This window comes from Bacteroides sp. (assembly GCF_019417265.1).
Classification (GTDB): domain Bacteria; phylum Bacteroidota; class Bacteroidia; order Bacteroidales; family Bacteroidaceae; genus Phocaeicola.
The window spans coordinates 1-57,671 of record NZ_DXVR01000008.1 but is presented as its reverse complement, the minus strand read 5'-3'; the positions used below and the strand labels follow the sequence as shown (position 1 = coordinate 57,671).

At 40.0% G+C, this 57,671-nt stretch carries 33 protein-coding genes (1 of these 33 running past the window's edge); 3 read left to right on the top strand and 30 right to left on the bottom strand.

The features are described from left to right. On the top strand, positions 1-1,356 hold the 3' portion of the coding sequence (locus QZ379_RS02305; protein WP_291557874.1) for a fimbrillin family protein. The gene continues 234 nt to the left of window position 1, outside the view; the window shows 1,356 of its 1,590 coding nt (coding positions 235-1,590); the start codon falls outside the window, past its left edge; its stop codon occupies positions 1,354-1,356. Positions 1,357-1,909: 553 nt separating this feature from the next. Here the strand turns inward: QZ379_RS02305 and QZ379_RS02300 are convergent. From QZ379_RS02300 to QZ379_RS02260, 9 genes are all read right to left on the bottom strand, one after another. Next, the gene (locus tag QZ379_RS02300) at positions 1,910-5,737 is read right to left on the bottom strand and encodes a sulfatase-like hydrolase/transferase (protein ID WP_291557872.1); all 3,828 of its coding nucleotides are present in this window, start codon (positions 5,735-5,737) and stop codon (positions 1,910-1,912) included. A gap of 72 nt (positions 5,738-5,809) precedes the next feature. Then, positions 5,810-8,059 (bottom strand): DUF4955 domain-containing protein, encoded by a 2,250-nt coding sequence (locus QZ379_RS02295; RefSeq protein WP_291557870.1) that lies wholly within the window; start codon positions 8,057-8,059, stop codon positions 5,810-5,812. A gap of 22 nt (positions 8,060-8,081) precedes the next feature. Further along, complete coding sequence (locus QZ379_RS02290; RefSeq protein ID WP_291557866.1) at positions 8,082-9,785, bottom strand: RagB/SusD family nutrient uptake outer membrane protein; 1,704 nt, start codon at positions 9,783-9,785, stop codon at positions 8,082-8,084. A 10-nt stretch (positions 9,786-9,795) separates the two neighbouring features. Then, the gene (locus QZ379_RS02285; RefSeq protein ID WP_291557861.1) at positions 9,796-12,798 is read right to left on the bottom strand and encodes a SusC/RagA family TonB-linked outer membrane protein; all 3,003 of its coding nucleotides are present in this window, start codon (positions 12,796-12,798) and stop codon (positions 9,796-9,798) included. Between the two features lie 19 nt (positions 12,799-12,817). Further along, entirely contained in the window at positions 12,818-14,635 is a 1,818-nt protein-coding gene (locus tag QZ379_RS02280) for a RagB/SusD family nutrient uptake outer membrane protein (protein ID WP_291557857.1), read from the bottom strand. A gap of 14 nt (positions 14,636-14,649) precedes the next feature. After that, the gene (locus tag QZ379_RS02275) at positions 14,650-17,811 is read right to left on the bottom strand and encodes a TonB-dependent receptor (protein ID WP_291557854.1); all 3,162 of its coding nucleotides are present in this window, start codon (positions 17,809-17,811) and stop codon (positions 14,650-14,652) included. 433 nt (positions 17,812-18,244) lie between these two features. Continuing rightward, the gene (locus QZ379_RS02270; RefSeq protein ID WP_291557852.1) at positions 18,245-19,660 is read right to left on the bottom strand and encodes an arylsulfatase; all 1,416 of its coding nucleotides are present in this window, start codon (positions 19,658-19,660) and stop codon (positions 18,245-18,247) included. A 331-nt stretch (positions 19,661-19,991) separates the two neighbouring features. Continuing rightward, on the bottom strand, positions 19,992-20,471 hold the full coding sequence (locus QZ379_RS02265; protein WP_291557849.1) for an S-ribosylhomocysteine lyase: 480 nt from the start codon (positions 20,469-20,471) through the stop codon (positions 19,992-19,994). Between the two features lie 34 nt (positions 20,472-20,505). After that, positions 20,506-21,201, bottom strand: coding sequence for a 5'-methylthioadenosine/adenosylhomocysteine nucleosidase (locus QZ379_RS02260; RefSeq protein ID WP_291557846.1), 696 nt, complete (start codon positions 21,199-21,201; stop codon positions 20,506-20,508). Positions 21,202-21,344: 143 nt separating this feature from the next. Between QZ379_RS02260 and QZ379_RS02255 the strand changes: the two genes are divergently transcribed. Next, positions 21,345-23,834 (top strand): hypothetical protein, encoded by a 2,490-nt coding sequence (locus tag QZ379_RS02255; protein ID WP_291557843.1) that lies wholly within the window; start codon positions 21,345-21,347, stop codon positions 23,832-23,834. Between the two features lie 151 nt (positions 23,835-23,985). Here the strand turns inward: QZ379_RS02255 and QZ379_RS02250 are convergent, their stop codons facing one another. From QZ379_RS02250 to QZ379_RS02165, 18 genes are all read right to left on the bottom strand, one after another. Further along, positions 23,986-24,762, bottom strand: coding sequence for a glycosyltransferase family 2 protein (locus QZ379_RS02250; protein WP_291557841.1), 777 nt, complete (start codon positions 24,760-24,762; stop codon positions 23,986-23,988). Beyond that, a complete protein-coding gene (locus tag QZ379_RS02245) occupies positions 24,755-26,017 on the bottom strand; it encodes a glycosyltransferase family 4 protein (protein ID WP_291557840.1) in 1,263 nt (420 codons plus the stop codon). Before QZ379_RS02245 ends, QZ379_RS02250 begins: the two co-directional genes overlap by 8 nt. Before the next feature lie 104 nt (positions 26,018-26,121). Further along, complete coding sequence (locus QZ379_RS02240) at positions 26,122-27,030, bottom strand: glycosyltransferase (protein ID WP_291557838.1); 909 nt, start codon at positions 27,028-27,030, stop codon at positions 26,122-26,124. A 144-nt stretch (positions 27,031-27,174) separates the two neighbouring features. After that, a complete protein-coding gene (locus QZ379_RS02235) occupies positions 27,175-28,275 on the bottom strand; it encodes a hypothetical protein (protein WP_291557836.1) in 1,101 nt (366 codons plus the stop codon). Positions 28,276-28,291: 16 nt separating this feature from the next. Continuing rightward, on the bottom strand, positions 28,292-29,386 hold the full coding sequence (locus QZ379_RS02230) for a glycoside hydrolase family 99-like domain-containing protein (RefSeq protein WP_291557834.1): 1,095 nt from the start codon (positions 29,384-29,386) through the stop codon (positions 28,292-28,294). A gap of 8 nt (positions 29,387-29,394) precedes the next feature. Then, positions 29,395-30,360 carry a glycosyltransferase family 8 protein gene (locus QZ379_RS02225; RefSeq protein WP_291557832.1) on the bottom strand — a complete coding sequence of 322 codons (966 nt, stop codon included), beginning with the start codon at positions 30,358-30,360 and terminating at the stop codon, positions 29,395-29,397. Positions 30,361-30,363: 3 nt separating this feature from the next. Beyond that, positions 30,364-31,311 (bottom strand): glycosyltransferase, encoded by a 948-nt coding sequence (locus QZ379_RS02220; RefSeq protein WP_291557830.1) that lies wholly within the window; start codon positions 31,309-31,311, stop codon positions 30,364-30,366. Beyond that, complete coding sequence (locus tag QZ379_RS02215; RefSeq protein WP_291557828.1) at positions 31,308-32,753, bottom strand: lipopolysaccharide biosynthesis protein; 1,446 nt, start codon at positions 32,751-32,753, stop codon at positions 31,308-31,310. Before QZ379_RS02215 ends, QZ379_RS02220 begins: the two co-directional genes overlap by 4 nt. A 75-nt stretch (positions 32,754-32,828) precedes the next feature. Continuing rightward, complete coding sequence (metG, locus tag QZ379_RS02210) at positions 32,829-34,871, bottom strand: methionine--tRNA ligase (protein ID WP_291557826.1); 2,043 nt, start codon at positions 34,869-34,871, stop codon at positions 32,829-32,831. Positions 34,872-35,171: 300 nt separating this feature from the next. Beyond that, positions 35,172-37,523 (bottom strand): family 20 glycosylhydrolase, encoded by a 2,352-nt coding sequence (locus QZ379_RS02205; RefSeq protein WP_291557823.1) that lies wholly within the window; start codon positions 37,521-37,523, stop codon positions 35,172-35,174. Positions 37,524-37,547: 24 nt separating this feature from the next. After that, a complete protein-coding gene (locus QZ379_RS02200) occupies positions 37,548-40,847 on the bottom strand; it encodes a glycoside hydrolase family 2 TIM barrel-domain containing protein (protein ID WP_291557876.1) in 3,300 nt (1,099 codons plus the stop codon). Positions 40,848-41,109: 262 nt separating this feature from the next. Further along, positions 41,110-42,393: a hypothetical protein gene (locus tag QZ379_RS02195; protein WP_291557821.1), complete on the bottom strand. Its 1,284-nt coding sequence runs from the start codon at positions 42,391-42,393 to the stop codon at positions 41,110-41,112. A 246-nt stretch (positions 42,394-42,639) separates the two neighbouring features. After that, complete coding sequence (locus tag QZ379_RS02190; protein ID WP_291557819.1) at positions 42,640-44,175, bottom strand: hypothetical protein; 1,536 nt, start codon at positions 44,173-44,175, stop codon at positions 42,640-42,642. Between the two features lie 28 nt (positions 44,176-44,203). Further along, positions 44,204-45,211, bottom strand: a complete 1,008-nt coding sequence (locus QZ379_RS02185; protein ID WP_291557817.1) for a PKD domain-containing protein — start codon at positions 45,209-45,211, stop codon at positions 44,204-44,206. Between the two features lie 45 nt (positions 45,212-45,256). Beyond that, positions 45,257-46,765, bottom strand: coding sequence for a RagB/SusD family nutrient uptake outer membrane protein (locus QZ379_RS02180; RefSeq protein ID WP_291557814.1), 1,509 nt, complete (start codon positions 46,763-46,765; stop codon positions 45,257-45,259). Positions 46,766-46,785: 20 nt separating this feature from the next. Beyond that, positions 46,786-50,187, bottom strand: a complete 3,402-nt coding sequence (locus QZ379_RS02175; protein WP_291557811.1) for a TonB-dependent receptor — start codon at positions 50,185-50,187, stop codon at positions 46,786-46,788. Between the two features lie 112 nt (positions 50,188-50,299). Beyond that, positions 50,300-51,313 carry a FecR family protein gene (locus QZ379_RS02170; RefSeq protein ID WP_291557808.1) on the bottom strand — a complete coding sequence of 338 codons (1,014 nt, stop codon included), beginning with the start codon at positions 51,311-51,313 and terminating at the stop codon, positions 50,300-50,302. A 120-nt stretch (positions 51,314-51,433) separates the two neighbouring features. After that, a complete protein-coding gene (locus tag QZ379_RS02165) occupies positions 51,434-52,054 on the bottom strand; it encodes an RNA polymerase sigma-70 factor (RefSeq protein WP_291557806.1) in 621 nt (206 codons plus the stop codon). Between the two features lie 284 nt (positions 52,055-52,338). Here QZ379_RS02165 and QZ379_RS02160 point away from each other — a divergent pair, with 284 nt between their 5' ends. Then, positions 52,339-53,337, top strand: coding sequence for a cation diffusion facilitator family transporter (locus tag QZ379_RS02160; RefSeq protein ID WP_291557804.1), 999 nt, complete (start codon positions 52,339-52,341; stop codon positions 53,335-53,337). 15 nt (positions 53,338-53,352) lie between these two features. Here the strand turns inward: QZ379_RS02160 and QZ379_RS02155 are convergent, their stop codons facing one another. The 3 genes from QZ379_RS02155 to QZ379_RS02145 all read right to left on the bottom strand — a co-directional run. Beyond that, positions 53,353-54,891 carry a YifB family Mg chelatase-like AAA ATPase gene (locus QZ379_RS02155; RefSeq protein ID WP_291557803.1) on the bottom strand — a complete coding sequence of 513 codons (1,539 nt, stop codon included), beginning with the start codon at positions 54,889-54,891 and terminating at the stop codon, positions 53,353-53,355. Between the two features lie 7 nt (positions 54,892-54,898). Beyond that, a complete protein-coding gene (locus QZ379_RS02150; RefSeq protein ID WP_291557801.1) occupies positions 54,899-55,906 on the bottom strand; it encodes a thioredoxin-like domain-containing protein in 1,008 nt (335 codons plus the stop codon). Positions 55,907-56,036: 130 nt separating this feature from the next. Next, on the bottom strand, positions 56,037-57,671 hold a 1,635-nt coding region (locus QZ379_RS02145), incomplete at its 5' end, for a hypothetical protein (RefSeq protein WP_291557799.1).

Below are 57,671 nucleotides of genomic sequence, written 5' to 3'. Positions count from 1 at the left end.
AATGTAAAATATCTGCATACGGGTGAAGACGATTGGATGGCAGGTGATAACCGAATTCAGATAAAAGAAACAGAAGTATTAGATTATTATGCGTATTATCCATATACGGATAAAGCGACTTTTGACCAGAATTTCACTACAAGTGTTTCGACCGATCAAAGTGCAGGATACATGGAGAATGATTTTCTTCTTTCCGGCAAGATTAGCGCAACTGAGAAAGGGCAAACAGAGGTTGTCTTGAATTATGACCATGCATTTTCTCTTGTAGAGGTAACTCTTAAGGGTGACAGGGTTACGGAAGGAACCATGGTTTCTCTTGTAAATGTAAAGAAAAATGCCAATATAGATATTAAGAGTGGTGAAGTAGCTACCAGCGGTGAGGCGAACGAGGAAATTATTATGTATAATGTAGAAGGATATAAATACCGTGCAATTGTTCCTGCACAAGAATTTGTAGCTAACAAAAATTTTATCAGAATTGAAACCAATGAAGCTGCCTTTGATGTCTCAAATGAAAGTACTATAGCTTTGGCTAAAGGTAAATATACTAGTATGGCTATTGTGATTGGCGATGCAAATCCTAAAGTTGATATCAGCATAAGCAATGGTACGATAGCAGATTGGGGTAACAGGACTGAAATAAACGATGACGACCTTGTTATTGACAAGGAACCGATAGTAAAGAGCATTATAAGTCCTCTTGCTTCTGATGTACTGACTAAATGGAATAAAGAATTGACTGAGTCAAATTGGTATGATTTCATAAATGATAATTACAAGGCCGGAAAAGCTGAAGTAACTGAAGAAACAGGAACTGTCTGGGGAAAGGCTGCAAAACTGACATTTACATCTTCTGCCGATCCTAAAACAGGAAAAATTTTAGGAAACAGTTATTATATTGCTCCGATTGGTTATTATAAGGCTGATGCAGTGGATATTTCAACCAATGGTATATATATGCTTACGTTTAAATATAAGGGATTCTCTACATTCAAGAAGGAAGGAGAGGATAAACGAGATAAGGTTGGTATCGTATTATATTTACATGAAGGACAGGATAAGTTTGCTATAGGAAGCAATATGGATGCTGTTAATAAACTTAATGCTACTACTGTTTCTATTTCTAACGTAGATACCGATGAATGGCAGAACGCTACGATATATGTAAACTTTAAGAAAATATCTTCAAAGTTAGGGTCTGCTGAACCTGGTGGTTTTAATGATAATACCGACGTAAACAATTTCTTTCTTAAGTTTTATACAAAAGATGATAAAACAACGGCGGATTATCCTCAAAGGATATCTGAAATCTTTATATCGGATGTAGAGATGGTTCCATACATGCCTGAAAATTAAACAATAAATACGCAAGTCTAATTGAAGAAAATGATGTCCGCAGCGATGTGGACATCATTTTTTTATGCGAAGTTCGTGAATTGTTTATCTTGACATGATACTTATTTATAACAAGATTCCTATGTTAATTGGTGTGACACGTACGTGTTACGCCAATCTTGGCAGGGCCTTTACTGAAGTTTGGCTTATCATACTCTCAGTTGGCTAGTACGGAGTTTCGTTGTTGGCTATGTCTCTGTTGACGATATATTTGTTCAATGCGGATTAATTTTTCTGTATTTGTAAGGAAAAAATAATCTACATCCGTAAATTTTTATGTATTAAATCTTGTCTCATTGTCGGCCTGTAACCTATAGGTTGAACTTGTGAGGCTTAAATTATTGAGTACTCATTGCTCTATTCATTTATATTTTACAATTTCAGTATGTTTTTAATTTGTAGGACATGCTGAAAAAAAGGGGTTGACCTCGTTATGAAGTCACCCCCTTTCCGTAAATTGGAATTACGTATTGTTTTTTTAAGTCAATTTATTGTCGTTGTATTACTTTGCGGATTATAAGCTGATATTTGCTGTGATGCTCTTTCCACAGTACAAGTCTTGCGGCATATCTATTTTAGCCGATTTGCCATCTATCGTGATAGTTATTGTTTTGATGTCCGGATTCATTGTAGCATCTGCTATCGATATTTCATATCTGCCCTTGCCTTGGTCCTTAATTACTATGCCGCATGGCGATGATACGCTTATGGTACGTCCTTTGTAGTTCAGTGTTTCGTCGGCGGAATAGAATACTGCCGAGATTACTTTCTCTTTTTCCGATGCTACGGCCTGTATCAGAGTATCGTTGCGGAGGATTTCGAACGGTAGTTCAGCCGATGGCTTACCTTTTCCGGTAAAGACGACATATCCGTATGTGTCGTCGGTCGTTTTCTGCCCATGGTCGGTCCATATGCGCAGTACCGGCACTGTGGTCGGGAGGTCGGTGCGCTTCTTGTTGGTAGGGTTTAGTTTCTCCCATTCAGTTTCTTTCTCTTCCAATGATACATATAGGTTGGAGGTATACTCTGGCAATACGGTATAAGAGAATTTTCCTTTTTGTGTAATCCATATTCTGTCCTTTCCCCGGAGGTCTATTTCCTTTACGCCTTTGTTAAGTTTTTCACTTCGCCTTCCCACGGACAGTATGACATCGTTTTCCAATGCAGTCTGGTCGATGGTGGTGCGTATGCATCCTTCCATTTCCGGCCTGTCGTTTGTAATTCCTGCTCCTAAGGCAATGAAATAGTCGTCCATCATGAAGTAGCCCTTATGCGCCCTGGAACCGTAGAGCATCGGGTTTTCATCATACAGAGCCTGTTTCGTTCCATCCATGTTCTTGTCAGCTCCGTGTATTTTTTCGAAAATATATCCTGCGGCTGCATATTCCGAGCGGTCTGTCGCCCCGACGGCAAAGTTGTGTTTGCTGCAATATCCGCGCCAATTGGTTACGGGTTTCAGCCTGTCCATACCCTCACGGGCAGTTACTCCGGGCGATGCAGTGACATCCCATCCTCCTATGATTTTGAAATACTCGTTTCCGTTTCGTATGAACAGCGTCATTCCGTCGGTAGGATAGAAATTATAGTTGTCGGCAAATGCAGCGCTTTCCAGTCCGTCGCTTCTCACAGTTCCCATATTCACGGATATCATATGGTCTTTGTTCTTCTTTATTATATCATCGTTGTTGAAGAACCATCTTATGCCGTTGTATATACCCTTGTCATATCCGGCCATCAGTATTCTGTTTTTGTCTGCTTCTTTCTGCAGCTGTTCGAGCTCTGTGATTTCTTTTTCCGAGAAAGAAGAGGACCAGTCTCTGAGTATAAGGTCGAGCATTTTCTTGTAAGGTATGTGGCTTTCGTAGGGATTGTAAGAACACGAGTTCCTGTCTATTCCCACCAGGCGGTATCCCTTATAGTAATACCAGTTCCCTCCGCGGAAGAAGTTCATAAGCGCTTTTACGTTCTCCGGCTTAAGTGATGCCGCCCATGGAGTACCTTTCAGCATTCCCAACATATTCAGTGCATTGAATGTGCCGTCTATAGGGTATCCCCATATCAGACACTGCTTGCCGTGTCCCCATCCGGCACCGTCGGCAGTAAATCCCTCTGTCCAGAACGATTTGTCATAAGTGGTCTGCGATGTCATGTCTATACCTTTGAGACATATATCCGCAAGCAGGTCAATCATTGGTACAGACGAGAACATTGCCGCTACAGGGAGCAGTGAACGGTAGGCCAATGCATTTCCTCCAACCCACCATACATGTTTGCGGAAGCGGTCAACGGATATTACGTTATTGTCTGTATCATCGTTTCTCAATGGCTGTGTGTATGCCTCAAGTCCAAGGACTTTAAGCATGTCGCATGCCTTCAGAGTCAGTTCCGACGACTCTCCGTGTTCTGCCTTGTCCATTTCGTCAAGACATGCAAAATATATGTTCGAGGCGGCAGACGGAATGGCAAAACATGACGCATGGAAACGCTGTACGTAGTTGGGACGCGATATCTCTATGTTGCCGTAATGCAGTACGGCTTTCATGAGTTTCTCAAAAGTATTGTCGTCGTATTTTATATTGCCTTCATTGCGTGAATGACATACAGAATACACCCTGTTCAGAGCTTTTGCGATGAAAAGTCCAACCTTGTCGTCGGTAGTATTTTCGTATCCCTTGTAGTAGTCGCCGTTTTTTCTGAACCCTTCTTCTATGGGATTCATATCGGTAAATGTTCCGTCGTCCGCCAACAGTGACAGATATTCCTTTACTGCTTCTGTTCCGGGGTCTTTTACAGCTCTGTACGGCTTGTCGTGGAAATATTTCCTGAGCGTCTTTACTGCTTCTGCCTTGCGGCTGTCTTTATTCTCTTTTGCCTGTTTGCTGTACTTGCGGTAGTTGGTGTATGCAAAAATCTGTTCGGGCGACATACTGCATTTAGCTGTCTGTTCTTTTTCTGTGGCAGGCTTGAAGAAAGGATTTAGCTTGAAATCATTTGGCGAGTTTGTCTCTTTGATTTTTTTCTGCAGTTCTGTCATCATTTCGTAGGCCTTACCCGGATATGATGATATAAGGTTCTTCTTTTCGCCTATGTCATCTTTTATATTATACATTTCGTAAAGGCCTGTTTCATAGTTAAGTATGATTTTCCAGTCTCCCTTACGCAACACGCTTACCGGGCGCGAGCGGAATACCCTGTCTGTAGTTTCCTTGTTCCCGCCTTCGAGGTATGCCGGGAAATGCCAGAACAGTGTACGTTCATCTTCATTAGACTCCTCTTTGCCGTTCAGTATGTTTACAAGACTTTTTCCGTCGAGTCTCAGATTATCGGTCTCCGTTCCTGTCAGTTCCATAAGGGTAGGGAAGATGTCGAGCTGTGATACTACAGCATCCGGATGCTCTGCCTTTTCGAACTTTCCTTTCTGATAGACAATCATGGGTACTCTTATACCACCCTCGTAGAATGAGCCTTTACCTGCACGGAGCGGCCATTGGCGAGATATGTCGTAAACAACTCCATTGTCTGTAGTGAAAATTATGAGAGTATTCTCTTCTATGCCTTTTTCCTCTACAGCCTTAAGTACTTTGCCTACCGCACGGTCTGCTTCTTCTACTAATGCGGCATATACCGGATTATTGTGTGCAGCAGTACCTTTTTTCTTTTTGTATTTCTCTATAACTTCTTTTTTTGCCTGAAGAGGAGTATGAACAGCGTATGTTGCAAAATAAAGAAAGAATGGCTTGCTGCTGTCGGCTTTCTTTATCAGGTTTACTGCTTCGGCCGATAATCTTTCTGTGAGGAATTCACCTTTCGGACCATCTTTTAAGTCTGGATTTCTGTATGGTGAGAAATAAGTATTAGGATGTCCGGCATGATTCCCTCCAATATTTATATCTATACCACATTTCTTAGGCGATTCTGTGACATGCCATTTACCTATGTGATATGTAGCATATCGGTTGTCTTTCAATACCTTTGGCAGAATCTGAAATCCTTCGGGCAGAGATGTCCTGTTGGGATAGCTTATAAGTTTTCTTTTTGTCTTGTTTCCTCTGTCGGGATTTCCTACAGTATATATACCGTGCCGCATAGTATTCTGTCCGGTAAGCATACAGGCACGGCTCGGGGCGCTGTTGGCTGCGCCGGCATATGCCTGTCCGAACCATACACCACTGGTTTTCAGACGGTCGATATTCGGAGTTTCGTAATACTTGCTGCCATTGCAGCTCAGGTCTGTCCATCCTAAGTCATCAATATTTATAAGGATGATGTTTGGTCTTGTATCTGCATTTATGCTTCCTGCATAAATCAGAAAAGGAGTAATAGGGATAATTTTTCTGTACATACTGATTGTTATAAAAAAGTTTACCCAAAACGGACACGTTTTGGGTAAACATCTGTTTATACTTAATTTGTTTTATTTCAATGCTTTCAGCCATGCAGGAACTTGTCCGAGACGTTTTTCGAGCTGTGCTTCGTAGAGAGAACGTGGCTCTACCGGTACACCGTTACTTTCGTCGAGTTTTACCTGCTCAAGGTTGAAATTTGTCTTTTCACCGTGGAATCCTATAAACAGAGGCATATGTATCTTCCATCCGCCCCAGTTATTGAATCCTGCCCCTTGAGGAGAATGTGTCGCATAGAAGTTCCATACTGTGAGGTCACCCAAATGGTTTGGCAATTCGCTTTCCGCACCTCCGTGACGTCCCTGGAAGAAAGCTCCCGAACAATTGTCTATCAGAGTAGCGCGAGGCTGTGTGGCATGAGCCTCGAAACATGCGTCCGAACCCCATGAAACATTCCATATTACAGCACCCATACTTGGTTTTGATACACCTACAGAGTGGAACTGTCCTACACCCTTTTCGAATGCTTTAGTCTTGGCGTTTATACCGTCGGAGAAGTCTTTTATCTTACCCATGAATACTCTTGATGAGCCGGCAGAGCGGATTGCAGAGTGTCCGCGGAAACCATTAATGTCGATGTCATAGACAGATACATTTGCACTACCTGTTACGGAGCAGGCTTCGCTTATACTTGTAAACTCTACTCTTCTCATCCAGCTGTTTGTTACACGCTGCATGTTTACAGGTTTATATCCTCCGTCATCGTCCCATGTTCCATGGTGTATGAATTCAGGTTTTGCTTTTCCTACGAATGTGAGGTCTTCAATACCTATCTCTTCATAGTGAGGATACTTTCTCAGATACCATCCCCATTTCTTTTCTACTCCATACATCAGCGGCTCCTTGAATGTGACTACGTCTCCTTCTATTTTTTCTATCTGATGATAGTCCTGAACCTGAACTCCATCTTTTACAATACCTGTCCATTTGTCGTTTACAGGGAATGGAGCAAGCTCCTGTGCTACCAATATCGGGTCGTTGTTTTTCATTGTCAGTGCAACCCATTCTCCTACAGAAAATTTGCTTGCATTATCGACAGTAATACTGAATGTACCCTTTGGTGAGTCGGATGTAACTTTAGAATTATCCCCAAATCCGGAATTGTGCTTTATATTAAGCAAAGTAGGAGATGAGTATAATATATTTTTGTCCGTGGGCAAGTTCGGAGCATCCATTATAAGTTTTGTTTTTCCCTTACCGTCGCCTTTGATTACAAAGTGCCCTCCATAAATACCTATAGGGTTACTTGTATTATTGCCTTTGCTGTCGTAAGCCGGGTTCTTTTTATTGGGGCTATTGGTATTGTCAGCTTCGCTGTGTAATATATATTCGCCCTCTGGGAAATAGAATATAACTTTTGCTTCAGGATTCTGATATGCCTTGCTCTCTTCATCAATACGTGTAAGTTGATGTTTTTTCAGGAGCTGAAGGAATGCATCTCTTGCAGAAAGTTCAGGATGTGCGTTCATGTATTCGCGTACATTTTCTTCTACATAGCCGCTACCTTTTAGTGACGCAACACTTGGTGCCTCTACTTCTGCATGTTTGTATCCTGCATAAGAGAAGTCAAGCAGAAGATTGTCTGATGCTCCGGCTGTAAACTTATTCCATGCTTCTGTAGTTGTTTTCTTTATTACTCCTGATGTAATGGTATAATTGTCCGATTTCAGGATAATCTGTATTGTGGCTCCGTCTTCCGATTCGTTATAAGAGGCAAATGGAGTATAGTCTGAATAGTCTGACGATATGTTGCTGACAGCAATATCATTAAGCATGTTCCATTTGTTACCTCCGAAAGAGACTTCCCATTTGTTTGCTATATTCAATCTGAACTGAGGTGCTTTAGCTTTACTCTCTTTTGAAACTGCTTTTACGGTATTACCTTCGCTGTCTGTAAGAGGAAGAATTTCGTTGTTCCACAGGTATGTCCAGAAACCGTCCTTGTCTATTCCTGCTATAGGAATGTTTACACTTTTACTCTCGCCGTTTATGGATATTTCGAATGAAGTATCATCATCGAAAGCAAACGTACATCCTTTGCCGTCCATTCTGCTGAAGTAGCTGACTTTCTCGCCGTTTACGATTCTCATCAGTGCCTTGATGTCGTTGTTCATTCTGGCTACCACCGAACCCTCTTCGGGAGAGTTCGGCAGAGTACTTGTAATATCTTTGTTCATATCGTGTACTACTTCGTCGCTACAGGATGATATGTATCCCATGCTCAGCATAAGTCCGATAAGTGGTATAAATCTTATTTTCATAATGTTTTCTTAAAAAGATGAATTAATTGTTGATTTCCCATCCCGGATTCTGTGTCAAGTTTTCGGGATTAATATATACTTCTTTCTGAGGTATAGGATACAGATACATCTTGTCTTCCCAAACTCTGTCCTGTATCTTCTTCGCTGTGTATGTCAGCGTACCTCCGTTGTTCTGTATTTCTACACCGTATATTTCCTTTACGACATCACCGATTTTCCAGCGTCTGATGTCCCAAAAACGATGGCCTTCGAATGCAAGTTCCACGCGGCGTTCGTTGCGTACTTTCTCACGGAACTCATCCTGATTAGCTGCTTTTACATCAGGCATGTTTGCTGCCTTTCTCACCTGGTTAAGAGCTGCTCTTGCCGAGAGATGGAATTCACCGTCCGAGTAGTCAGGACCTTTCCATTCGTTCATGGCTTCTGCATAGTTCAACAGAACTTCTGCATAGCGGTACGAAGGGTAGTGGTGGAACTTCTTCACGTTGTTTGTCGGGCTGAGGTTTACAGTCTCATTAATGAGTTTCTTCATGTAGTAGCCTGTAAGAGTGGCACCGTCTGTAGGAAGACCGTGCTTTCCTCCTGCGAATGTCTCTACTTTTTCTTCCATAAATGTATCTCCGTTGTACATTATGTTTTTATAGAAACGTGGGTCTCTGTTTGCATAAGGCTTTGTCTGATCGAAGTCAGGAGCATCTGTTACCCAAGTATTGCCTACAAGTTTCACTGAATATCCGTTTTTTGTCTCAAAAGCATCCACTAAGTTTTGTGTCGGAGTATTACCACCTGAAATTTCAAATCCTTTGAAACCAATAGGAAGATTTCTTGCTTCGAACGAGTTGTTTTCGCCACCTCTTGTTTCGAATATCATCTGTTTGGACTTGAAGAGGTTATTACCGCCTTCTTTATTGTACAATGGGTCACTATCAATATTAGGTAATGAATAAATACCTGTTTTGATAATGTCCATTGATGCTCTTGCAGCAGCTTCCCAACCTTTCATCTCGTCCTGTCCTTCGCTGAACAGTGGGCTTGCTGCATAGAGTAGCGCTCTTGCCTTTATAGCCATTGCGGCACCTTTAGTAACTCGTCCTGTCTCTTCGAAGAAACTGGCGTGATCTGTCGGAAGTGAGTTAGCTACAGAGTCACACTGCTGTACGATGAATGCGATTACCTCGTTGAAAGGGGTCTTTTTAACTTTATTTGCTTCTTCCGGAGTAAGGGTGTTTTTCAGCAATGGAACATCTTTATATCTCTTTACAAGTTCGAAATAGTATAAAGCTCTAAGAACTACGAGTTCGTTTGAGTACATCCTTGCCTTTTTGATTTCCTCTTCATAGTTTGAGCTCCATGCATATCTCTGCAAGTTTTCTTCAGAATAGTTTTCGAAGAAAGAGTTGATATCATGTATCACTTCGTAATAGTTCCCCCACTGGTTGTCTATAAGGTTGAGGGGACTCCATGTGTTGTTGTACATTTTATATACGGCATTGCTTTCCCAGGTGAATGTAGAGTTGTCAGTTGCAGATTCTCTCAACGCTCCTCCTATTGCACCAAAATCGGATGGCAGTTTTCTGTACGCAGCATTGGCAAGGCTCTTTATATTTTCGAAATATGCATAAGCCTCTTCTTTAGTCTTTCCCTGCGACTCGTCGAAGTCGAGGTAATCACATCCGGATAATAAACCGGCAAATGAAAATGCGATAAATAATTTATTTAGTTTCATAAAGGTAATTTTAGAAATTAACGTTTACGCCAAAATACAATGACATCATGTCCGGATAGTTCAGCGACAGGTCTTCGCAATTGAGGTATTTTATGTGGTCTAATGAGAACAGGTTGTTTCCTCTTGCAAATATCATACATTTGTTAATCTTCATGTTCTTTGTCCATTCCTGAGGCAGAACATAATAGATGTTCAGATTTCTGAGTTTGAAGAACGAACCGTCAACAAGCCACTGTGTACTGCTACGGAAGTTATTATTGTTTGACAGAGTTGTAAGACGTGGAACATTGGCTGTTTCCTTTGTCTCTTCAGTCCATCTCACTTTGTCTTCGATATACCATTTTGAAAGGTTGCTGTTTCCGTTTCTCAAAGGCCAGTAAACACTCTGAGTATCGAGCATTCTGCTGTATTGGCCAACTCCTTGGAATACCATATCTATACCGAATCCTTTATATTCGAAACCAAGACTGATACCGTAGTTTATTCCTGGAATCTTACTTGAGTAACCTATGGCAACAACGTCGTTTTCGTCGATAATCTTGTCACCGTTCTGGTCTTTATACTTGATATCACCCGGTCTTACTTCAGAGAATACCTGTTTCGGACTGCCTGTTATATCTTGCTCATCATTGAAGTATCCTATTGCTTCAAGACCATAGAGCTGTCCGTATCTGTTACCTTTCTTAGACAGATAGTCGAATGGCTTGAATCCTTCTCCATTTTCTACTATTTCTGTGTCGATGTATGAGAATGTTCCACCTACGTAGTAATTGAAGTCTTTTCCTATCTTATCTTTCCATGTCATCGCCAGTTCTGCACCTCTCGACTTCATCTCACCTATATTCATCTGGGAGGTCTTTGTACCAAGTACTTCTGAATAAAGATTGTCTGTACTGATGAGAGTGTTTTTTCTGAAATCCATAAATGCATCGGCAGAGATTGAAAGCTTGTTCCATAATGTTGCATCAACTCCTATATTGTATTTGTCTGCAATCTCTATGTTCAGATTTTCAACTGGTAATGTTCCAGCAATAAGACCACCCATGCTTTGTGGAGTGTCGCGGAACAGATAACCGGAAGTACCAACCCAGAATCTTTCGTCGATATCATAACCGATATTGTCGAGACCGGCACGTCCCCAAGAAGCTCTCAACTTAAGATAGTTAAGTATCGGTGACTTCATGAAACTTTCGTTGGACAATACCCATCCGGCAGAAATGGCAGGATATGTTCTGAACTTATCGCCGTCCGACAAAACACTTGTTCCGCTGCGGTTTACCACTACGTCGAGCAGGTATTTGTCTGCATAGTTGTATCCGGCAGTAAGGATGTACGACTGTCTTTTATACGTAGCGTTTCTACCTTTGGACATTGCATATTCCTGAGAATACATCAGAGCTCCGTTTACAGAGTGAAGACCGAAAGCGCGGTCGTACATAGCCTTTGCATTAATAACAGTTCTGATGAACTGAGCTTGAAGAAGGTCGCCTGGAGTAGAAATACTGAGCGCTGCACCGTCATTATCAAAAATCTGATAATTCTTTTTGTATTCACCGGTAACAGGGTCACGGTTCAGTGATACGATTTCGTATGGGGCTTTCTTTGCTCCTTCTTCGTGGAATACAGCACTGTTATCGTATGATATACCGGCTTCGGCACTAAGTCCTCTTGTAACCATTGACAGATCCTGGCGTATGCGCAAGTCCGACTGAAGCGAGCGTCTGTTCATCTTATAATATCCGACATCAGCAATATTTGCTATAGGATTTAATTTGAATCTCGTGTTACTTGCCCATATTCCGTTTGCTGTCTTTACAGGGAATGCAGCAGAAGGTACATGATTCAGAGCTGAGAAAATATCACTTTCTGATGTTCTCGGACGTTTCGACTCATAAAGTTCGCCATACATGTTAAGACTTACCAAAGTGTATTTGGTGATGTCTATATCAAGGTTCATACGTGCATTGAGATAGTATTTTTTCATCTGTGCAGTATATCTGTCCGAGTATTCAGCCAGGCTGTTGTCAAGCAAACCGTAATCGTTCTTGTAGTTTATTACAGAATAATAGCGCAGTTTTTCGCCACCTCCTTTGAATGATATATTCAGCTGATTGTTGATGGTATGGTTACGAAGAGCTTCTTTCTGCCAGTCAACATTAGGATATAGCTCTCTGTCTGTGCCGTTCTTGAATGCATCTAAAGCCACCTGATCATATTCAGGATCTAATCCGTCATACTTAAGGGCTTCGTTCTTCATCTGGGCATATGTATAACCATCAACATATTCTGCCTGATTTATAGGCAATCCCATACCGAATGTGTATTGTACATCGATATTATGTTTGTTGTATTCACCTCTTTTTGTAGTGACAATTACTACACCGTTTGCACCGCGTGTTCCCCATAATGCAGTTGCAGCACCGTCCTTGAGTACTGATATATTTTCTATGTCGAGCATATTGAGGTACTTCAAATCGCGTGGAACACCATCAACAATTATAAGAGGTTCCGTACCGTTTAATGAGCCTCCTCCTCTCACCATAAGAGTGGCTCCGTCTGTCCATCCGGTATTCTGTTTTACAGTAAGTCCCGGTATAAGACCGAATAGTGAGTTGCTTACATCTATTGTAGAGTTTGTCTCAATATCTTTACCTGATATAGTAGAAATGGCCTGAGTCTGTTCTCTTTTAGACTTTGGCAATGTTCTGTTGTCAAGTACAATATCAAGTTCATCAAGACATATGTTCAATACGTCCGAATTAACAAGAACGCGCTTTGAGAGACCATCGGCGAAATTTACTACGATATACTCTCCTTTTTCAGCTTCGATGGTGAAAGTTCCTTCCTTGTCGGTGATTACTTTTTTGTCATTAGTTCCGACAGTAGAAACAGAAGCTCCCAAAACAGGTTCACCAAGGCTGTTTTTTATAATGCCGGTTATTGTATTTTGAGCCATTGATGATAAGGCAAACGAACCGGCAATTACAGTTGACAATATATATTTCTTTTTCATAAGTCTTTTGGTTTATAGATTATTCCCATCCCGGATTTTGTATCAATCCGTATTTCTTGTTTATTTCTACCAAAGGTATAGGACACAAGTAATACTTGTCTGACCAGTTTTCAACCCATACTCTTCTGTTTATGACATTTTCATCACGTTCGAATGTGAACTCTGTATATTCACCGTTTACTTTGCTTCCTTCTACCGGATATGCCAGTAGATAGGCTATAGGTTTATCAAGATAGTCTTTATGCTTCCATCTCATAATGTCGTAGTAACGAACCTCTTCGTAACCGAACTCAACGGCACGTTCTGTAAGGATATATTCACGTAAATCCTCTCCCGGAGCAACTTTTTCTTTTGTAACCTTTGGCATATCTACTCTTTCACGTACCAAGTTGATATAGTCATAGGCATCTCTTCCGAATTCGTCTTTCTCCGTTGCTTTCCCAAGCTCGTTCATTGCCTCTGCTATGTTGTAGTAAACTTCAGGGAGTCTGAGCAGAGGACACTGGTAGAATTTACCTCTAAGTTCATCATATACGTCGAGGGTATGCTTGCGCTGCCCCATACCTGTTCTTCCAAGTCCTCCCCAATTATGTTGTGGATTTCCTCCCATTGTCTTAGGAACATCTCTACCTCCTACATAGAATTGTGCCTTGCGCCCTTTAAACTTGTCGCCAGTAACCCAAAGCGATTCATATAAACGTGGGTCGCGTGTCTCTTCTCCGTTTCTGTTGAAGAACGGATACTTTCTGTGGTCTGGATTATCCCAGTTGAATTTCTCTCCGTCTTTTGTCTCAAACAAGTCTGCATAGTTAAGTGTAGGACAACCGGCAGAGTATCGTATCTGAGATACTGCTTTACAGTTTACATCCCATGTAGTATATCTGTGGCTTGATATCAGTACTTCGCCATTATATCTGTTGAAGTATCCTTCGAAATAGCTTCTTCTTGGTTCTCCTTCATAATCTACAAGTTTATATTGTGATGAGGCTCTGTTATTCTCTCTGATAAAATCTAACCCTGCATCAAGAGCGTCCTGCCATCTTTGTGCCGAATAGTCACCATACCATACATATTTCTTTTCGGCAGCTTCTCCTTCATGATAAGGTTCCGTATTATTATATAGCGGACTTGCAACGAAAGTAAGCAATCTTGATTTCAGTGCTAAGGCTCCTGCTTTTGTCATTCTTCCGTCATCTTCTGGTTTTACACTCCATGGAAGTAAGTTTGCAGCATCATCAATCAGTTTACATATTTTCTCTACAGATTCTGCAATTGTCATTCTCTCCATTGTGAAATCATCGGATGCACTGTATATCTTGTCTATCCAAGGCATACCTCCAAGATTCCTTATAATGTCAACATAGTGATATGCAATTATCATCATTGTCTCTCCCTTACGTATGTTTTTTTCTTCCTGTGTCATGTTAGGAACTCTGTCAACATTATTGAGGAAGATATATGCCTGACGGATTCCGTATGTAGCCGAGAATTCACCATGCTCAATATCGTATGACATCTGATATACCGAAGCGGCTGCATCTTTTGATGTCAGTGTACCTTTATGATATGAAGTACCTCCACTCTTGAGGTTGTCGGCAAGATCGGTTATACCTTCTTTGATACCCCACGATAGTCTGTTCTTGTGTGGCTGGAAATCGGGCAGTGTATGATAAACCTGGGCGAGCTGTTGCTCTGCGAATATTTTGTTGTTGAATACGGAGTCGATATTGTATTCATCCGATGTCGGCTTTTCCAGGAATTTGTCACCAAATTTAAAGTCCTCACATCCGGTCATAACTACCGAAGCAAGAAGAAAAGCATAAATATATTTTTTCATATGCGATGTCTTTTTTAGAATGTTAGATTTAAACCTAAATTGTATATTTTCACAACCGGATATGTGTCTCCGTAATAACTTGGATTAGACTCCGGATCCATTATCTTCAGGTGGTCGAATGTCAACAGGTTGTAGGCTGTAAACTTAACACCCAATTGCTTTATTCCAATTTTTTTCAATAACGGATTATTGTTGAAATTATATCCTACAGTAAGATTCTTTAGTTTCAGGTATGAACCATCCTTCACCCATAGTGTAGAATTCATATAGTTGTGAGCCTGGCTGTTGAGAGACAGACGTGGCTGAGTAGCTGTTTCTGCTGTTTCGGGAGTCCATCTGTTATCAACGTGGAACTGCATCAGGGCACGTCCTTCGGCCGAGAATGGCTTACGGAAGTTCTCTGACAGTACGACAGAACGTTCTGCAGCACCTGCCCAGTTCATAGTGAAGAAGAACCCTTTATAATTGGCTCCGAGGTTAAGACCGAATACGTAGTTAGGACGGTTTGAGAAACCAATTTTTTTCTGGTCGTCAGGAGTTATCTTATTATCATTGTTCAAATCAAGATATTTTACGTCACCAGGTCTTACCGGCACCTGCGGAATAGGAAGTCCTTCTTTAAGAACCCAATTTTCTGTATCAACAAAATCTTCTTCTGAATAGAAACCGTCTGCCACATAACCTTGTACTATGCCTACAGACTGGCCTGTAAGTCTCATATATGGTTCGTTAGGCTCAACTTCGTCCATGAATATGATTTTATTTTTAGAATACGACATGTTAGCGTTAACATTGTAGTTGAAATTCTCACCTATTTTGTCATTCCATGTCATGTCTATTTCATAACCCTTGTTCTTTACACGTCCCATATTAACTACAGGCATAATTTCTTTTGTGAGTGCAGTAAGAGCGGGTATTGTTGTACGGTTGATAAGGATATCCTTTCTGTCTTCCATAAAGTATTCGAGTTTTACTTTAAGTCTGTTATTAAGGAAGTTCATATCTATACCGTAATTCTGTTTCAGTGCAGTTTCCCATGTTACTCCAGGATTGGCAAGTCTTTGTTCTACAGAACCCGGAGTCTGTGTCTTGTTGTTAAGTCCGAAGTTGTATCCCCATTTGTGGTTTCTCCAGTCTTTGTCTGTAGCCAGAAGGTTTACATCGTAGCTGTCCGGCAAGTACAGATAACGGTAACTGTTCATATTGTCATTACCTACGAGACCTATAGAAGCACGCAGTTTAAGGAAATCGAATACTTTCTGGTTCTTCATAAAGTTTTCTTCAGAAATAATATAACCGAGAGAGAGTGCCGGGAATGTACCGTAGCGCTTATCCGGAGCAAAGTTTTCGGAACCGTTGTATCCTATATTGAATTCTGCCATATATCTTGACTTATAGTCGTATGTGGCACGACCTACAAGACCTACATAAGCTGTTGGGATATAAGGCATTTCTTTTGGATAATATGTCTTGTTCTGGTTATAAAGGATAAGACCTGTGACATTGTGATTACCGAACTTACGGTTATATCTTACACTTGCTTCGAAATACCAGTTACGTCCTCTACCATAATTATATCCTATTGATGCTTTGGACTTCTGGCCTGAAATTCTATATACAATGTCGTTGTTGAAGTCTGGATTGTAAATATCGTCAAGAGTCATTCCTGAGCCGTCAACCTCAGAAACATAATAAGGAGTATAGACTTCACATGGAGATTGTCTTGTCCTTGTATATTTATAATTGGTATTATATACACCTTTTACTTCAACTGATAATCCTTTAGTAACAAAGTCAAGTTTCTGAACAAGATGCATATCCATGTTCATCGTGTTGGTCAGTTCTTTTTTGTTTCCTCCGAGCAGATACATTTCAAGAGGATTAACCATTTTGATATTTTCATATCTGCTACCCTGAGAAACCATCAGTACACCATCTACTATACCCGGGCTACTGAATGGCTGTGACTGGTTGATTTGTAACCACAAATCACTTCTTGTAGGTTCCTTTTTATCGCCTACAACGCCACCTATACCAAGTTTCAGAGTTGTCGATTTTGTTATACTGAGGTCAAGATTTGTTCTATAGTTGTAACGGTTGTAGTTATATCCCAAATCTTCGCGTCCGAAATCCTTGAACAGACCGTCCTGATGTAGGAAACCGGCAGAAATAAAGTATCTCACGTTTTTGGTACCTCCAGATACGTTTATATTGTGCTGTGTCTGGATAGCTGCATTCTTTGTAAGATATTCACGCCATTTTATACTTGGAAACATTATAGGTTCGTCGCCTGTGCGAAAACGTTCTATAACATAATCGCTGAATATAGGCTTACGTCCATCGTTCCTTTCCTGTTCATTATAAATAGTGGCATATGTATAACTGTCTGCCATATCAAGCGTACGAGTTGGCATCTGGAAACCTACAGAAGAGTTTACTGATATTTTGGCTTCGCCTTCTTTACCGCGGCGTGTTGTTACAAGAATAACACCGTTTGCACCACGCACACCGAATACCGCTGTAGCAGAAGCATCCTTCAAAACTGTAACATTTTCTATTTCGTTAGGATCCATCTGGAAGAAAGAACGTTCAACGCCGTCTACAAGGATAAGTGGTGTAGCACCGGCATCGCTAAGTGAGCCGACACCGCGGACGAAAATCTTCGGATCTTCAGCACCCGGCTGGCCGCTGGTCTGTACAGTAGAAAGACCTGTCACTTTTCCGGCAAGTGAGTTTGCTACGCTGGCATTTGGTGAAGCGATGAGTTCTTCAGTCTTTACAGAAGAGATGGCACCTGTCAATGTCTCTTTCTTCTGTACGCCGTATGCCACTACTGTTACTTCTTCAAGCTGCATGGACGATTCTTTAAGAGTAACATTGAAATGTGTTTTGCCGTTCAATGCCAGCTCAACGGAGTTGTAACCAATAAAAGATATCACTAATGTTCCCTTTTTTGCATTTGGTACTTGCAAACTGAACAGACCGTCAAAGTCTGTTATAACTCCGGTTGTACTACCCTTAAGTATTACACTGGCACCAATAACAGGTTCACCAAATTCATCAATAACCTTTCCTGTTATGGCATTTGATTGACCGAAGGCGGTAATCACATAGCATAGAAGAAAGGTAAACACCCAAAAGCGTGTTTTTCTTAGATTAACTTTACTTTGTCTCATACATACTATTTTATTTATTCATAATATTATTTGTTATAAGGATGTCGGTAATGCATTTTGTCGTACTTCAATATAGCGTTGTAAAGAATACGGTTTGATGCATTTTTAATATTGCAAAAATATGATGTAGTATTTTTATGAAATAGTATAAATTTGAATTTAATTAATACTTTTTCGGTGAAATATTACTATGTTTTTGTGGTATATGTCAGCTATGGAACATTTTATATTGCATAATAGCAGAACTTCGTAAAATGACATAATAGCATTCTATGTATTATATATTGTGATTATATTTATGTATAGATTGGTGTTTTTGCCTTTGGACTTTTTGGTATGGTAAATCTGTAATCTGAACTGCTGTAAGGTGTTTACAAATGGGATAGGATAACATAATAAATCCCGCAAACAAGAGCTTGCGGGATTTATTATGTTATTTCTTTTTTTCGAATTCGAATTTCCAGAATTCGCTTTCAACGTGCGATTCTTCCATTATCTTTTTTAATTTGTTTATTCTTTTTTCGTTGTCTGATGCCAAGTCGTGTTTTTCTTCCGGATCTGATTTTATATTGTATAATTCGAAATGTGTTTTCTCCGGGTTGTTCACATTGAATTGGATAAGTTTCCAGTTATCTTTTATCACGGCTCTTCTGCCTCCGAGTTCATGGAATTCGTAGTATAGGTATTCGTGCTTTTTCTGTCCTTTCTTTCCTAATAATGTTGGCAGGTATGATATTCCGTCCGTTCCTTCAGGAAGTTTAGCTCCTGTGAGTTCGCACATAGTAGGCATGAAGTCCCAGAATGTAGATTGATGGTCGGTCGTGCTTCCTTTTTCTATTGTTCCATTCCAGTAAACGATGAAAGGTGTCCTTATGCCTCCTTCGTAGAGGTCGCGTTTGCCTCCTCTGTATATGCTGTTGCTGTCGAAATAGTTAGGGTCATGTCCTCCTTCGTGGTGTGTGCCGTTATCGGAAGTGAAAATAACTATGGTATTGTCCAATATTCCTTTTTCCTTAAGCTTGTCGATGATTCGCTGTACATCCCTGTCAAGGCGGCTTACCATGGCTGCAAAAGTGGTTCTTGGCTTGTCTTGCGGGCAATAAGTCTTGGTTCCCTTGAATGGTTTTTCTTCAAATTTGCCTTCATATCCCATATATTCGTTGTCCGGTACAATGAGTTCGGCATGAGGTATGGTGGGGGTAAGATACAGGAAGAACGGTTTTTTGCTATTATCGTCGATGAAGCGTAGTGCCTTGTCCATTATCATGTCATGCGAATATACTTTCTTGTCCAACTTGATGACATCTTTGTTTTCGAATAACTGAACAGGGAAATAAGTGTGGGCATTAAGTTGTCCCAAATAACCGAAGAAATAGTCGAACCCTTGTTTGTTAGGGTGACCTTCCCCGTTAGGACTTCCCATTCCCCATTTACCTATGCAGGCAGTGGTATATCCTTTTGTCTTGAGTACTTCACCTATCGTCACTTCTTCCGCTTTTAGATTCAAGTCATATATTCTTCCATCTTCCGCTTTCCTGCCTCTATTTCCTCTCACATATGAATGCCCGGTGTGTTTCCCCGTAAGTAGTACACATCTGGACGGCGCGCTTACAGTTGAACCTGAATAGTGTTGAGTAAATTTCATGCCGTTTTGAGCCATTTTATCTATGGAGGGTGTTTTGATTGTTTTCTGTCCGTAGCAACCAAGATCGCCTATACCGAGGTCGTCAGCAAGAATAAATATTACATTTGGGCTTTGTGATTTTTCTGATGCGGCATACAATCCCGATGAAACACCGAGGCCAAGTATGGCCAAAGATGCTTTTTTTATTGAATCAGTAAGTAACATATATTATATAGTATTGGTTAATTATCAGAATCTGGTGATGGCCAATGAGGAGTGTTATATGTATTCTTTTATAGGCCTATGAGTGATGATTGAACAAAGTTATATCATATTTCTTGATATGGTATATAGTGGAACGCATTTTTTTTGCAGGTGGTAAACATTATGCTTAAAATGTGTTATTGATTACAACTGTTGATTAGATATGATAAACGCCTAGTGAATGGGGCTTACTTTGTTCACTAGGCGTTTTTAGGGGGATATATACACAAAACATTACATAATTATATGATTTGTCACAATAGTGGAATTTATGTTATATTTCCTGAATTGTTTATACCGGATAGTTCAAATTATCCTCAGTAGCTTTTTCCAGTATCTCTTCCAGATATTTCTTTGCTTCCCATTTTGCCATAGGAAGATTCATCATCAGATAGTTACCGCAGTCTTTTGCTGTAGCTCCCGGAACTTCACCTTCATAATCGGCGATGAAACGGAAAGTTTCTATCATCAGCGGAAGTATATCTGCCGATTTCAAATCACCTTTTACTACAAGATAGTTACCTGTTAGGCATCCCATAGGACCCCAATATATAATCTTGTCTGCCCATACAGGATGGTTGCGAAGGAATGTAGCAGCTAAGTGCTCTATTGTATGGATAGCCGAAGGACTTAATACCGGTTCGCGGTTAGGTTCCTTCATACGGATATCGAATGTAGTCACAGTCTCTGTTCCTACCTGGTCCTGTCTTGACACGTATATTCCGCGTAGCATGCGGATGTGGTCGATTGTAAAGCTTGGTATCTTTTTCATGAGTGAAGAATTAAAAATTAATAATTAAAAATTATCAGATTCTATTCGGCAACGCCTTCAGGAATGTTTCCGTTACCTTGAATGAGCGGTTCGCCATCTCTCCCCAGAAGTTCAGATACTGGTCGAAGTGGTTCTCTGCTCCCGGAGTGTCGCTGATGATTCTGAAGCTGATGAAAGGAACCTTATACAGATAGCATACCTGGGCTATTGAAGCGGATTCCATGTCTACAGCCAGACCTTCGTGGAAGTTGGATTTTATTTCGTCCAATTCCTTGCGGTCAGTGATGAATTTGTCGCCTGTGCAGATTAGGCCACCGTGGATGGCTGTTTCAGTGTCGAGCGACATTGCTGTATTGTATAGAGTTTCGTTACCTTCGAAGAAAGTGGGCAGTCCCTGAATCTGTCCGTAGGCATTACCTTCTCCGCACCATACATCGTGATATACTATATTGCGGCTCACTACCACATCCATCACCTTCAGGCAAGTGTCTATACCTCCTGCCACACCGGTGCTGATAATACAGTCAGGCTGGAAGTTGTTAATCATCTCTACTGTGCCTGCTGCGGCATTCACCTTTCCTATACCGCACTGCATCAGTACTATTTCGTTGTTGTTGATTTTTCCTTCAATGTAGCTGAAAGGACCTTTATTCGATTCTTTTATCTCTGTAAGCTGGTTTGCCAGTTGCTTCTGTTCGGAAGACATGGCTGTGATAATTCCTATTTTCATTATGAGTTTTTGAGTTCTTTAGTTTTGACTTCTGTTCCAAAAACGGTAACACAAATTTATTTTGTGGCAAATTTACAATTTTTCAATCAGTATTATGTTATCTTTGCCAACTGAAATGTCAAAAACTAACAAACTCATAAACAATGAACTCATTCAAGAAATTTATTCCGGACCTGGTGGCTGTGATTCTGTTTGCGGTAATATCGTTTGCATACTTCTTTCCGGCAGTCACAGAGGGACGAGTGCTGGCACAGGATGATGCCGTTGCAGGTATAGGTGCCGGACAGGAGCAACAGGAGTATCTGGAGAAGACAGGTGAGCGAACCAGATGGACAAACTCCATATTCGGAGGTATGCCTACATACCAGATGGCGCCGAGCTACGATTCTACCGAGGTGCTTGGATTCGTACAGAAACTGTATGGATTGTTTCTCCCGTCGTGTACATGGTATGTATTCATCATGCTTTTAGGATTCTATATCCTGCTGCGTGCATTCAATTTCAAGGTATGGCTGTCGGCTCTCGGTGCTATAATATGGGCTTTCTCGTCCTATTTCTTCATCATCATTGCAGCCGGACATATATGGAAGCTTGTCACATTGGCATATATTCCGCCGACTATAGCCGGAATGGTATTGGCATATCGCGGAAAGTATCTTGTGGGAGCATTGCTGACAGCTCTCTTCGTAGCATTGCAGATAAAGGCAAACCATCCGCAGATGAGTTATTACTTCCTGTTTGTGATGCTGTTTATGGCAGTGGCTTACTTTGTCATGGCTTACAGAGAGAAGAAACTGAAGGACTTCTTCAAGGCTTCTGGCGTGCTTGTGTTTGCAGGAGTAGTAGGCGTATGTGTGAATCTCTCAACTCTGTATCACACCTATCAGTACAGCAAGGAGAGTATGCGCGGCAAGAGCGAACTCGTCAAGGAAAATTCTGCAAATCAGACAGACAGTGGGCTGGAACGTGACTATATAACTCAGTGGAGTTACGGTATAGGTGAAACATTCTCATTGCTTGTACCTAACGTGAAAGGTGGTGCATCAGTACCTCTTGCAGCCAATGAAGATGCCATGAAGAAGGCAAATCCGATGTATCGCGGCCTGTATTCGCAGTTGGGACAGTATTGGGGAGAACAGCCGGGCACATCAGGTCCTGTATATGTGGGGGCATTTGTGATGTTTCTTTTCATATTGGGATGCTTCATCGTGAAGGGACCTATGAAGTGGGCATTACTGGCAGGAACAGTCTTCTCTATCGTGCTTTCGTGGGGTAAGAACTTCATGGGAGTTACAGACTTCTTTATCGACTATGTACCGATGTACAATAAGTTCCGCGCCGTATCGTCTATACTTGTAATAGCCGAGTTCACAATCCCTCTTCTTGCCATCATGGCGTTGAAGGTGATTATGGAGCGTCCTTCTGTCATTAAGGAGAATTCCAGAGGTTTCTATATCAGCCTTGGTCTGACCGGTGGATTGTCACTGTTGTTTGCCGTTGCGCCGCATGTGTTCTTTTCTTCTTATATTTCTACTATGGAGATGTCTGCCCTGCAAAATGCCATACCTCAGGACCAGCTTATACCTATTCTCGCTAACCTTGAGGAAGTCCGCGTGTCGATATTTACGGCTGATGCGTGGAGAAGTTTTGTTGTCATACTGATAGGTGTAGCATTGGTGTATGCCTATTCTGTGGGAAAACTGAAGCCGAAGACTACTATAGCACTTCTCACATTACTTTGCCTCGTAGATATGTGGGGAGTGAACAAACGCTATCTTTACGACGAACAGTTTGTGGCCAAGAGCAATATAATGAAGCCGTATCTGCAACCGTCGGAAACCGATAAGGAAATCCTGAAAGATACATCCTTGGACTACAGAGTGCTGAATTTGGCGGCTAATACCTTCAATGAGAACAATACCGCATACTGGCACAAAAGCATAGGCGGTTATCACGCTGCAAAGCTCCGCAGATATCAGGAAATGATAGAGGAACACATTCAGGGAGAGATGAGCGGTGTGTTCTCAAGACTCTCGGAGGCAAATGGAGATATGGCTAAGGTGGATGCAAACGCATTCCCTGTGCTGAATATGCTGAATACAAGATATTTCATTCTTCCGCTTCAGGGTGGAAAGACAGCTCCTGTGTTCAATCCGCATACCTACGGAAATGCATGGTTTGTGGATAATGTGGAGTATGTGGACAATGCCAACGAAGAGATAGACGCACTGCATGATATTAATCCTCGCCATACGGCAGTGGTAGACAGGCGTTTTGCCGAACAGGTCAGAGCTTCGTCAGCGGCCGATTCTTTGGATACTGTGGTTCTGAAGGAATACCAGCCTAACGCACTGAAATATGAGGTCAACTCGAAGAATGGCGGAGTAGTGGTATTCTCTGAGATTTATTATCCGGGATGGATATCGACTATAGACGGCGAAGAGGTGGAACATGGGCGTGCAGACTATATCCTGCGTGCGATGAATGTTCCGGCAGGAAAGCATGTGGTAGAGTTCAGGTTCGACCCTAAGTCGCTTCACCTCACTGAAACTATTGCATATATAGCATTGGTTTTGCTTGCCGTTGGGGGCGTAGTTGTTATTGCGACGGAATACAGAAGAAGAAATTCTTAGACATAGAAAGCGTGACACGTACGTGACGCGGGTGGAACACGTTCGTGTCACGCGCGGAACACGAGCGTGTAACGAGCGGAACACGTACGTGTCACGGTTTATAAATATAGGCGTTTCACGGATTATTAACGCAAATAATCCATGAAACGCCTTATTTCTTCAGTACTGCCCTGATTATAAACCATAAGTGATATGCCACAGTAGATATATATCCGTAGTGATGGCACATAATATGGAAACGTTCCATCAGCGAGGCCTTATGATTGCGCGTGGTCATGCCCTCGTTCAGATAGTCTGTTACTGTAAGTCCGGAATTATGTATGTTTCTGCTTTTCTTCATTATGCGAATGCACCAGTCGAAATCGGCCGAGAAACGGTATTTCAGGTTATATGGCTCTGCTACAGCAAGTTCACGACGGGCGAAGAATGCCTGATGACACACTAACATGCCTTTTTTGAAGCTTTTCCATGTCAGTACTTCGGGTGCTGAAAGACGGCGCATCCTTATGAAATGTCCGTTCTCGTCTACTATCTCCGTTTCGCCGTATATCACGTCCGGAAGCGTTTCGCCTTTGATGCTGTGTACCATACAGAAGAGGATATCGTCTTCGTGAAGTTCGTCTCCGGCATTAAGGAAGCAAACATAATCGCCTGTGGCAAGTCTGATACCCTTGTTCATGGCATCGTACAGCCCTTTGTCCGGCTCGCTCACCAGATGAGTGATATGCTGTCTGTATTTGTCTGCAATCTTCAGAGTGCCGTCTTTCGAACCGCCGTCTACTATTATGTATTCTACGTTCTTGTATGACTGGGTGATGACACTCTGTATGGTATCTTCAAGAACCTTTTCGGCATTATACGTCACGGTGATAATGCTGAACTTTGGATGCAGGTGCTGTATGTGGTAGTTAGGAACGGTGTTATGCATTTTTACCTGTTAACTTATTGTAGATTTGCAGATATTTGTGAGCCACTATCGATTCGGAGTAAGAGTTTACAGCCTTGCGGTGAGCTTCCTCGCTTAGTGTCTGATAGTCACCGTCGGTCAGTACCCATTTTATTCCGTTTGCGAGGTCAGATGCCGATTTGTATTCAGCTACATATCCGTTGTGCAGGTGGTCTATCATCTGTGGAATTCCTCCGGTCTGGAAACCTACGCACGGAATACCGCACGACATTGCTTCTACTATGGTGTTAGGAAGATTATCCTGCAGCGAAGGAGTGACGTATATATCAACGGCATTGTATATATCTACGAGTTCTCTCTCGCTCTTTACATAATTCATGGTATATATAGGAAATGGGAACAGCGATGAATATTGTTCCGGATGTGCCCCCAATATTACCACTCCAAGTTTCTCTCTTAGCTCAGGATTGTTCTGTGTCAGTATCTTGCAGGCCTCTATCAGATAGTCTATGCCCTTGCGCTTGTCTGTTATCTTTACAGAGCCGAAAAGCAGAAGTTTCTTGTCCTGAGGCAGGTTGAGCTTCTCTCTTGCCTGGTGTTTGTTGCGAGGCATGAAGAGATTGGTGTTTATGGCATTAGGAATGCTTGTGATATTTTGTTTGCTTATGAGTGCACTGTTTCCGGCAGTTTCAGCAAGCCAGTTACTGCATGCTACGAAAGTTATTTTCGAGTTTGAGAATATCCTGTTTTTCTTCTTGAAGACAAGGTATGACAAGTCTTTCTTATGAGGTTTCAGCAGTAGTTCGCAGTTCTGACACTGTTTTTCGTATTTTCTGCACGTTCCGGCATAGTGACATATGCCTGTGAAAGGCCACATGTCGTGCATGGTCCATACTACCGGTTTACCTGATTTAAGAATCTTGTCGATGTCGTTCAGTGACAGCATTCCCTGATTTATCCAGTGTAAGTGTATAACATCTGCCTGTATGAACTCGTGCAGCTTGGTTATATCCGTTCCCGTATTGGCTATATCCACAGCGAAAAGGTTGCGGCGTGTGAATCCGTTGGCTATCCATATGACAATACGCTCCCATGCAAACTGCCATATTCTTCTCCATGAACTTTTCAGAGGAATGACTGTCAGCTGGTCTGTCTGTTTTGTACGGACAAGCATCTTTGTTTTTATACCATTATTATTAAGTGCTTCCATCAGACGGTTTGCTGCAATGGCTGCACCTCCTATACGTTCTGCCGTGTTTATGATAAGTATTCTCATTTTCGGGAATTTTTTGCAAAGATAATGCTTACTGTCATTGTTTATCCTAATTGGTATAGGAATAATTTGGCAGAATATAGTTAAAAACGCTATTTACGGGTTGTTTATCTTCCGAAATCACCTTTAAGTGTACGTTTTATTCTTCTGATGGCTTTTGCCATGAATGAGTTTGTACGTGCATAGTATTTCACGTAAGCCTGTCTTGCTTCTTTGTTTTCTATAGCCGGAGAGATTCTTTTCACTTCTATTCTGCTCATATATAGGTTTGATGAATACAGTCCTCCTCCTCCGCAGTTTGTACCGCTGCCGTCGAAGCCTTCGTTCTGGACAAGTGACTTGCCCACGTTTAATGAAAGTATATCCTTGAGGAATAAGGAGGCGTTCCATCTTATCGCCCATGAATTGTTCTTTCCTTCAATCTGCCGGCGAAGCATACGTGTGTATCCGTATTTTCCGTTGAAGTCGAAAGTGTATGTCAGTTTTCTGTCCTCAAGTTCTTTAAGGAGTGCCTTCCCATCTGGATTGAAATGCTTCCATGCACGTTCCCAGGTAGCCCATCCCCAGCTTCCGGCCCATTTTATAAGGAATGTGTCGGGGAGTGCGGAGTCCTGCGTGAAGTCGCATCCCTGTATGTGTCCTACTTTTTCTTCATCTTTGTAGGTCTCCAAAGCATCGTTCATAAACTGCAGGAAATATGGTGCGGTAATAAGGTCGTCCTCCAGCACAATTACTCTTCCGTACTCTTTCACACGTGTAGTCACTCCGTCTATGATGCTTCTTGCAAGTCCCCGGTTCTTCTCTCTCTCAATGATGTTTATTTCCTTAAATCCGTTGATAGTGTGTATGTATTTTCTTACTTCGCTCACAGCTTCTTGCTGTTCAGGGGTGCGTGCCGCGTCGGAATATATATGGAGTATACTTTCGGCAGCAAGTGTATTCTTCTGCAATGCTTCTACTGTCCGGCGTACATGCTCCGGGCGGTTGTAGACGAAGAGGAGTATTGGAGCATTCATGTGGTTTGAGTTTGTGAGTTTTTAAGTTTGTGAGTTATGGGTTGACAAGTTGACGAGGCTCTCCATACGGATGAATTGAAAATCGACGAAGTCAATCAACGGTCAGCGAAGCTAAAGCCTTGTCAACTTGTAACTGATACCTTGTTACTTGAAAAAGCAGAGTCTGTCTGCAATTTTGTTATACCATTTATAGGGTCTTGCTTTTCCTGCTTTTCTTTTTTCCTCGATGCAGTTGGCAAGTGACTGTATTGGAGCATCAAAGAACAATTCTTTCAAGACTTTTCGCTGTTTTGCCAAAAGTTCCTGATACAGATCATGATTCTTCTCCAAACGGTTTATAAGGCTTATCATCTGGCCCATATTCTTCACGTCACACTCGTCAATTATCAATTCGTGGTGTGTGACTTCGTTCTTGTTCATAATGGCTAATGTACCTAAAGAAACAGCCTCTGCCACAGAGTTTCCGCGTATATGTCGTCCTCCCATCTTTACGAAATACTTCGCGTCATATATACTCTTCAGATTGTCGAATATACGCTGTTTGTGGAGAATTATTTCATATCCGGCATCTGTCAGCGGCTGGAAATGTGCCGGAGCCTTTGTTACGGGACGCTCTGTAGTCGAATTGATTTCCATGAAAATCCCTTTATTCTCAGAAGTACGTCCGAGGTACTGCTGCATGATATTCTGTAGTGTATTTGAACTTAGGAATGTATATGGGAAATCCATTATTCCAAGTTTCTTCGAAACTATTCCTCTTGCCATCTGATTCATTGTGACATCATATCCGAAGTGTACGCTTCCGGTAGCCATATTGGCCTCACCTATCATATAGGCAAAAAGTGTTTGCGGATAGTTTCTGACAACGGTTGTTGGCAGACTTACGTTAATGGAAATCACAGCATCGTATTTGCCCCAGTCTATATCGTGGCAGTCGATGGAAAACTTACCGTTCGGATATGGGCTTCCCGGCTGTTTGAATTCCTGTCCCGGAATCTTGTCGAGGGTTTCTTTTTTCAGAAGATACAGATGCCTGGAAATGTGTGGTATCACCTTGCGGTAAATCTGTGTTTCGTATTCCGGTTCTTCTTTTACTATGTAGAAGTCGGCATCAAGTTCTGCCATAAGTCCGATAGGTCCTACTCTTCCCATAGACGAGAAGAGAATGTTTGCCGCGTTTTTCTCTGTTACCGGACAAACGTAAAGATCCTGATATATTTCCTGTTTTACTAAAGCTATTTTCATGCTTAAATGTTTATTCTTAAAAGACTTTGTTTATTGCTTTTTTTAGAGCCTCAAGGTATCCTCTTCCGAACTTTAAGTCAGGCTCCATGTAGTTACCTTCTGCCCATTCATTCCATGATTTTAGGAAAACTATTCTTTCTTCCTCCGGCTTTTCTTTTACATTCATGAATGTCTGTTCTGCATGTTTCTCGAATTTGTCAGGTGTCGAATTTATCAGTATGTGTCCAGCTCTTCCCGAACGAGGTGAGTGATCCCAGTTTGGTATTAGGGTAGGATAGCAGTCGGTATTCTTATCTTCAGGCCCACAAAAGTATTTTGCGGCTTTTGAATAGTCTATCCTCTGTCCTTGTTTGAAAGCAACACGCTGGAACTTGGCGTTTATGCGTTCTAATAGAGAAAAATCGTGTTTGAATACATCGAACAGTCTGATCATTATTGTAGCTTTAAATCCCCATTCCTTGTATAATCTCATTTCTTCAGTTTTTGAGGTATGTGCTACAAAATGTATTTGAAAACCGTGCGGTTTTGCCAATTCCTGCCACAGACTGATGAAATGAGCTGCATCAGGGATATCCATAGGTGAATATATAACGAAAACAGGATTACCGTTTACACGGATGTATCTTTTGTCTTTAAAAGCCGGAAGAACAGCATTGAAGTGTGCTATATAATCTTCATCTCCGGGATATAACTGTTCCATGAGCATCTTATGACCTCCGTCTTTGCTGAACTGCTTGTCTTCCCAACTGTGGTTTGCCCATGCCAGACAAAAAGGAAAATCAGGCTCGCCGCTGTTTAATACTTCGTTGAAAGGTCTTTCAAGAAGACGTCTTCCGTTACCGAACCAATAATGCCAGTAGCAGAAACCTTCTATACCATATTCTTTAGCCATTTCAGCCTGTTCCTTTCTTGTTTCCGGTACCCTAAGGTCGTAATATCCCAAATCAGCCGGAACCTTGGGTTGATAGTGTCCCTTGAACAAAGGTTTGGCTTTACCTACATTTGTCCATTCAGTAAAACCTTTACCCCACCATTTGTCATTTTCCGGTGTAGGATGAAACTGCGGAAGATAAAATGCTATGACTCTTACTTTATTCTGTTTATTGTTCATGGCCTCTCTTAAATATTGAAGTGTTTGCGGATAAATCTTCTTAAACTGTATTTCTTTATTTTTCGTGCAAAAAATTTAGGCTGGCTATATATATATTCCCATAAACATCCTGCCTTAATCATAGCTTTTAACCATTCCTTTTGTTTTGTTATCATTATACTGTTCCATGGTTTGTCCGGTCCGATGTAATGTATCTGAACAGGGTTGGCGATAGCTTTTTTAATACAATTCATCGCTTCAGTATGGCTACAGTTTAATTCAGGTGTGCCTTTGTAGAAATCAGTAGCCGACAGGTCGGCAGTATATAAGAACGTTCCAACGGAAAATCTTATAGGGACATATTTCACCATAGGCCAACAGGTGAGTATCATGCAATCCTGTTCCGGCAGAATCAGTCTTTCATAATTTTTGATATAATAATTTATCATTTCGTTCTGCTTATTGTTCTTTCTGATACTCTTTAGATTCAGCAATAGAAATCCTGCTCCAATTTCATGTTCCAGTATTTCCTGCTCTTCTTTATTGAATTTGGCTTTATATTGTTGCATTCGTCCTTTGTTCTCTATAGGACCTACACCGGCATAAATAAAGTCTTCATCCGGAAACATGAAAAAGACTTCTGATATATCACCGGTAAATACTACATCCACATCTGTACAAATGATTCTTTCGTGTTGTGGAAAGAGATCGGCAGCAATAAGCTTATAGAATATTTCTTTAGAATAGTGCGCTTTGCCTTCCAGACCTTCTATTTTCTTTTCGTATTCAGAAACATTTATGAAATGAATTATGGCATTGAAGGACTCTATAACAGAGCTTATATTACGACAATCCCTTTCTGACAGAGAAGTGTGCAGAACATACAACTCATAGGTATAATCCTGGGATGCATGTACCAGCATAGAGTGTATTGTAACTTTAGCTGCCAGAATATAATTCTTGTCGAATGTAAAAAATACCGGTATCGTTTTCATGTCTTATTTCCTTAAAATATATTGTCCATAATCTCTTACAAAAAACAATGGAATAAAGAAAGAACGTAGACTCTGTTTTATTCCGCTACAGTCTGATATCAGTTCTGCCTTATGTTTATAACAAAGGTAGCATATACTGATAAAATTTGCAAAGTTTATTTCGCTCATTTTATCGGCTATCTTTTTAGTTGTCTTGTCTGTTATAGATATTGACTTATACAATCTGAAATAATTCCTGGTAGTATTCATATTTGAACGCTTGAATAATGCTTCTATAGCTTTAATGTAACCATTAATTTTTCCTTCGCTATGCTTCTGCTTTGAAAAGGTAGATGCGTTCTCATGCCTTCTCCATCTCACAAGAGGCATGTCAATATATTTAATTTTTCCGGTTACTCCGCTCAGACTGTATATGAAATAGTCATATGAAAGATTTAATAGTGCGAAAGGTTTTAGTAATTCCTTTATGTCTTTTCTGAACATTATCTGGTGTCCGTAACTTCTTGGAATCATCAGTGCATTCAGACTTGAAGGAAACTCAGTCAGCGGTCTGCTATGAAGTTTGCCGATGACAGTTTCTGAGTTGAAAAGAATAGAGTTATGAAATATCAGAGTAGCGTTTCCTACATTGTTCATCATTAGTTCAAGTTTGTATGGCTCCCATATATCGTCTTGGTCGCAACATGCTATATAGTCACCTTTTGCTTTCAGAATTGCACTGAAAAAGTTTTTGTTGTAACCCAGATTTATAGAGTTCCTATAGAATATAATGTTCAGGTCGGGGTAACTTGTTTTATATTCATTTATGATTTCTGAAGTAGCGTCTGTGGAACCGTCATCCTGTATAATCAATTCCATTATTGGATATGTCTGTCTCAGCAGGGAGTCGAGCTGTTCGCGCAGATATTTCTCTCCATTATAAGTACACATTACAATAGAAACTGTTCTCATTTTTTCTTCTTAATTAGATATTCATAGCTTTCTTTAAATGTGACAGAACCACATAGCCACACGGTAGACAGGTATATTATACAAGCTATTATTATTTTTGAAATTAATGAAAGATAAATGTTTGATATGTAGTTTCCTACTATAAAGGTTGTCACTAACATAGTAGCAGCGGCAATGGCCATATACGGCACAATGTCTTTTAAAGCTTCCATAAGTGACAATCTGATTTCTTTCCATACAAAGTATTGCCATACAGCGAGCCATGCTATATTTATACAAACGTAAAGCTTTATCATGAAAGGTATTCCGTAAGGGTGACTTATCACCATTATAATGGTTTGGATAATACCCTGAATTATGGTACTCCACATATATATTCTTGATTTGCCTTTGCTGATAATCAGGTTTGAATAAAGATATGATATACTGGCGAACGCACTGCCTATACATAATATATGAAGGATATATGCACTTTCTGACCATTTTGAAGTTATAGCTATTGTTATCAGTTCGTTTGCTGTAATGGAAAGTCCGAACATTGTAGGAAATGTGACCAGAGATGTAAAACGCAACATTTTACGGAATATTCTTTTTTGTCTTTCAATATCATAGTCTACCTTTGACAAAACCGGTTGCGCTACACCATAGATGGTTCCTGATATAACTGAATACCCCATATAGTTCCATTTGTTAGCCTGATTGAAATCTCCTACTTCCTGACTAGAATAGAATTTACCAAGAATAACAGACAGTATATTATAGTTTATATGACCGAATATATTTGTAAGAAGTAGACGCCCGCTGAATGAAATCATATTTTTCAACGGACTAAAGTCTATCCTCAGACTTGGACGCCATGGAGAAAAATACCAGTAGAAACATGTTACAGATGAAACATAAACAAGGTTTTGTGTCGCTATACCCCAGTATGCGTATCCGTTAAGTGCCATTATTACACCGGTAATTCCTGATATTACCAGACTTATATTAAGTGCTATAGTACGTTGTCTAATCATCAGATTACGATACATGTATGCACTTTGTGCAGTACCAAGACTGGAAATGAATATACAGAGGAATGAGTATCTTGATAACAATTCCAGTTCAGGAGTGTCGTAAAAACGTGCAATCAGTGGTGAGCACATTGACAGTATAAAATAAAGGAACAGCCCCATTAAAGAACTGAACCAGAATACGGCATTGTAGTCTTTGTGCTGTATGTCTTTTTTGTTTGTGAGTGCTGCAGTAAATCCGCTCTCTTGTATGGATGATGCAATGAGTGAAAAGATACTTAACATCCCAATCATTCCATAATCTGTACGGGACAGTATTCGTGATAAGAATATCCCGAAAATAAGGTTGAGCAATTGTTGCAGGCTGTTACTTAACCCACCCCACAGAAGCCCTTTCGCTGTTTTTTCTTTTAGAGAATTGTTTGACACGTACCTGATTTTTTTATGAAAAAGGCGGGACATCCATATCCCGCCCTTTATGATTGATTTTCTGTAGTAATCTTATCAGCAAACCTGGCTTCCCGGTTTTACTTCCTTAAGCAAAGAAGTAACAGCCAGTGAACCGTCGAAGTTCTCTGCACTCAAAATCATACCTTCACTCACCAGACCGTTCTTGAACTGGCGTGGAGCAAGGTTGGCGATGAACAGAACCTGTTTTCCTACCAATTCTTCCGGTTTGTAATGCTGTGCTATACCGCTTACGATAGTACGGTTCTCAAGTCCGTCTGCAATCTTGAACTTCAGCAGTTTCTTCATCTTAGGCACTACTTCGCATTCAAGAACTGTACCCACACGGATATCAAGCTTTTCAAAATTTTCGAATGCTATTGTAGGCTTGATTGGGTTAGCCTTGTAAGCTGCAGCTTCGTTAGCCTTCTTTGTGTCAAGAAGTTTCTGAACCTGAGCCTCTATCACATTGTCTTCAATCTTTTCGAACAGAAGTTCAGCCTTACCCAACTGATGTCCTGTAGCAAGAAGGTCTGTACGTCCAAGATTTTCCCATTCGAAAGAATCCATATTAAGCATTGTACGCAATCTCGCTGAGCTGAACGGCAGGAACGGTTCGAATGCTATTGCAAGGTTGGCAACAAGCTGAAGAGCTATGTTCAGGATAGTAGCCACACGGTCCATATCTGTCTTGGCAAGTTTCCAAGGTTCTGTATCTGCAAGATATTTGTTACCGATACGTGCAAGGTTCATTGCTTCTTTCTGCGCGTCGCGGAACTTGAACACGTCAAGAAGTTTTTCTACTTCAGCCTTAACGTCCGCAAATTCTTTCAGAGTTTCACGGTCGTAGTCTGTCAGTTCGCCTGCAGCAGGAACTTTACCGTCGAAATATTTGCCTGTAAGAACGAGTGCGCGGTTTACGAAGTTACCATACACGGCAACAAGTTCGTTGTTATTGCGTGCCTGGAAATCTTTCCAAGTGAAGTCATTATCTTTAGTTTCAGGAGCATTAGCTGTGAGGACATAGCGCAGAACATCCTGCTTGCCCGGGAAATCCTTAAGATATTCGTGCAACCATACAGCCCAGTTGCGTGAAGTTGAAATCTTGTCGCCTTCAAGGTTCAGGAACTCGTTTGAAGGAACATTGTCCGGCAGAATATAGCTGCCTTCAGCCTTCAGCATAGCAGGGAAAACGATACAGTGGAACACGATGTTGTCCTTACCGATGAAGTGAACAAGACGTGTTTCAGGGTCTTTCCACCATTTTTCCCATGAGTCAGGAAGCAGTTCCTTAGTATTTGAGATATATCCTATAGGAGCATCGAACCATACATAAAGCACTTTTCCGTCTGCACCTTCTACCGGAACTGGAATACCCCAATCGAGGTCACGGCTTACGGCACGTGGCTGAAGTCCCATGTCGAGCCAGCTCTTGCACTGTCCGTAAACGTTAGGACGCCATTCCTTGTGGTCTTCAAGAATCCATTTGCGCAACCATCCTTCGTGTTTGTCGAGTGGGAGATACCAGTGTTTTGTTTCTTTCATTACAGGCTGGCTACCGCTGATGGCACTCTTAGGGTTGATAAGCTCGGTAGGAGAGAGTGTACTACCACATTTCTCACACTGGTCGCCGTATGCGCCTTCAGCGTGGCAGCGAGGACATTCTCCGGTGATATATCTGTCGGCAAGGAATGTCTTTGCTTCTTCATCGTAGTACTGTTCAGAAGTCTTTTCTATGAATTCGCCTTTATCGTAAAGCTTACGGAAAAACTCAGAAGCAGTCTTATGGTGTATTTCTGATGAAGTACGACCGTAAACATCGAACGAGATACCGAACTCCTTGAAAGAGTCGCGAATCAGTGTATGATAGCGGTCAACAACGTCCTGTGGGGTTACGCCTTCTTTTTTGGCACGGATTGTGATAGGTACTCCATGCTCGTCTGATCCACCGATGAAGATTACATCTTCTTTCTTCAGGCGAAGATAACGGACATAGATGTCAGCCGGCACATATACGCCTGCCAGATGTCCTATATGTACAGGACCGTTGGCATAAGGAAGTGCCGATGTCACGGTTGTTCTTTTGAATTTCTTTTCCATATATATTGTTGACTTTAAATATTACTTTAACTCTAATCTCTGCAAAGATACAACATAATATGGAATATAGTCGCACTTTTAGGCTCTAAACTGATAATTGGTATTGAAGAACTGGTGTTTGGTTATATGATTGCCTTAAAATGCTCATATTTATTTCAGTGAATTATAGGTAAGTCAAAAAGATAGAGAAGATTATATGGCAATGTTGTCTGAATATAAGAGATTCTTAACGATATCAGTCCTGCATTTCCAATAAGGATATACAGGACTGATGTCTTATAATTAAATATGGATTAGTCGTTAATGGAATAACATGTTTTCGCCTATGCTTTCAAACTTTTCAGAACCGGCTTTCTTTATTTTTATACTGCCGTCGTTCCAGTTTGAAGGCCATCCGCCTATGATATGGCCGAGGAATACAGCCTTGATTTCATGCATGCCTTTACCTAATGCTACAGACTTGTCGTTCCTTGAGAAACGTTTCACTTCGTCCTTGTTGCTGATGAGCAATTTGCCGTCTATCCACACTTCTTCAAGGTCTGACGAGAAATAATATACTCCATCCTCTTCTATGTTGATGTAGCCGTTTGCTATTGCAGCATACTGTTTTACTCCTCTCATAGAGTCGGAACGTTTCTCAACGGATGTCAGCTCACGTGTAGTCTTGATGATTTTCTTGTTATCGAATTTCATGTTTTTTTCATCAAAACCGTCAGTATTGAGATATGAACCGTATTTCACTCTCATTTCAAGCCCTTTTGCAGGATTTTTCAGTTCTTGCCCTTTTGATGGTGTCTGTTTCTGAATTGTAACAGTTCTCACTTTACTCAACTTACCTGAAGGTAGTACTGTAGCTATTTTCAATGTGGTATTCTCATTGAATGTCAGCGGGGTGGTATATTCATCCGATTGTGCGGTAGGTTCAGAACCGTCTGTAGTATAAACCATCTTTTCCGGTCTTGAAGTTTTGAACTCCAGTGTAGCCTGGTCTGTGAAGGCTACAAAATCGCAAGAACCACCCGGTTGCTCCGGCATCGGGATATGGTAGTTTATACCGTGTGCGTCCATACGGACATAAGCATTGTTTATTCGCCTTTCAAAATCCTTGTAATCTTTACGGTCAGTGTTTGTCCATCCGACTTCGGCTATAGCTAACGCTCTTGGGAATGTCATGTATTCCCTGATACTGTTATTATATAAATACTCGCTCCATACGTTCCCTTGTACTCCTTTGATGAAATGCTCTTTTCCCATTGCAACAAGAGTGTCAGGTGTAGGATTGTATGAATAAGTCTTTTCAAGAGGTGAATATCCACCTATGGAAACAGGCTCTATCTTGCTGTCTCCCTGATAATAGTCAAGATACAAGCCATTGCTTCCGGGAGTCATTATCACATCGTGGCTTGTCAGCGCGGCAGCTATACCACCTTTCTCTCCACGCCATGACATTACTGTGGCAGTAGGAGAAAGACCACCTTCAAGTATTTCGTCCCAACCTATGATTTTCTTTCCATATTTTGCCGCTACCTTTTCCATTCTTTGTACGAAATAGCTTTGCAGACGTTCCTCGGCTGAGTGTCCGTCCTTGGCCTGAAGTCCTTCCTGTCTGATTCTTTTCTGGCAAAGAGGACAGTTTTTCCAGCTTGTTTTAGGACATTCGTCACCTCCTATATGAAGATATTCTCCGGGGAACAGTTGTGCCACCTCGGCAATTACATTTTCCATAAATTCAAAAGGAAGCTCTTTACCGGCACACATAACTACATCTTCCACTCCCCATATGATACGAGGGCTTATTGGCTGGCCTTTGCATGAGAGTTCAGGATATGCCGATATCGCTGCAAGTTCGTGTCCCGGCAATTCTATTTCAGGAACTATAGTGATAAATCTCTCAGAGGCATATTTCACTACTTCTTTTATATCTTCCTGCGTATAGAAGAAAGGACCGTATTCATAGCCTTCGCCTTCTATTCTCTTTGAACCTACCTCTGTCAGTTTAGGGTATTTTTTTATTTCAATTCTCCATCCCTGGTCTTCTGTCAGATGCCAGTGCATGCGGTTCATTTTGAACAGTGCCATTACGTCAAGCTGTTTCTTTATCTCGTCAACAGTCATAAAATGGCGGCAAGGGTCAATCATAAGGCCACGGTAGCCGAAACGAGGTTCATCGGTTATGCTGACAGACTGTGCAGTCCATGCTATGCCGTTTACTTTTTCCGGACTTTCTATTTCTGCCGGAAGAAGCTGCATGAACGATTGTAGTCCGTAGAATAATCCTTGGGCAGTCTTTGCTTCAATGTTTACTTCGCTGCCGGTTACGTTAAGTCTGTATCCCTCAGCATTTATTTCCATAGACGGGTCAATGTTGAGTTTGATGTTTCCGCTTTCTCCCACCGGAATATCGTATCCTGTAGAGCGTCTCATCTTCATGGCAAAATATTCTGCCACGGTTTTGGCTTCAGATGTTTTTGCACTTATACTTGTGCTGTTGTTTACTCTGAAAGTTCCGTCTTGTACGGTTAGTGACTGTGGCATCGGTATTATGTTGATGCCTTCATTGTAGGATTTTGTTTCGCCTGTCGATCCGCATGAAACTGCAAGTAGAGTCATGGATAGACCAAGGCACAGGTTTGTGAGTTTGTTTGTTTTCATGGATTATTAAAAATATATTTATTATTACATTGGAACTATAGTAAATCCCCATTTGTACTTTTGGTTTGCAGGGATAAGATATTGTGGGTCTGGTATTGCTCCCCAACTGTCGTAGCCGCCTACTCCCATTTGTTTCATATCAATGCTTACCTCTACAAAATCACGTGGACTTATGTCGTTGATATGGGTTTGTCTTGGTTTTATATTTTGGGCTTTTTCTATGTCATGTATTAATTCTTCTGTATCACGGTTATTCCATTGATAATCTCTATGAGTGGTTTCTTCACCGTCGAAGTCCTCGATAGAGTTTCTAAGAGAGTTGAAACCAATTGTCTTGTCTGCATATATTGTAATTCCTTTTCCTCCTTTTTGTGTTAGCCTGAGCCATCTTGTATCTGTATGATGACCGTTTTCCTGTGGACGAACATATGGGAAATACATTTCGTCTGCTGTAGATTTGTATAAACCTACTAATGTACCGTTGTTTCTATCAATATAGTTTTCTTCCAGACCACGTCCAAAATATGTTACATTGTTCATCTGTGCAGGTATTCGGAATCTTACTCCAACTCGTGGAACTACAAGTTTTGAACTTTCTTTCCGTATGGCTTCATTGCTAGGAGTGAATGTTGCTGTAAGTGTAGCTTCGGACAACTCTGTATGAGCTGCCTCCATCTGTGTTGATGTGAATGTGTAATCGGCTTTTATAATACCGGATGGGTGTATGCGGTACTTGGCAATATATAGATTCCCCGCAGCCAGCAGGTATGTAGCCTTTATTACAGCATCTTTACCGTCTTTCTCTATAGTAGCTTCTATCACATTGAAGTTCTTGCTTGACTGTTTCCATATCTGCAGTCGTTTAGGCATTTGGCTACCATAATCATTATCGTTGGGAGCACGCCAGAAGTTTGGCTGCAGTCCGAAGCCATCGTGAAAGTATTCTGTTCCTTTCACCTTGTATGATGTTACAAGGCCGGTCTCCTTGTTGAAAGTAAATTCTACTTTTGAAGAAGAAACCGTCAACAGGTTGTCTTTATTGCTGCATGTCAGTTCCGGACCGTCAGTCTGGAATTTACGTTTCAATGGCTCAATTGGCAAACGGAACTGGTCGTGTGCAATTTCATATCCTTTTTCAATAAGTGTTTCCGGCTCAATGGTTGTTACAGAAAACTCAACAAAATATTCAGTTCCTGTTTTGGGTTTCAGTCCTGAAACATTTACTTTTAGTTCTTTGCTGCATTGTGGCTCTATGTCCATTGATATTTTGTTGCGTCTGATGATTTTATTGTTCTCTTTGACGCAATAAGAAATCATGTATTTTTTCAGATTTGTGAAGTAATAACGGTTCTTTATTGTAAAGATACCTTCACTGCCATCATTCATCTCGAATCCGATATACTGGTGTGCATACTTAACTTCATTCATAGCAGGGTGTGGGGTGCGGTCTGCACTTACGATTCCGTTACAACAGAAATTACCGTCACTCGGCATGTTTATTCCAAAGTCGCCTCCATATGCCCAATAGTGACATCCGTTCTCGTCTGTTTTGTTTAGTCCCTGGTCCACCCAGTCCCAAATGTATCCACCTTGCAGATTGGGATACTTATAAATAGCTTTCCACTGATCCCAAAGACTCCCTGTAGAATTTCCCATAGCGTGAGCATACTCTGATGGTGCAACCGGTCTGTCACTTCCTTCTTTCCCTATCGATTCAAGCCATGCTGCGCTTGGATACTGAGGTACATACATATCTGAATTCCATTCCCATTGTGCACGTTCATAATTCACAGGTCTGTTCATTATATCTTTGTCTGCATCTTTCAGCCACAAGTATGTCTGATAGAAATTATATCCGTTGCCAGCTTCGTTTCCAAGCGACCAGAATGTAAGGCAAGGATAATTTTTGTTACGTTCAAACATGTTAATCGTTCTGTACATATGTGGCTTTAGCCACTCAGGATTATTTCCCAGTGTTCCTCCTTTTCTCAAATCATAATACATTCCGTGGCTTTCTATGTTTGCTTCGTCATAGACATATAGTCCATATTCATCGCATAATTCATAGAAACGTCTGTCTTGAGGATAATGGCAAAGACGGACTGTGTTTATATTGTTTTTTCTCATAATCTCAAAATCTTTGCGCATAATCTCTTCTGTCACGTAGTGTCCTGTAGCCGGATTATGTTCGTGTATGTTTACTCCGCGGAGTTTTATAGGCTGACCGTTTACCAAGAGAACTGTGTAGTTTTTGCCGTTTTCAGACTTTTGCTCAATTTCTTTGATTTCTATACGACGGAAACCAACATTGTAAGGAACAACTTCTGTCACTTTACCGTTTTCCTTTACGGTCATTATGAGTTTGTATAGATTTGGTTCTTCCGAATTCCAAGTCTTTACATCTGGTATAATTTTATCAAATGTAAGGGTATTGATTTCTTTTGAACTAACAGGAATAGATGTTTCTGATGAGGCTATTACGTTATTCCTATTGTCGAGAAGTTCATAAGATACTCCAAGTTCTGTTTCTTTACTCCTGTTGTTTTTCATGTCTATTGCCAGACGGAAGATGCCGTTTTTGTATGAGTCGTCAAGAGTAGATGTTATTCTGAAATCATTTATGGCTGCTTTAGGCTGTGAGTATATAAATACATCTCTTTCTATTCCACTTAATCTCCAAAAATCCTGACATTCCAGATATGAACCTGTGCTCCAGCGAAATATTTTCAGAGTTAGAACATTGTCCTTTTCCTGTAAATAGTCGTTTATGAGATATTCAGCCGGATTTTTAGAGTCTTCGTTATATCCTACCTCTTTTCCGTTTATGTAGACATAGCATCCGGATTTAGCTCCTGCAATGTGAAGATAAATGTCGCGTCCGTTCCATTCGGCAGGAATTTCCAGATTTCTGCGATATACACCTACCGGATTGTTTTCCGGAAGTTGTGGGGGCTGAGGATTACGAGGCTGGAACTCATAGCCGTGATTTGTGTATATTGCTGTACCGAATCCTTGTATTTCCCAGTTGCCTGGAACTTGTATATCTTTCCATACAGACAAATCAATATCTTTGTCAGTAATATTGGCAGGAAGGTTCTTATATGATTCTGTGAAGTAAAACTTCCATATACCGTTCAGAAGACGATAAAATGTGCTTGACTCGTATTTACCGGTCATGGCTTGCGCCTTGTTTGCATAAGTCATAAAAGCTGAGCGTGGTTCTTCACGGTTTACGCATACTGTCTGGATGTCTTTCCAGTAAGGCATGTCTATATTATCCGCACTTATGGCTTGTGGTATAAAAAATATGCTTGCTATTCCCATAGCAAAGGCATAGAAGTGTTTGATTTTAGGTTGTCTGAATTTCTTCATGGTGTTTTTAAGAATCTTTTGTTATGAGATAATGTTTGTTGCTTGTATTCTCGGAGCAAAAGTACTATGATATGTTTTCGAATAATATCACATTTTTTGCATTCAATATAATATTCTCTATTTGAAATGATTTTAAGAGAAACAATTTTATCTATTATCCCAATATTAGTTAAAACGTTGCAAATATACTATATTAAAGAGGAATAAAATGTTTTTACAGGTCTAAATTACAAATATATATCCATTCATTTTTTATTTTTATTGGGTTGTTTATTGATAATACGATGTCTTTCGAATCGTTAGGAATTGTATTAACGATGCCTACTCCAAACTTGTATTTTCCTTTATTCATATTGTTTATTTCAAATCTATCAATGGCTGTTATAACTTTGTTGTCTATTAGTTCGCTGATTTCTATATTGTTTGAATACCATTTCTTTATGATTTCATTTTTTTCATTGAATAAGGCAAATGCAACTTTGTATTTATAATGCAGATTCTTGTTATTGTTAGGCATGACCCCAACACCAATGTTTTGCCAACTATGTGAAATCTTAATTACCCCGTTCTTTTTATTATATGTTATTTCTTTTGGATAAATCCTATAACCTCCTTTTTTAAGAAAACGCAATGCCGCATCCGAAGCCTCGTTCAAGTATCTTTGAGTTTCTATTACAGTTCTCATGTCAAGATAATTAGCATGAGATTTTAATGAAAGGCTTACGACATCGTCATAATATTCAGCCCATGATTTCCATATTAACCTTCCTTCTTCCTTTTCGTGATATTCTATAGGATTATTTCCCCAATAGCAAGCTTCAGTAATTATTACTTTCTTGGGAAAATGCTTAATGAATTCCAGCCTGTCTTTTTCCGTGAACCATTTGCTTACCAAGCCATCTCTTCGTGGAGAAAATTCTAATTCCTCAAATGCCACTTTACACTGATATTCGTCTCTTACACCAAAGTTGACTACATTAATTACTTTATCGAATGCCTTTGCATATGCTTTGCAAATTCTGTCGTGTACATAATGTTTGTTTGCCTCGTTCTTGTATTTTATGTTATGCTCTTCGCCCCACCATCCAAGACCATTACAGTCAACATAATCTACACAAGATGGGTCATTGAATTTTTTTCCGAATGCTTCGATGAATTTTTCATATTTTTCAAGGAAAACAGGGTCGTCTGCATATGGAGTCCTTTTCCCCCAGTGTTCAAACGTTTCTGCTTTATCTAATACATATTTAGGAGTTCCTGTATGGGTGAAGATTCTGAAAGCCAGTCTCAATCCTCTATCCAAAGCCCCTTGTACCAGATTGATGAATATAGAATCGTGTTCCCAGGCATATACGCCTTCTTCTTTTTCTATTTCATCCCATTTCCATCTAATGTAAAATACTCCGGCATACTTTTTGGCAGCCTCATCTTGTATTCTCCACGATTCTTTACCGTCTTTATGCCAGCTTCTTCCTTCTGTGTATAGCGTCCATCCCATATAAGGGTTTTTAAGGTTGCTTATTGTGTCGGGCGTGAATGTTACCGTTTTGTTTTTTGTAGTAACGGAATTACAAGAAATTATAAAAAGCGATATAATCAGTATTGATAAAAAGTTTCTCATTTTTATTTTTAATTGAATGTTTATTGTTATTCTTAAAAATAGATAGAAAAAGCGGCCCGTAAATGTTTAAGAGCCGCTTTGGCGATTTTTCAGATTAATAACACGAAAGATTTTGTAGACTAATTATTTGTATTCTACATCGCCGATATACACCCATTCGTTTTTTATTATTTTCGGGCGTTTAATGGCTAATTTTATATCTTTTGAATCGTTTGGAAGTGTGTTGATTATTCCGACTCCTATTTTGTATGTTCCTTCAGGGTGACTGTCCAAATCAAAAGTTTCTTCTCCTTTTATGGTTTTATTTCCTACAAGTTCGCTGACTTCAACTTTTTCGGAGTTCCATTGTTGAACTAATTCGTCTTTATCATTGAATAAGGCAAAAGCAACTTTATATTTGAATCTTAAGTTCTTGTTGTTATTAGGTAGGACGCCAACACCAACATTTTGCCAGGTATGTTCAATGCTTATTTTATTATCGTGTATATTTGCAGTAATTCGTTTTGGATAAATGCGATAGCCTCCTTTTGATATGAAGCGTTTTACGTCATCTCTGTTTGTCTGCAATAGTCTGCTTGTTTCTGTAGGAGTGCGCATATCAAGATAATTGGCATGGGTGTCTAATGCTAAATCAACCAATTCAGTATAATAATCTTTCCAGCTTTTCCATTTGCCATTCTCTTGCTCCCAAATATTATAACTACCTCCCCAATAGCAGGCTTCTGCTATCAGTATTTTAGAAGGAAAATGGCTAACGAAACTTTCTTGTTGCGAAACTGGGAAGTATTTACTCACATAACCATCACGTCTTGGTGAAAATTCCAGTTCGTTCATAAGTAAATTTTCTTCTTTTGGTTCTCGTTCTGTAAAGTTTATAACGTTAATAACTTTATCAAATGCTTTTGCATATGCATTAGATATTGTTTGATACATTTCATATCTTGAAACTCCATCCTTCTCCAGTTTAAAAGTATGCTCTTCTCCCCATTTACCAATTCCTGCGCAATCAATGTAATCTACTATTGAAGGATCATTAAATTTTTTCCCTAAAGCTTCAATGAATTTTGTATATTTTTCCAGGAAATATCGGTCGTTGGGGTAGGGGGTTCTTTTATTATATTCCGTAAAATAATTTCCTTCTTTGAATACATATTCGGGTACAGCTTCATCTTCACAATCTCTTGAATCAACAAAAATTCTGAACGCTAATCTTAATCCCCTGTCCAAGGCACCTTGGATAAGGGATTTGAAGTTCTCGTCATAATCCCATGCATATTTACCTTCTTCGGATTCCAAATAGCTCCAGGGCCAGCGTAAATAATATACTCCAGCGTATCTTTTCCCCGCTTCGTCTTGTGAGGTCCAGTATGATTCTGCTCTTTCTATACCATATGTTCCTTCAGAATATAGCGACCATCCCATATATGGATTTTTGAGATTGGTTTCTTTGTCAACTTCAAACAATATTTGGATTTTATTATTCTCTGGATTAATATCTCCTTGTATATCATTTGTATTCTCTTTGTGGCAAGAGGATAATATAGAGATAAACGGTATTAAAAGGTATATTAATTTATGTCCCATAAATATTATTTTAAAGTAAAGAAAGGCGAAGGAATAATTTGAAAATATGTTTATACTGTAAATATCCTTCGCCATAATTATTTATTCGATTTTGATCTGAAAATTATTCTTCAGTGTTGATATATTCTCCCAGTTTTACGTCAAAAGGTGCATTCCCTCTTTTGGGAGCAGTTCCTGCATATGACCAATCGTTTCTTCTTAACCATGCATAAACTCTTGCTTTTTCCTTGTTTAGTTCGTTGGCCTTTGCAAATTTCTGCTCCAAACCTTCTATACCATGTGCTTTGTTGGTCTTGATGAAATCTTCAGCCATCTTTAAATCCATACGCCATTCTTTGTATGTCATATTGTCGATAGTGGCATCTCCAAGAGTTACGAGTTCCTTGTTCTGTTGCCAATCCCATCCAATCTTTTTATCGCTTTTCACTCCCCATACGAACGAACCATCTATTTCTCTACATACATCGCAACCGGTTTTCCCACCAGGAAATTGATTTTCTCTTTGTCCTGTTTCATAATTGTAATCTAAATCAGCTGCAAAGTTTACAAATCCAGCTCCTTCAAGTATATTTTTAGGTGCAGCCAAATATATGTAGATATAATTGTTTGTCGCTACGGTTTTCAATTCTGTGAAGCCTTCCAGTTCTACATCTGTTCTTAAAGGGATATTTTTCCAATCATCAAAACTACCGTCTATTTTTATTGCTACTTCTTTTTTTTCTATAGTAATATCTACTTCTTTGGATATCTCATCATAGTCTGTTCCTTTTGATGCAACTAATGTTACTTTATACTTACCTGATTTACTGTAACGGTAAACAGGGTCCTTTTCTGTAGAAAAACCATCTTGTTCGTCTCCGAAAGCCCATTCGTAAGAATCTGCTCCAGTAGATTTATTAGTAAAGGCAACGTCGCCAGTCGTCTTGTTTACTGTAAAATCAAAATCGGCTGTGATTTTTTTGTCTTTATCTCCATCATTGTTGTTCCCATCTGGGTTTTCTGTGTTGTTCCCATTGTTGTTTCCACCATTGTTGTCTGTTGGATCTTCTGTAGAACAAGCTGTCAGTGAAACAGCCAAAGCAAAAACGAAATACTTAAATAATTTTTTCATGATAATAAAATTTTAGTTGTTAATAATTAGTTATGTTTTGATTGATTAATAATCATATCCAGGATTCTGCTTTATGATACCACCGCTTTCCACTATTACTTTGTTAGGAATAGGGTAAAGTACATGGAGGTCTCTTGCATTTTTTTGAGGATTTCTGTTACCCATTTTAGAAGGGTCGTTTGCATATTCAACAAATTTCCCATGACGTATAAGGTCTTCTCTTCTCAGGCCTTCGAAGAAAAATTCCCATCCTCTTTCTTTAAGAATGTGTTCTCTTAACTTGTCTCTGTCACCGGTGAAATCGGACAGTTTTATATTGTGTGAATTATCACCGAAAGCTCTTTCTCTGATATCGTTTATCAAATCTATAGCCTCCTGTTTAGGACCGTTAATCTCATTTAAAGCTTCAGCTTTGGCAAGTACTACGTCTGCATAACGGTAGATTACATAGTCAACTCCCTGATTGGCTCCTGTTCCTGCAGGGTCTTCAGAGTATTTCAATGGAAGCGCACCGGAGTGGGTCTTTATTGCACTTATCTCGTCTCCGTCTTTATTAATGTATTTGTCAATCAGTGTTTCAAGACGCTTATCATCCTTATCAAACGTATCGTAGAATTCCTTTGGTACTTTATATCCGTTCCATCCTTCGCTTGGATAACCGTTCGGAGACTTCCAGTCTGGTGGTAGTACGTGAGCGCGGAAGTTGTTTCCCACTCCTTCCGGAGTAGGTTTACATACTATAGGGAATATAATCTCATTGTTCTGCTCATTGTCTATAGACCAGATACTTTTGTAGTTATCTTCTAAATCATAGCCAAGCGCTTTAATGGCATCTGCACATTTTATTACGTTATTCCAGTCTTTTTCATGCAGGGAGAGCTTGAGAAGACACATCAATGCTGCTCCTTGATCCATACGACCATATTCACTGTCTCTACATTTCTCAGGTAGTGAACTGATTATCTCTTCAGTAAGGTCTGCCTTGATAAATCCCACCATTTGTTCTTTTGTAGGGCGTTCCTTATAACCTAATTTATTGAGGTTTGGTATATCTGCTTCGTCTGTAATTACTGGTACAGGGCCATAAAGATTATAAAGGTCATACATAAAGTAGGCACGCGCAACTTTAAGTTCTGCTATGTAACGTTTTAAGAGTTCTTTCTCTATAATGCTGCCCATATTGTTAAGCTTATATATGGCAGAAGTAGCTGTGGTCACAGCCGGCACAAAGTCGTAATACATTTTAGAAAACGGAAATTCGTCAGGACGCCAGGTGAAGTTGAACGGACTACCCCAATATCCATTCCAAATGCACGTGAATTCATCTGTGCAGAATTCACCTTGCACCATTCGTGAGTCATTGGCAGAATTGTATCTATCCCATTCACCACCACGGAATTTGTAGTAAACAGAATAAACTAAGCTTTCAGCATCAGCAGGAGTCTTAGGAAAGCTTTCTCCCGTTAGCTTGTCGTAAACATTAGGTTCCAAGTTTCCTTCACAACTGAAAAGGAATGATGCAAGAACCAATATTGATAAATATATTTTCTTCATTGATATTTTATTTTTTTGTTTTAAAATCCAAGACTTAAACCGAAAGATACAGATTTTGCATTAGGATAAGCTCCAAGGCTATCTGTTTCGGGATCGATACCTGTATATTTAGTCCATGTAAATAAGTTCTGTGCATCTACATACATCCTCAAGTTCATTTTTTCTTTAAACCATTTTCTTGGGAATGTATAACCCAAAGTTATGTTTTTGAGGCGGATGAATGACGCATTCTCTATCAGGTAGTCGTTGTTACCCTGGTAAGGATTAGGAGCAATACCCGGATGAGTTGTACTTGGCTGGTCATGGCGGAACAATTCGCTTACTTCTGTCATCATGTTATTGTTATTCATTGGTAAACGAGATGCCCCTAATAAATATTTGTTCTTATTGGTATTCATCAAAACACGGTCTCCCATTCCATAGAAAAAGATGTTTAGGTCGAATCCCATATATTCGAATGTGTTACCGAAACCGAATGAAAATCCAGGGTCTGTACTGCCTAAAAGCCCCATGTCGGCATCGCTGATTTTGCCATCAGGTTTGCCCGTTAGTTTATGGTTTTCATCATATCCGTTAACATCTTTGTATATTAGATTACCCGGACGTTCACCTTCCATTTGAGGTACATCCTGACCTATCTGTACTATACCGTCAGTAAGATAGCCGTAAACTGCACGTATCGGGTCATTTACTCCCACCCAAGGGTCAAGCACAATATCCGGATTACGTTCTTTCCACTTGTCTGTGTAGGTAGAGATATTGAAATCTGTGTTCCATTTGAACTTTCCGTCAAGGTTTACTGTATGTATGTCGAACTCAAAACCACTCAATTGAGTTGCACCTATATTGTCTGCTACACTTCTGATTTCGTTATACACAGGAAGTGTTCTGTATGAAAGCAAGTCACTTACAACTTTGTTATAATATTCGATAGAACCTGAAATACGATTTTGTAAGAATCCATAATCAAGACCCACATTGAATTCAGTAGTAGTTTCCCATTTCAACTTGTCATTGGGCATCTGTGCCTGTCCTGCAGGGATAACGATATTATTACCGAACATATAAGGGAATTCTGTTGGACCGTAATATGCAAATGCTTTGTCGCCAATGCCGCTGTTACCAGTCTGTCCGTAAGAAAGACGAAGTTTAAGGTTGCTTAAAAATTCTACAGGTTTCATGAAGTCTTCCTGTATGATACGCCATGCAAAAGCAACAGATGGGAAGAATCCCCATTTATTGCCGGCACCGAAGTTTGACGAACCGTCACGGCGCAATGTCATGCTTGCAATGTATTTTTCGTTGAAATTATATGATAAACGTCCGAAGTATGAAGCAAGTGTTGTCGCATTCTTATATGACTTTACTGTAGGAGTACCCGAACCTGCCCCCATGTTATTACTTCCGAATTCATCTGTAAAGAAGTTTGATACCTTTGAGCTGAATCCGTCGTACATGAAGTTTTGATATTCATAACCAAGAAGTGCTCCTATATTGTGTTTGTCATTTATGGTAAAGTTATAGTTTGCCGTAAAGTTGAACAGCAAGTCCATATTGTTGTTTATTTCTTTTGTAGCTTTTCCATTATCAGATGCTCCGTGGAGGAATGTAGTAGGAAGATAAGTGCTTCTCAAACCTGATTTATTGTCCATACCGACATTGGCTTTCAACGTCAGATTTTTGATAGGTGTATATTCTAAGTAACCATTTACAAGAAGTCGCTTTTGTACCGTATTGTCGTCAATTTCACGGTATGAAACAGGGTTTGGAAGAGTTGCGTCTTTGGGGTTAATGTAATAGTCTCCAGATTCATCGTAGATAGGAATAACCGGACTCATCTGAAGAGCAGCTACAAGTACACCTGATGCTTGCCATTCTCCACTACCAAGCTGTACGTTGCCGTTGTCTATATAAGAGCCTGTCGCAGAAACTCCTATCTTTACCTGGTTTGAAATCTTATGGTCTATGTTAAGGCGTGCGGTGAAACGCTGGAAATCAGAGTTCTCTACAAGACCTTTCTGATCGAAGTAGCTACCGGAGATGAGAAAGTTTGTTTTACTGTTACCACCGGATACAGAGAAGTTTACATCATGTACCACCCCTATGCGTGTTACTTCATCCCACCAGTCTGTTCCTTTTCCTGCATTTGCAATGTCTTTAACAGAGTAAAGAGGCCTGAAATCTTTGAAATTCTGCTCAATAGGTCCGTATGGAGCCATATTCCTATCAATTAGGAACTGCTCTCTACCAAGGATATTAGAATATTCCATAAATCCTTTTGCGTCAAGCATATCAAAGTAATTGTTTACTTTTTGTATAGATCCTGTATAGGAAAAATCCACATTGGTACGTCCTTCCTTTCCACGTTTTGTTGTGATTAGCACCACACCATTAGCAGCACGGGCACCATAAATGGCAGTAGAAGCAGCATCCTTAAGAATTTCTATAGACTCAATATCGTTGGGGTTAATGGAACTCAATGGGTCACGTTTACCCACACTATAGTCGCCTTCGCCTGGCTCTACACTGTTATTATTGATAGGAAAACCGTCAATTACATATAGAGGCGCATTTCCTGCATCTACTGAACCTGCACCACGGATTACGATGTTTACTCCACCACCGGGCTGGGCACTTGTTTGGAGTACTTGCACACCGGATGCCTTTCCTGAAAGCATATTGTTTACAGAAGCGTTTGCCGACTTTGGAAGGTCTTCAGCTTTTACGCTTGTGATGGAACCTGTTACGCTGCTTTTCTTTGATATACCGTAACCTATGGCTACAACTTCGTCAAGCATTACGCTTTCTTCTTCGAGAACAACGTTGAGTTCTGTCTTGTCGCCGATAGCTACTTTCTTTGTCTTGAAGCCGATGAAAGAAAATACAAGTTCTTCTTTGGGGTTATCAACCGTAATATTGAAATTCCCATCGAAATCGGTGATAACACCGGAGGTAGTGTTACTGTTTTGAAACACGTTTACGCCTGGAACTCCCATTCCAAGGTTGTCCACCACAGTACCCTTTATTGTTTTTGACTTATTGGATGTGTTTGCTTCTTCTTTATAGAGTATAATATTGTCGTCCTCTATTTTATATTTTATGCCGGTACCTTTTAGTAATTTCTCTAATGTGATTTGTAATGAAACGTTCTCAACTGAAACAGAAACATTCTGAGAAACATTTGTTTCTACTTCGTTGTAAAAGAAATGATAGTCTGTTTGTTTTTCTATCATTACAAGTATTTCTTTTAAGGGTTTGTTCTTTTCATTCAGGCTTACACCGGAATTAGCTGTTTGTGCCATCAAAAAAGATGATGATGCGCAATAAAGACTAAAAGCAATAGTTCCAGCTGTTCTTCTAAAATGCTGGATGCTAAATATGCCTTTAGCTTTCTTCTTGTAGTGGATGATTGTTTTTTCCATGTTTTTAAATATTAAATTTTTATAGTGATTTGCTAACAAAAAAGGATGAAACATCCCCTATGAACCACTTTGGGGGTGATTCACATATGTATTATTATTATGTTTTTAGTGATTATCTGACTTCTATAATTCTGGCTTCGTCCATTTTTTCTGGTATGGATTTAAACTCTACCGGGGTAGTGAAACCAATGTATCTTAATATTGTATCCAAATCTTTATTTACAAAAGTCCCTGTAAAAACACCGGATATATCAGCTGACGGATTTATTCTAAACTTTACGTTGAATCTTTGTTCTAATATATCTAAAACGTCAATTAGTTTGTCACTGGTAAAGATTAGTATCCCTTCTCTCCAAGCTAAATATTTATCAATGTTATTTGTTTTTATTTCAGTTATATCTGATATGTTTTTATCGTATATGGCTGTTTGTCCCGGAGTAAGGGTTACCATTTTTTGCTCATTATCTTCAGTGTCTTTTATTATATTTACCGTGCCTTCTTTTAGTGAGGTTATAATTTTACCGTTTTTATTAATTTGTATGTTGAATTCTGTACCTACGGCTTGTACGCTAATGTCATCGCATTTTACTATAAAAGGATGCTCTTTGTTGCTGCTTACCTTAAAGAAACCTTCACCTTTTAACTCTACAATTCTTTCTTTTGCATCAAATTCTGAAGGGTATCTCAATTGGCTGCAAGAATTCAACTCTGCTATTGAACCGTCCGGAAGTGTGATTTTAGAAATCATTCCGTAAGTCGAGCTGGTTTCATGCCATATGATATTATTTTCTTTTTCAAGACTATTAGTAATCTGTAATAATGAATACACAATTAAAGGTATAACGATTATGGCTGCTACCTTTTGCCAAGCATTGTATATTGTTCTGTACCTATTGATTTTTCTTATCCTGCTATTGACTTTGTTTAAAGCAGCCATACTATTAAAACGTGACATTGATTTCAGTCTTTCAATGTCTTTGTTTATCGTGTCTATATCTCTTAGAAAAGTTTCAGTATCTTCACTTCCTTCCCATTTAAGGATTTCTTCATTTTCCTCTTCTGAAAACGGTGATTTTGTTATATATTTTCCTAAGAGTTCATCCGATATGTCGTTATACCTTTTCATGCATATTTTATTTTCTTCTTACACTATAATGACGTAGCAGGTTTAAAATATACGTACTCAAAAAAGCGTTTTTTTATAAAATAATTTTTATTTAGTTGTAAATGACTGCTTATTAGGCTTTTAAAAATGATGGCTGAATATGGAATTAATAATAATCGTAACTAATATTGCAGGAAGGTAGGCTTTAAGTTCTTCTCTGAGGATTTTGTATGCTTTTCCTAAATGTGTTTCCACTGTACGTTTTGATATATTTTCCATTTCAGCTATTTCATTAACCTTCATATTTTTGAACTTGTACAAAATAAAAATCTCTCTACATTTTTCAGGTAGTTTGTTGATGGCGATATTTATGATTTCCCTAAGTTCGCTTTCTATTAAGAAATCCCTGTCATTGAATGGTTCTTCATTATTATTGTCAGAAGATAAAGCTTCCTTAATGTTGCTTTCTGTTTTTTTATGTCTGAAGTAATCGTTGCAACTATTTTTAATTGAAACGAACATATAATTCTTTAGAGCTGTATGTATATCTATTTTAGATCTGTTTAGCCATAATCTGAAGAAAAAATCTTGTACTATGTCTTCTGCTTCATCTTCAGGTATTTCATGTGTAGTAGCATATAAGACTAAAGAAGAATAAAATCTTGTAAATACTAAGTTAAATATAGCCGTATTACCTTGTTTTAATCCTTCTATAAGTATTTTATCTTCATGTTCTGTATTAGTAGATTTGATATCGAACATTATTCTCTGATATTATGTTAATAACTGTATTTGCAAACTTACATAAAATAATGAATATTTGTTGCCCAAAATAAGAAAAAATATTATTTCCCAAAACGACGAAACGTTTAGTCTTAAACGACGAAGCATTTTAATCCAAACGACGAAACGTTTTTCTGAGGCACGTTTATGCCTGTTTGAAGGCAATCTGGACATTGTCTAAAATTTTAATGAGGATAAAAATATTTATACTTATTTCTTCTAATATTTATAACTTTGCAGACTGTTTAAAATAGTTTTGACTTATGAATGAAGAACAGATAAAACTCAGGGTACAGAAACGTATAGTGTTAATATCCGGACTGATACTTGTTGGTAAATTTGCCGCTTATTTTGTTACTAATTCTGTGGGTGTGCTCACTGACGCTATGGAGAGTATTGTCAACGTGGTTGCCGGTTTGATAAGTTTATATTGTCTTAGCTGGGGCTCAAAGCCTAACGACAAGGAACATCCTTACGGGCATGGAAAGATAGAGCTTATTTCCGCCTCTGTAGAAGGTGTCCTGATAAGCGTAGCCGGAGGTATGATTATATATGAGGCTATAAAGCGTCTGCTGGTACCTGCCGAGGTAGGGAAACTTGATGTGGGTATAATAATAGTCGCGGTTTCCGGTGTGCTGAATTATCTCATGGGATATTATAGTATCAGAACGGGAAAGAAATACGGTTCTATGGCGCTTGTGGCAGGAGGAAAACATTTGCAGTCGGATACATATTCCACTATAGGTCTTGTGGCCGGACTTTTGGTCTTGTATTTTACCGGACTGGCCTGGATAGACAGTGCGCTGGCTCTTATATTCGGAACAATAATAATAGTGACAGGCGTTTCAATTCTTAAAAACACTATTTCCGGATTGCTTGATACGGCGGATGATAAACTTCTGGGTGAGTTGGCTGATTTGCTTAACGAGAACAGGGAACCTGAGTGGGTGGATATACACAATACAAAGGTGATAAAGTCCGGAAACAGTATTTATATAGACTGTGACCTGACTGTTCCATGGTATTATACTGTTTCTGAGGGACATAAGTCTGGTGAGAAATTGAAAAATGTATTGAAGGGAAGATATAGTGATAAAGTGCAGCTTACATTGCATCTTGACCCATGCGATATATTTGCGAGTCCAAAGTGTAGTGGCTGTATTTTCGAAAAGTGTAAATATAGAAAATCTCCGATGATTACACTGGAGAAAATAACGCTTTCAAGTTTCACCCTTAATGAGAGTGAAATGTCTGATAAATAAAAGTATATAAGAAACTTATCCCGCCCAGTTTTCCCTGTCAAGATTTCTGTAGCTGATGGCTTCGGCTATATGCGATGATAGTATATCTGCTGAGCCTTCAAGGTCTGCAATCGTTCTCGAAACTTTTAATATACGGTCGTAGGCCCTGGCTGACAGGTTCAGTCGTGTCATTGCGTTTCTAAGCAGAGTAAGTCCTTGTGCGTCAGGCTGTGCATATGTATGTAGCAGAGCCGGAGTCATCTGTGCATTGCAGTGTATGCCTTTTTCTTTTTCGAATCTCTGTTCCTGGATTTTTCGTGCCTTTATCACCCTTTCTCTAATAGCAGAACTGTTTTCTCCTTTTTCCTGTTCTGAAATCTTTTCGAATGGAACTGGAACGATTTCTACCTGTATATCTATTCTGTCGAGTAGCGGACCCGATATCTTGTTTAGATATCGTTGGACTTGTCCGGGTGAACAGACGCAGTTGCGTGTCGGATGGTTGTAATATCCGCAAGGGCACGGGTTCATAGATGCCACAAGCATGAAGCTTGCAGGATAGTCTAAAACATATTTGGCACGCGAAATGGTTATGTGTCTGTCTTCCAGTGGCTGTCGCAGAACTTCAAGTACACTTCTGCTGAATTCGGGAAGCTCGTCAAGGAACAAAACACCGTTATGCGCAAGGCTGATTTCTCCGGGATGAGGGTTTGAGCCTCCTCCGACCATTGCAATCTGAGATATAGTGTGATGCGGACTGCGGAACGGACGTGTGGCTATAAGCGAAACTTCTTTGCCAAGCTTTCCTGCAACAGAATGTATCTTGGTGGTTTCCAGACTTTCTGGCAATGTAAGCGGCGGCAGTATGCCAGGCAGTCTTTTGGCCATCATTGATTTTCCGCTTCCCGGTGCACCTATCATTATGATGTTATGCCCTCCTGCGGCTGCTACTTCTAATGCTCTTTTCACATTTTCCTGACCTTTTACATCTGCAAAGTCAAAAGGAAAAACCGTCTGATTATTGTAGAATTCTTCCCTTGTGTGTACTATGGTTGGTTCAAGCGAACGGGTGCCATTAAAGAACTCTACCACCTCTCTGATATTCTCCACACCGTAGACATCCAGATTGTTTACCACGGCAGCTTCGCGCGCATTTTGTTTTGGAAGTATGAATCCTTCAAAGCCTTGTGCTCTTGCAGCTATGGCTATTGGCAATGCCCCTTTTATGGGTTGAAGGCTGCCGTCGAGGCTTAACTCGCCTATGATGAGATATTTGCTTAGTTTTTCCGCTGATACGATGCCTGTAGCTGCCATTATACCTATTGCCAACGGCAAATCGTATGATGTACCTTCTTTCCTTATGTCTGCCGGTGCAAGATTTATCACAATCTGGCATGAAGGTACTTTATATCCGTTTACATTCAGTGCGGACATGATTCTTTCATGGCTTTCCTTTACGGCAGAGTCAGGAAGCCCTACAAGAAAGAACTTTATCCCTCTTGAAGTGTTTACTTCTATGGTAACTATGTTGGCATCAATGCCTTGTACTGCGGCTCCGTATAGCTTTACTAACATGTTTTTGCTATTTCTTGTTTTTGTTTTCCTGTATCAGATTTTTGACTTTTTGAGTCAGTTCCTCACCATATATATTTGAGGTTATTATTTTCCTGTTTTTGTTTACGAGTATATTGTATGGCACTTTTGATATGTTCATTTGTTTGACTATCTGGTTTTGCCATCCGTTTAAATCGCAGGTTTCAATCCATTGTTCATTCTCTTCTTTGCATTTTTTCTCCCATTCAGATTTGTCCAAGTCTATAGAGAGGTTCAGAATTCTGAATTCCTTTTCGGGCAGAGATTTGATGTCATTGTAGAGTGAATCTCTCATCCGGTTGCTTGTTTCATCCCATGAAGCCCATATGTTGACCAATGTATATTGCTCCTCTTTGCTTGACCATGAAACGTATTTTCCTTTTCTATCCTTGCATGAGAAGTAGTTCAGATATTCCGAACTTCTGTCGTTGTTTTCGGATAATGTCTTTTGTATAATGTCGACTACACGGCAGTCTTTTACATGTCCGTCCATCTGGGCAATGATATCTGACAGTTCCTTGTAGTCATGTTCTTTTCCCTGGACAAAATACTGATTGAAAATATATGCCGATGCATATGACATTCTGTTTTTCAGTATGAAGTTTTTGGCAGCATCAACTATGTTGGCAGTATCTTTATGTATAAGATCTCTGAACTTTTGTAATTCATTGTTCGGACCATCTCCGGATATGTCAGGATTGGCAAAGCTGCCTTTGAACGTTACTTTCCAGCCTTTGTCCGCAAATACAGGTATTGCTATTCCTGAATCATTGACAAGTCTGAATATAGTTATAGTGTCCGGCAGGAATGTATATTCAAATTTCCCGTTCTCAGGTTTTATGGTATCTACCTTTGCTATAGGGTCGTCGTAGATAACGTATATGTGTTTTTCTTTCTTGTTGCTTAATGTACCGTTAAGCGTAAACATGTTATTTTCGCTGCATGAAACGAGGCATGCTAATGTATATACAAATATTATTCTGATTATTAAATTCATAAGACTTTTATTGTTTACCGCGAAAATACATAAAAATGCTGTAAACTATGTGTTTCCTGTGAGTTTATTTACAAAAAAAGGTCGGAACAATCGTTCCGACCTTCAGTGCTGTATATAATTAATTGCTTAATTACTTGATTTCGTTTGCATATTTTGCAAATTCACGGTCGTTAGCAGCTTTAGCAGCAAGAGCAGCGTCTTTCTGTGCAACCTTAGCCATGCTTGTCTTAACCAAATCAGCGTTGTTTGTTCTTGCACCTACGATAGCCATCAAATAGTCTGTGTAAGCGTCTGGGTTCTTAACAGCTGACAAAGTGTTTTTAGCCTTGTTGTAGTCTTTAGCCAAGATCTGAGCCAAAGCAGCTGAGTTTGTCTTAGTGTCGCCGAATGCAGCAACAGCCTTGTCATACTGACCCTGTTTGATATACAAGTTACCAAGAGCTTCGTTAGCTGTGTTGGCACCTGTAGCTTTAGCAAGATAAGTTTCAGCGTTAGCTACATTACCCTTAGACAATTCAATCAAACCAAGGTTAGTGTTAACTTCAGGAGCGTTAGCGTTCTTGCTTGCAGCCTGTTTGAAGTATTTTTCAGCAGCAGCCTTGTCTGAAACGTATGCCAATTCACCGAGGTTGTTGTAAGCACGGTAGTCGTTAGGATACAATTCGATAGTTTTCTTGTAGATAGCTTCTTTGCGAGCATTATCGTTAGTCAAAGTAGCAGCGTAAAGAAGTTCTTCTACGCTCAATGTAGAAGCATCGCTGTCGAATGCTGCGTTGATTTCTTCGTCGCTACGACCGATAACATCGTAGTTAGCAGTCAAGCGTGCACGACGCAACTGAGGAAGGATTTCGTCAGCCAAAGTCTTGTAAACTGAAGAAATGTTCTTGATTTCAGTTTCACGCTGTTCCGGATCCTGATACATTGAAAGAACACGCAAGATAAGGTCTTTGTCCTGGATGTCAGATTTAGAAACCAATTCCTGGAAACCTTCCCAGTCCTGAGCAGTGTATTCAGTATCTACGTTAGTTTCGATTTTGCCTTTCTTCAACTGCTGTTTCATGTACTTTTCAGTGTTGTTCTGACGATTTTCAGCCAATCCTGTGTTCAGTTTAACACCACCATCAGGTGAAGCATAAGCAGAGATTTCGATATTGTTAAGTTTGTAGTTCTTAGTGTCGCCAGCAACGATAGCTACCTGTTTGTGGAAATCTTTGATACCTTCAGATTTCAATTCGCTTGAACGAAGGTTAGCCTGCTGGATCAAGAACATGATCTGAGCTTCTTTAGCTTCCTTGATGATACGCTGGAATGCGTCAGCAGCGTTAGCAGCATTAGCAGAAGCTACAGTAGGAAGTTCTGAAGTAGCGATAACGCCATCAGCGATTTTTACTGAAGGAATAGTGTATTCTTTCTTTCCTTTCTTGATTTTGAAGTCAAGATAAAGTTCTGACTTAGCCATTTCTGGAACATAGTCGAAAGAAGCTTTCATTGTGTAAGTACCACCAGCCTTGTAAGAGATAGTCTGGTCGTTACCTTGAACTTTTTCACCCTGGAACATTGCAGGCTGACCTTTAGCCTCGCCACCTTCCCATCTTAAAACCGGAGTAACTTCTACAGTTGCGTTTTTCTTGAAATACTTTTCAGGGAATTTACCTGTGATAGTAACAGGAACTTTACCTCCTACAGCTTCGAGCACTTCAGGATTTGTTGTGAAGTAGTCAGAAGACAATTCTCCCATCTTGCTACATGAAGAGAAAGCAAGAAC

Bases quoted from the DNA above. Each gene is read 5' to 3' on its own strand.
- QZ379_RS02300 (WP_291557872.1), bottom strand. From the start codon at position 5,737: ATGTACAGAAAAATTATCCCTATTACTCCTTTTCTGATTTATGCAGGA.
- QZ379_RS02295 (WP_291557870.1), bottom strand. From the start codon at position 8,059: ATGAAAATAAGATTTATACCACTTATCGGACTTATGCTGAGCATGGGA.
- QZ379_RS02290 (WP_291557866.1), bottom strand. From the start codon at position 9,785: ATGAAACTAAATAAATTATTTATCGCATTTTCATTTGCCGGTTTATTA.
- QZ379_RS02285 (WP_291557861.1), bottom strand. From the start codon at position 12,798: ATGAAAAAGAAATATATATTGTCAACTGTAATTGCCGGTTCGTTTGCC.
- QZ379_RS02280 (WP_291557857.1), bottom strand. From the start codon at position 14,635: ATGAAAAAATATATTTATGCTTTTCTTCTTGCTTCGGTAGTTATGACC.
- QZ379_RS02275 (WP_291557854.1), bottom strand. From the start codon at position 17,811: ATGAGACAAAGTAAAGTTAATCTAAGAAAAACACGCTTTTGGGTGTTT.
- QZ379_RS02270 (WP_291557852.1), bottom strand. From the start codon at position 19,660: ATGTTACTTACTGATTCAATAAAAAAAGCATCTTTGGCCATACTTGGC.
- QZ379_RS02265 (WP_291557849.1), bottom strand. From the start codon at position 20,471: ATGAAAAAGATACCAAGCTTTACAATCGACCACATCCGCATGCTACGC.
- QZ379_RS02260 (WP_291557846.1), bottom strand. From the start codon at position 21,201: ATGAAAATAGGAATTATCACAGCCATGTCTTCCGAACAGAAGCAACTG.
- QZ379_RS02255 (WP_291557843.1), top strand. From the start codon at position 21,345: ATGAACTCATTCAAGAAATTTATTCCGGACCTGGTGGCTGTGATTCTG.
- QZ379_RS02250 (WP_291557841.1), bottom strand. From the start codon at position 24,762: ATGCATAACACCGTTCCTAACTACCACATACAGCACCTGCATCCAAAG.
- QZ379_RS02245 (WP_291557840.1), bottom strand. From the start codon at position 26,017: ATGAGAATACTTATCATAAACACGGCAGAACGTATAGGAGGTGCAGCC.
- QZ379_RS02240 (WP_291557838.1), bottom strand. From the start codon at position 27,030: ATGAATGCTCCAATACTCCTCTTCGTCTACAACCGCCCGGAGCATGTA.
- QZ379_RS02235 (WP_291557836.1), bottom strand. From the start codon at position 28,275: ATGAAAATAGCTTTAGTAAAACAGGAAATATATCAGGATCTTTACGTT.
- QZ379_RS02230 (WP_291557834.1), bottom strand. From the start codon at position 29,386: ATGAACAATAAACAGAATAAAGTAAGAGTCATAGCATTTTATCTTCCG.
- QZ379_RS02225 (WP_291557832.1), bottom strand. From the start codon at position 30,360: ATGAAAACGATACCGGTATTTTTTACATTCGACAAGAATTATATTCTG.
- QZ379_RS02220 (WP_291557830.1), bottom strand. From the start codon at position 31,311: ATGAGAACAGTTTCTATTGTAATGTGTACTTATAATGGAGAGAAATAT.
- metG (WP_291557826.1), bottom strand. From the start codon at position 34,871: ATGGAAAAGAAATTCAAAAGAACAACCGTGACATCGGCACTTCCTTAT.
- QZ379_RS02205 (WP_291557823.1), bottom strand. From the start codon at position 37,523: ATGAAAACAAACAAACTCACAAACCTGTGCCTTGGTCTATCCATGACT.
- QZ379_RS02200 (WP_291557876.1), bottom strand. From the start codon at position 40,847: ATGGGAATAGCAAGCATATTTTTTATACCACAAGCCATAAGTGCGGAT.
- QZ379_RS02195 (WP_291557821.1), bottom strand. From the start codon at position 42,393: ATGGGATGGACGCTATACACAGAAGGAAGAAGCTGGCATAAAGACGGT.
- QZ379_RS02190 (WP_291557819.1), bottom strand. From the start codon at position 44,175: ATGGCGAAGGATATTTACAGTATAAACATATTTTCAAATTATTCCTTC.
- QZ379_RS02185 (WP_291557817.1), bottom strand. From the start codon at position 45,211: ATGAAAAAATTATTTAAGTATTTCGTTTTTGCTTTGGCTGTTTCACTG.
- QZ379_RS02180 (WP_291557814.1), bottom strand. From the start codon at position 46,765: ATGAAGAAAATATATTTATCAATATTGGTTCTTGCATCATTCCTTTTC.
- QZ379_RS02175 (WP_291557811.1), bottom strand. From the start codon at position 50,187: ATGGAAAAAACAATCATCCACTACAAGAAGAAAGCTAAAGGCATATTT.
- QZ379_RS02170 (WP_291557808.1), bottom strand. From the start codon at position 51,313: ATGAAAAGGTATAACGACATATCGGATGAACTCTTAGGAAAATATATA.
- QZ379_RS02165 (WP_291557806.1), bottom strand. From the start codon at position 52,054: ATGTTCGATATCAAATCTACTAATACAGAACATGAAGATAAAATACTT.
- QZ379_RS02160 (WP_291557804.1), top strand. From the start codon at position 52,339: ATGAATGAAGAACAGATAAAACTCAGGGTACAGAAACGTATAGTGTTA.
- QZ379_RS02155 (WP_291557803.1), bottom strand. From the start codon at position 54,891: ATGTTAGTAAAGCTATACGGAGCCGCAGTACAAGGCATTGATGCCAAC.
- QZ379_RS02150 (WP_291557801.1), bottom strand. From the start codon at position 55,906: ATGAATTTAATAATCAGAATAATATTTGTATATACATTAGCATGCCTC.